Annotated in this window: 48 protein-coding genes and 1 pseudogene (1 of these 49 only partly in view); 17 read left to right on the top strand and 32 right to left on the bottom strand. The window is 75.2% G+C overall.

Translation table 11 applies throughout. The features are described from left to right. From ACIP60_RS31505 to ACIP60_RS31490, 4 genes are all read right to left on the bottom strand, one after another. Positions 1 to 351: the 5' portion of a cupredoxin domain-containing protein gene (locus ACIP60_RS31505; protein ID WP_400690930.1), read on the bottom strand. It extends 126 nt beyond the left edge of the window; the window shows 351 of its 477 coding nt (coding positions 1–351); its start codon is at positions 349 to 351; its stop codon lies off the left edge, out of view. Positions 352 to 434: 83 nt separating this feature from the next. After that, positions 435 to 1,259, bottom strand: coding sequence for a ferritin-like domain-containing protein (locus ACIP60_RS31500; protein ID WP_400690927.1), 825 nt, complete (start codon positions 1,257 to 1,259; stop codon positions 435 to 437). Beyond that, positions 1,256 to 2,050, bottom strand: a complete 795-nt coding sequence (locus ACIP60_RS31495) for a ferritin-like domain-containing protein (RefSeq protein ID WP_400690925.1) — start codon at positions 2,048 to 2,050, stop codon at positions 1,256 to 1,258. Before ACIP60_RS31495 ends, ACIP60_RS31500 begins: the two co-directional genes overlap by 4 nt. 228 nt (positions 2,051 to 2,278) lie before the next feature. Beyond that, positions 2,279 to 2,626 (bottom strand): PRC-barrel domain-containing protein, encoded by a 348-nt coding sequence (locus tag ACIP60_RS31490; protein WP_400690923.1) that lies wholly within the window; start codon positions 2,624 to 2,626, stop codon positions 2,279 to 2,281. Between the two features lie 374 nt (positions 2,627 to 3,000). Between ACIP60_RS31490 and aspS the strand changes: the two genes are divergently transcribed. Then, a complete protein-coding gene (gene aspS, locus ACIP60_RS31485; RefSeq protein WP_400690920.1) occupies positions 3,001 to 4,323 on the top strand; it encodes an aspartate--tRNA(Asn) ligase in 1,323 nt (440 codons plus the stop codon). 64 nt (positions 4,324 to 4,387) lie between these two features. On the opposite strand, the gene ACIP60_RS31480 is transcribed toward aspS, so the two are convergent. Together ACIP60_RS31480 and ACIP60_RS31475 are read right to left on the bottom strand one after the other, a co-directional pair. Then, positions 4,388 to 5,743, bottom strand: a complete 1,356-nt coding sequence (locus ACIP60_RS31480; RefSeq protein ID WP_400690917.1) for a condensation domain-containing protein — start codon at positions 5,741 to 5,743, stop codon at positions 4,388 to 4,390. Positions 5,744 to 5,954: 211 nt separating this feature from the next. Then, on the bottom strand, positions 5,955 to 6,989 hold the full coding sequence (locus ACIP60_RS31475) for a hypothetical protein (protein ID WP_400690914.1): 1,035 nt from the start codon (positions 6,987 to 6,989) through the stop codon (positions 5,955 to 5,957). 158 nt (positions 6,990 to 7,147) lie between these two features. On the opposite strand from ACIP60_RS31475, the gene ACIP60_RS31470 reads away from it, so the two are divergent. Continuing rightward, positions 7,148 to 7,309 (top strand): hypothetical protein, encoded by a 162-nt coding sequence (locus ACIP60_RS31470; RefSeq protein WP_159073321.1) that lies wholly within the window; start codon positions 7,148 to 7,150, stop codon positions 7,307 to 7,309. A 62-nt stretch (positions 7,310 to 7,371) separates the two neighbouring features. Continuing rightward, positions 7,372 to 7,953: a TIGR00730 family Rossman fold protein gene (locus ACIP60_RS31465; RefSeq protein ID WP_400690911.1), complete on the top strand. Its 582-nt coding sequence runs from the start codon at positions 7,372 to 7,374 to the stop codon at positions 7,951 to 7,953. Between the two features lie 47 nt (positions 7,954 to 8,000). Here ACIP60_RS31465 and ACIP60_RS31460 read toward each other — a convergent pair whose 3' ends face one another. The 15 genes from ACIP60_RS31460 to ACIP60_RS31390 form a co-directional block, all read right to left on the bottom strand. Then, positions 8,001 to 9,020 (bottom strand): Gfo/Idh/MocA family protein, encoded by a 1,020-nt coding sequence (locus tag ACIP60_RS31460; protein ID WP_400690908.1) that lies wholly within the window; start codon positions 9,018 to 9,020, stop codon positions 8,001 to 8,003. A 100-nt stretch (positions 9,021 to 9,120) separates the two neighbouring features. After that, the gene (locus ACIP60_RS31455; RefSeq protein ID WP_400690905.1) at positions 9,121 to 9,909 is read right to left on the bottom strand and encodes an SDR family NAD(P)-dependent oxidoreductase; all 789 of its coding nucleotides are present in this window, start codon (positions 9,907 to 9,909) and stop codon (positions 9,121 to 9,123) included. Beyond that, a complete protein-coding gene (locus ACIP60_RS31450) occupies positions 9,906 to 10,526 on the bottom strand; it encodes a class I SAM-dependent methyltransferase (RefSeq protein WP_400690902.1) in 621 nt (206 codons plus the stop codon). Before ACIP60_RS31450 ends, ACIP60_RS31455 begins: the two co-directional genes overlap by 4 nt. Positions 10,527 to 10,607: 81 nt before the next feature. After that, complete coding sequence (locus ACIP60_RS31445; RefSeq protein WP_400690899.1) at positions 10,608 to 11,660, bottom strand: HAD-IIIC family phosphatase; 1,053 nt, start codon at positions 11,658 to 11,660, stop codon at positions 10,608 to 10,610. Further along, positions 11,650 to 12,756, bottom strand: coding sequence for an acyl-CoA dehydrogenase family protein (locus ACIP60_RS31440; RefSeq protein ID WP_400690896.1), 1,107 nt, complete (start codon positions 12,754 to 12,756; stop codon positions 11,650 to 11,652). Before ACIP60_RS31440 ends, ACIP60_RS31445 begins: the two co-directional genes overlap by 11 nt. Further along, positions 12,753 to 13,037, bottom strand: a complete 285-nt coding sequence (locus ACIP60_RS31435) for an acyl carrier protein (RefSeq protein ID WP_100839947.1) — start codon at positions 13,035 to 13,037, stop codon at positions 12,753 to 12,755. Before ACIP60_RS31435 ends, ACIP60_RS31440 begins: the two co-directional genes overlap by 4 nt. Then, a complete protein-coding gene (locus ACIP60_RS31430) occupies positions 13,034 to 13,891 on the bottom strand; it encodes a 3-hydroxyacyl-CoA dehydrogenase family protein (protein WP_400690892.1) in 858 nt (285 codons plus the stop codon). The genes ACIP60_RS31435 and ACIP60_RS31430 overlap by 4 nt, the downstream gene beginning before the upstream one ends. Next, on the bottom strand, positions 13,888 to 16,923 hold the full coding sequence (locus ACIP60_RS31425; protein ID WP_400690889.1) for a beta-ketoacyl synthase N-terminal-like domain-containing protein: 3,036 nt from the start codon (positions 16,921 to 16,923) through the stop codon (positions 13,888 to 13,890). Before ACIP60_RS31425 ends, ACIP60_RS31430 begins: the two co-directional genes overlap by 4 nt. Continuing rightward, a complete protein-coding gene (locus ACIP60_RS31420; protein ID WP_400690886.1) occupies positions 16,920 to 19,493 on the bottom strand; it encodes an amino acid adenylation domain-containing protein in 2,574 nt (857 codons plus the stop codon). Before ACIP60_RS31420 ends, ACIP60_RS31425 begins: the two co-directional genes overlap by 4 nt. Before the next feature lie 14 nt (positions 19,494 to 19,507). Further along, positions 19,508 to 20,938 carry an FAD-binding protein gene (locus tag ACIP60_RS31415; protein WP_400690883.1) on the bottom strand — a complete coding sequence of 477 codons (1,431 nt, stop codon included), beginning with the start codon at positions 20,936 to 20,938 and terminating at the stop codon, positions 19,508 to 19,510. Next, positions 20,931 to 21,887: a phosphotransferase family protein gene (locus ACIP60_RS31410; protein WP_400690881.1), complete on the bottom strand. Its 957-nt coding sequence runs from the start codon at positions 21,885 to 21,887 to the stop codon at positions 20,931 to 20,933. Before ACIP60_RS31410 ends, ACIP60_RS31415 begins: the two co-directional genes overlap by 8 nt. Then, complete coding sequence (locus ACIP60_RS31405) at positions 21,884 to 23,143, bottom strand: hypothetical protein (RefSeq protein ID WP_400690878.1); 1,260 nt, start codon at positions 23,141 to 23,143, stop codon at positions 21,884 to 21,886. The genes ACIP60_RS31410 and ACIP60_RS31405 overlap by 4 nt, the downstream gene beginning before the upstream one ends. 4 nt (positions 23,144 to 23,147) lie before the next feature. After that, the gene (locus tag ACIP60_RS31400; protein WP_400690875.1) at positions 23,148 to 24,146 is read right to left on the bottom strand and encodes a transketolase family protein; all 999 of its coding nucleotides are present in this window, start codon (positions 24,144 to 24,146) and stop codon (positions 23,148 to 23,150) included. Then, complete coding sequence (locus ACIP60_RS31395; protein WP_400690872.1) at positions 24,139 to 24,966, bottom strand: transketolase; 828 nt, start codon at positions 24,964 to 24,966, stop codon at positions 24,139 to 24,141. Before ACIP60_RS31395 ends, ACIP60_RS31400 begins: the two co-directional genes overlap by 8 nt. Positions 24,967 to 24,976: 10 nt before the next feature. Next, positions 24,977 to 25,711 (bottom strand): class I SAM-dependent methyltransferase, encoded by a 735-nt coding sequence (locus ACIP60_RS31390; protein WP_159073323.1) that lies wholly within the window; start codon positions 25,709 to 25,711, stop codon positions 24,977 to 24,979. Between the two features lie 264 nt (positions 25,712 to 25,975). Between ACIP60_RS31390 and ACIP60_RS31385 the strand changes: the two genes are divergently transcribed. From ACIP60_RS31385 to ACIP60_RS31365, 5 genes are all read left to right on the top strand, one after another. Then, on the top strand, positions 25,976 to 27,088 hold the full coding sequence (locus tag ACIP60_RS31385; protein WP_400690868.1) for a hypothetical protein: 1,113 nt from the start codon (positions 25,976 to 25,978) through the stop codon (positions 27,086 to 27,088). Positions 27,089 to 27,099: 11 nt separating this feature from the next. Beyond that, a complete protein-coding gene (locus ACIP60_RS31380; RefSeq protein ID WP_400690866.1) occupies positions 27,100 to 29,472 on the top strand; it encodes a hypothetical protein in 2,373 nt (790 codons plus the stop codon). A 98-nt stretch (positions 29,473 to 29,570) separates the two neighbouring features. Continuing rightward, positions 29,571 to 31,466: an ABC transporter ATP-binding protein gene (locus tag ACIP60_RS31375; RefSeq protein ID WP_400690863.1), complete on the top strand. Its 1,896-nt coding sequence runs from the start codon at positions 29,571 to 29,573 to the stop codon at positions 31,464 to 31,466. Continuing rightward, positions 31,463 to 33,238, top strand: a complete 1,776-nt coding sequence (locus ACIP60_RS31370; protein WP_400690860.1) for an ABC transporter ATP-binding protein — start codon at positions 31,463 to 31,465, stop codon at positions 33,236 to 33,238. The genes ACIP60_RS31375 and ACIP60_RS31370 overlap by 4 nt, the downstream gene beginning before the upstream one ends. 55 nt (positions 33,239 to 33,293) lie before the next feature. Continuing rightward, the gene (locus ACIP60_RS31365; protein WP_400690857.1) at positions 33,294 to 34,220 is read left to right on the top strand and encodes a TIGR03560 family F420-dependent LLM class oxidoreductase; all 927 of its coding nucleotides are present in this window, start codon (positions 33,294 to 33,296) and stop codon (positions 34,218 to 34,220) included. Here the strand turns inward: ACIP60_RS31365 and ACIP60_RS31360 are convergent. Next, complete coding sequence (locus ACIP60_RS31360) at positions 34,201 to 35,274, bottom strand: LuxR C-terminal-related transcriptional regulator (protein WP_400690855.1); 1,074 nt, start codon at positions 35,272 to 35,274, stop codon at positions 34,201 to 34,203. The genes ACIP60_RS31365 and ACIP60_RS31360 overlap by 20 nt on opposite strands. A gap of 237 nt (positions 35,275 to 35,511) precedes the next feature. On the opposite strand from ACIP60_RS31360, the gene ACIP60_RS31355 reads away from it, so the two are divergent. Both ACIP60_RS31355 and ACIP60_RS31350 read left to right on the top strand, forming a co-directional pair. Continuing rightward, complete coding sequence (locus ACIP60_RS31355; protein WP_400690852.1) at positions 35,512 to 36,813, top strand: DUF455 family protein; 1,302 nt, start codon at positions 35,512 to 35,514, stop codon at positions 36,811 to 36,813. A 144-nt stretch (positions 36,814 to 36,957) separates the two neighbouring features. Further along, positions 36,958 to 37,473 (top strand): transposase, encoded by a 516-nt coding sequence (locus ACIP60_RS31350; protein ID WP_400690849.1) that lies wholly within the window; start codon positions 36,958 to 36,960, stop codon positions 37,471 to 37,473. A 39-nt stretch (positions 37,474 to 37,512) separates the two neighbouring features. On the opposite strand, the gene lysS is transcribed toward ACIP60_RS31350, so the two are convergent. Beyond that, on the bottom strand, positions 37,513 to 39,180 hold the full coding sequence (gene lysS / locus ACIP60_RS31345) for a lysine--tRNA ligase (protein WP_400690847.1): 1,668 nt from the start codon (positions 39,178 to 39,180) through the stop codon (positions 37,513 to 37,515). A gap of 203 nt (positions 39,181 to 39,383) precedes the next feature. On the opposite strand from lysS, the gene ACIP60_RS31340 reads away from it, so the two are divergent. Beyond that, positions 39,384 to 41,114, top strand: coding sequence for a methyltransferase (locus ACIP60_RS31340; RefSeq protein WP_400690844.1), 1,731 nt, complete (start codon positions 39,384 to 39,386; stop codon positions 41,112 to 41,114). A gap of 72 nt (positions 41,115 to 41,186) precedes the next feature. Here ACIP60_RS31340 and rpmF read toward each other — a convergent pair whose 3' ends face one another. The 4 genes from rpmF to rpmB form a co-directional block, all read right to left on the bottom strand. Then, positions 41,187 to 41,351 carry a 50S ribosomal protein L32 gene (gene rpmF, locus ACIP60_RS31335; RefSeq protein WP_400690842.1) on the bottom strand — a complete coding sequence of 55 codons (165 nt, stop codon included), beginning with the start codon at positions 41,349 to 41,351 and terminating at the stop codon, positions 41,187 to 41,189. 99 nt (positions 41,352 to 41,450) lie between these two features. After that, positions 41,451 to 42,614, bottom strand: a complete 1,164-nt coding sequence (locus ACIP60_RS31330; protein WP_400691084.1) for a CobW family GTP-binding protein — start codon at positions 42,612 to 42,614, stop codon at positions 41,451 to 41,453. A gap of 5 nt (positions 42,615 to 42,619) precedes the next feature. Next, positions 42,620 to 42,925, bottom strand: a complete 306-nt coding sequence (gene rpsN, locus ACIP60_RS31325) for a 30S ribosomal protein S14 (RefSeq protein WP_400690839.1) — start codon at positions 42,923 to 42,925, stop codon at positions 42,620 to 42,622. Continuing rightward, positions 42,925 to 43,161 (bottom strand): 50S ribosomal protein L28, encoded by a 237-nt coding sequence (gene rpmB / locus ACIP60_RS31320; protein WP_400690836.1) that lies wholly within the window; start codon positions 43,159 to 43,161, stop codon positions 42,925 to 42,927. Before rpmB ends, rpsN begins: the two co-directional genes overlap by 1 nt. Before the next feature lie 123 nt (positions 43,162 to 43,284). On the opposite strand from rpmB, the gene rpmG reads away from it, so the two are divergent. Together rpmG and ACIP60_RS31310 are read left to right on the top strand one after the other, a co-directional pair. Then, the gene (gene rpmG, locus ACIP60_RS31315) at positions 43,285 to 43,449 is read left to right on the top strand and encodes a 50S ribosomal protein L33 (RefSeq protein WP_400690833.1); all 165 of its coding nucleotides are present in this window, start codon (positions 43,285 to 43,287) and stop codon (positions 43,447 to 43,449) included. A gap of 245 nt (positions 43,450 to 43,694) precedes the next feature. Further along, the gene (locus ACIP60_RS31310) at positions 43,695 to 46,151 is read left to right on the top strand and encodes a phosphocholine-specific phospholipase C (RefSeq protein WP_400690830.1); all 2,457 of its coding nucleotides are present in this window, start codon (positions 43,695 to 43,697) and stop codon (positions 46,149 to 46,151) included. 195 nt (positions 46,152 to 46,346) lie between these two features. Here the strand turns inward: ACIP60_RS31310 and ACIP60_RS31305 are convergent, their stop codons facing one another. Genes ACIP60_RS31305 through ACIP60_RS31295 form a run of 3 tightly spaced genes read right to left on the bottom strand, consistent with a single transcriptional unit; the run spans position 46,347 to position 48,864 of the window. Beyond that, positions 46,347 to 46,937 (bottom strand): class II fructose-bisphosphate aldolase, encoded by a 591-nt coding sequence (locus ACIP60_RS31305; RefSeq protein WP_400690827.1) that lies wholly within the window; start codon positions 46,935 to 46,937, stop codon positions 46,347 to 46,349. After that, positions 46,934 to 47,920 carry an ROK family protein gene (locus ACIP60_RS31300; RefSeq protein ID WP_400690825.1) on the bottom strand — a complete coding sequence of 329 codons (987 nt, stop codon included), beginning with the start codon at positions 47,918 to 47,920 and terminating at the stop codon, positions 46,934 to 46,936. The genes ACIP60_RS31305 and ACIP60_RS31300 overlap by 4 nt, the downstream gene beginning before the upstream one ends. Beyond that, positions 47,917 to 48,864, bottom strand: a complete 948-nt coding sequence (locus ACIP60_RS31295; protein ID WP_400690822.1) for an SIS domain-containing protein — start codon at positions 48,862 to 48,864, stop codon at positions 47,917 to 47,919. The genes ACIP60_RS31300 and ACIP60_RS31295 overlap by 4 nt, the downstream gene beginning before the upstream one ends. A gap of 398 nt (positions 48,865 to 49,262) precedes the next feature. On the opposite strand from ACIP60_RS31295, the gene ACIP60_RS31290 reads away from it, so the two are divergent. Continuing rightward, positions 49,263 to 51,059: a ricin-type beta-trefoil lectin domain protein gene (locus tag ACIP60_RS31290; RefSeq protein ID WP_400690819.1), complete on the top strand. Its 1,797-nt coding sequence runs from the start codon at positions 49,263 to 49,265 to the stop codon at positions 51,057 to 51,059. A gap of 269 nt (positions 51,060 to 51,328) precedes the next feature. Here the strand turns inward: ACIP60_RS31290 and ACIP60_RS31285 are convergent, their stop codons facing one another. Continuing rightward, a complete protein-coding gene (locus ACIP60_RS31285) occupies positions 51,329 to 52,732 on the bottom strand; it encodes a hypothetical protein (protein WP_400690816.1) in 1,404 nt (467 codons plus the stop codon). Positions 52,733 to 52,948: 216 nt separating this feature from the next. Further along, the gene (locus ACIP60_RS31280; protein WP_400690813.1) at positions 52,949 to 53,779 is read right to left on the bottom strand and encodes an aldo/keto reductase; all 831 of its coding nucleotides are present in this window, start codon (positions 53,777 to 53,779) and stop codon (positions 52,949 to 52,951) included. A gap of 236 nt (positions 53,780 to 54,015) precedes the next feature. Here ACIP60_RS31280 and ACIP60_RS31275 point away from each other — a divergent pair, with 236 nt between their 5' ends. From ACIP60_RS31275 to ACIP60_RS31265, 3 genes and pseudogenes are all read left to right on the top strand, one after another. Beyond that, the gene (locus ACIP60_RS31275; RefSeq protein ID WP_400690810.1) at positions 54,016 to 54,681 is read left to right on the top strand and encodes a TetR/AcrR family transcriptional regulator; all 666 of its coding nucleotides are present in this window, start codon (positions 54,016 to 54,018) and stop codon (positions 54,679 to 54,681) included. Positions 54,682 to 54,688: 7 nt separating this feature from the next. Beyond that, positions 54,689 to 56,209 carry an MFS transporter gene (locus ACIP60_RS31270; RefSeq protein ID WP_400690807.1) on the top strand — a complete coding sequence of 507 codons (1,521 nt, stop codon included), beginning with the start codon at positions 54,689 to 54,691 and terminating at the stop codon, positions 56,207 to 56,209. 210 nt (positions 56,210 to 56,419) lie between these two features. Then, positions 56,420 to 56,808, top strand: a pseudogene (locus ACIP60_RS31265) (hypothetical protein); the annotation flags it as partial.

The following is a 56,808-nucleotide window of genomic DNA, read 5'->3' as shown; positions in this document are numbered from 1 at the left end:
CTTCTGGCCGGCCGAGGTCAGGGTGTGGGTGGTGGAGTCCTGGTTGGTGACGGTGACCGTGGCGCCGGGGGCGACGGTGAGTGTGTCGGGGCTGAACTTGAAGTCCTTGATCGACACGGTGGTCGCCGAGGTGCTGCTGGGACTGCCGGTGCTGCTGGAAGCGCTGGTGCTGCCGGAAGCGCCGGTGCTGCCGGAGGGCGCGCCCGTGCCGTTCGAGGCCGCGGCGCTCGGGCTGCCGGACGTCGACGACGGGGCGGGGGCGCTGCTGGAGCACCCGGCGGCGGCCAGGACGGCGGCGAGGGCGACGGCGAGGGCGAGGGCGGCCGACGGCCGTCCGGTGGTGCGGGTCACGGAAGGGCCTTCCCTTGACGCGGGCGGAGTTCCCAGCGTGCCGGACCCGGTGCGGGCACCGGGTCCGACGCGCGGGAACCCGTTCAGACGGTGAGCAGGGCGGGGTTGGCGGCCTTGTCGACGGGGAGGAAGTCGTCGGGGACGGGGTACTGGCCCAGGACGTAGTGGAGGATCGCGGCGTGCATGGCCTCGACGGGGGCGATGGTGGCGGCGGTGGCGATGCCGCCGGGGCTGGTGACGTTGTAGGTCGCGAAGAGGTAGGTCTGCGCGGCCTGGTTCTCGAGTTGGAGGGCGAGTTGGGCGACGTCGCCGACGGTGGCGGCCTTGCCGAGCGCGTCCAGGGTGGCGGGCTGGTTGGAGAGCGGCACGTCGGTGATCGCGGGCTTGCCCGCGCCGGTCAGCACGGCGTTCCACGCCTTGGCGTGGTCGGCGTGCTGGCCCATGGCGGTGGTGATGAAGGTGGCCACGGCGGGCGGGACGGTGCCGAGCTTGCCGGCCTTGGCGGCGTCCAGGGCGGCCTGGTAGGCGCCCACGGCCTGGTTCTCCAGCGCGGTGGCCAGCGCGACGACCTTGAGGTCGCCGGTGTACTGGCCGGACGCCGAGCCGGACGCGGCACCGGAGGCGGGCGTCGAGGAGGCGTTCGGGGCGGGCGAGGTGGCGGACTTGCCGCTGGAGCAGGCGGCCAGGGTCAGCGCGGCGGCGGCCCCGCCCACGCCCAGCAGGAAGCGGCGGCGGCCGGGCTCCTGCGGGGCGGTCGTCCGGGGGGCGGGGCGGGTGCGCAGCTCGGCGGCCAGGTCGAGGGCGCCGGCCCGCATCGCGGGCAGGGTCTCCCGGTGCGCCTCCTCCATGTCCCGGGTCAGGCGCGCCAACTGCTGTTCGCTGATCGGCAGTTCCCAGTCGGTGCTCACTTGACGGCCCCCTCGGTGATCGGCGAAGCGTTCTCGGTCTTGTAGAAGGTGTCGGGGATGCCGACGCTGCCCGCGGCGGCGGGCAGCTTGGCCGGGTCGACGGGGATGGCGATCAGGTCGGCGGCGTTGCCCGCCAGCAGGGCCTGCACGGCCAGCAGCACCGCGCGGTGCTGCGCCTCGACCGGGGCCACCGAGGCGAAGAGCTTGCGCAGTTCGGGCGAGGAGACCTGGGAGACGTTCTTGGTGTAGGTCTGCGCGGCCACGTCCTCCAGGGTGATGGCCAGCTTCACCACGTCCGCGGGGCCCTTGATGGTGGGCAGCGCCTGGTCGACCACGGCCTTGTACTTCGGGTCGGGCTGGTTCTGGGCCTTGCCGCCGGCCTGGGTGGCGGCGGAGTTGAACGCCTGGGCGTGGGCCTGGTGCTGGGCGGTGGTCTTGGTGATGAACGCGGCCACCGTCTTGTTGCCGTCCTTGATGAACGGCAGGGCCGCCGCGGTCTGGTAGACGCTCACCGCGAGGTTCTCGATCGACGCCGCGGTCTGCAACGCCATCACGTCGTCCGCGCTCGCCGAGGCCGAGGCGGCCAGCGCCCGCGAGGTGCCCCACAGCGCGGCGGCGCCCGCCGCGCCGGCCAGCACCCCGCTCCGCTGCCACCAGCGCCGACGCGGTTCGGTCACCTGCTCGAAACCGGTCAGTGCGGCGCGGGTGATCCGCTGCGCGTCGCTGTTCAAGTCCTCCGACTGCTCGGTGAGTTCCGCGAGCAGCCGGGAGTCGATGTGCTCTGTGGCCATCATGCCTCGTCTCGGTCCGGGGCCCGGCCAACTCCGCGCCCCGCTCGCGAGTCCTTCGGCACCGGACCGGGCGCGGCTTGGCCCCCCGATCGACTGTTCACCCCCACGAGTGAACGCGGGGGGTTTGACCGGCGGAGTCCTCCCCCTCCCCCGTCACGGCGCCGCCCGCGCACGCGCCGGGGCCCCGCGTCCGAAGACGCGGGGCCCCGGCGGGACGGGTCCGGCAGGTCAGACGGTGCCGCCGTAGTAGCCGCCGACCTGGTGGCGGTAGGCCGGGTCGTCGGCGTGCGCCTCCCGGTCGTACTCCGGCGAGTTCTTCACCTCGTCCTTGGAGCGGTTCACCCAGACCGTCTTCTCCTGGTCGTCGACCCGGGTGACGGTGCCCGCCGGGAGCAGCACCTCGCGGCCGAAGATCCACGGGCCGGTGTCGACCACGAGGTAGCCCGCGCCGACGTCCACGGTGTGCTTGTCGACCTTGCCGATGTGGCCGTCCGTCGCCTCGACCCGGTACCCCGTCAGGTCGGAACCCGTGGTGTAGCCCTCGGCGCCCGCGTAGTCCCACATACCCTCGGTCATCGCTGCCTCCTCGTACGCTTCGTTGCGCTTACGGGGAGCCGCCTGCCCCGGTCTCCGGCGAACATGCCGCCGGGCCGGGAACACCGTTGCAGCCGCCTCGTCAGTTCCCCTACCCTCGTGGGTAACGCGACGAGGGAGACGAGTAGCCGCAGGACCGTGCGAGCAGAGAGAACCGCCGGCAGCTGGGAAGGCGGTCTCGCACTGTGCGGTGAAGACACTCCTGAGCGCGGGGAGGAAATGCCCCGCCGGCCAGCCCCCGTCACCGGGCCCGAATGAGGCCGCGGCTCCGGTCGCGGCGAAAGTGCGGTGGCACCGCGAGTCGCCCTTCTCGCCCGCACTTCCAAGGGGTCAGCCGAAGTCCATGGAGGACTGCGATGATCCACCACACCCCCCGCGTCCCGGTGGCCGACCTGCACGAGCACGTGGGGCGGACCGTCTCCGTCTCCGGCTGGGTCAACACCCTGCGGTTGCAACGCGCGATGCAGTTCGTCCTGGTCCGCGACCACACCGGCACGGCCCAGGTGACCCACCGGCGCGGCGGCCCCGGGGACGGGACGGAGCGGGCGATCGAGGACCTCACCGTCGAGTCCGCCGTCCGGGTCACCGGCCGCGTCGTGGCCAACCCCGTCGTCAAGCTGGGCGGGGTGGAGATCGTCCCGGACGCCGTCGAGCTCCTCAACCGGGCCGAACCACTGCTGCCGATCGACGAGCGCTCGGGGCCGGAGCACCGGCTCGACTGGCGCTTCCTGGACGTGCGCCGCCGGCCCGCCGCCCACCTGCTGTTCGCGGTGCAGACCACGGTCGAGCAGGCGATGCGCGAGTTCGCGCACGGCGAGGGCTGCACCGAGATGCACACGCCGAAACTGATGGGCACCGCCTCCGAGTCCGGGGCCGAGGTCTTCAAGCTGGGCTACTTCGACCGCAGCGCCTACCTCGCCCAGTCGCCGCAGTTCTACAAGCAGATGGCGATCGCGGCCGGGATCGACCGGGTCTTCGAGGTCGGCCCGGTGTTCCGGGCGGAGCCGTCGTTCACCTCCCGGCACGCCACCGAGTTCACCGGGGTCGACGTCGAACTGGCCTGGATCGACGGCGTCGAGGACGTGATGGCGTTCGAGGAGCGGATGCTCGCCCACGCCGTGGCCGCGGTGGCGCGGGTCCACGGGCCGGCGATCCGCGAGCACTTCGGGCGGGAGGTGGTCGTCCCGGAGCTGCCGTTCCCCCGGATCACGATGGCCGAGGCCCAGCGGCTGCTGCGGGCCGGGGGCTGGGACCCGGAGGGGCTCAAGGAGGACCTGGACCCCGAGGGCGAGCGGGCGCTCGCCGCGCACGTCAGGGAGCGGAGCGGCCACGAGTTCGTGTTCGTCACCCACTACCCGGCCGGAATCCGCCCGTTCTACCACATGCGCTCCCCCGAGCAGCCGGAGGTGACGCTCAGCTTCGACCTGCTGTGGAAGGGGCTGGAGATCACCACCGGGGCGCAGCGCGAGCACCGGTACGACGTGCTGCTGAAGCAGGCCGCCGAGAAGGGCGTGGGGGCCGAGCCGATCCAGGACTACCTGAACTGCTTCCGCTACGGCTGCCCGCCGCACGGGGGGCTGGGCCTGGGGTTGGGCCGGGTGCTGATGGTGATGCTCGGGCTGGAGTCGATCCGCGACGCCGTGTTCCTCTTCCGCGGCCCCAACCGGCTCACTCCGTGACACCCGGCTGCGGGGCGCGGCCGACCGGACGGGTCGGTCGGCCGCACCCCGCGGCGGCGCGGGGTCAGCCCGCGGCGGCGGACGGGGCGACGGCGGCCGACACCAGCAGGTCCTCCAGGTCGCCGAGGAACTCGGTCGCGGAGCGGGGGGCGAGGAAGCGCTCGTCGGCGCACAGTTGCAGGACGGCGCGTTCGCCGATGTGCTCCAGGAAGAGGAAGAACGTCGCCCCCATCGGCACCTGGTCCATGTCGGGCACGGAGAGCACGGTCTCGGCGCGCAGCGGGCGCGGGTCCGGGGCGTCCGCGGCCCGGGGCTCGGTGCCGGGGCGCCTGGCGGGTTCGACGCTGATGTCGTTGAAGAAGCAGTAGCCGCCCGCGGCCACCCCGCGTTCGGCGGCGGTCTCGCGGACGATCCGCTCGACCGTCCGCGGGTCGTACTCGCAGTTCTGGTACGCGGTCAGGGCCGCGAGCGAGGTCCGGCGCAGGTGGTCGTCGAAGGGGTCGGCGACGGACGGGACCCGGAGCAGGGCGTTCTGGTTGAAGGCGCCCACGAAGCGCCGGTTCCGGGCGTTGAACCTGGTCGCCACGATCAGCCGGACGGTGGCCTGGTCCTGTCCGGTGTACCGGGCCAGCAGTCGGGTGACCCCGCCCAGGACCGCCACCGGGCCGGTGACCCCGGCCCGGCCGGTCAGCAGCCGGACCGCCGCGGCGAGCGCGGGGGACTCGATCCGGCCCCAGCGCAGGTGCGGGGCGGAGGGCGGGGGGAGTTCGGCGAGCATGGGGGCGGGGGTCTCGCGGATCTGTTCGGCCCAGTGCGCCAGGGCCCGCTCCTCGCGCCGCCGCCCCAGGTCGGACCGCTCGTAGTCGAGGCGGTCCAGCGGCTGCGGCCCCCGGGCGGGGAGTTCCGCGCCGGCCAGCAGCGTCTCCAGGTCCTCCCGGACGATGCGGAAGCTCCAGGCGTCCACGGACATGTGGCTGATGGCGAGGACCAGCGCGGCGGGCGTGTCCCGCTCGGTGACCAGGACGGCCCGGAGCGGCAGGTCGCGGGCCAGGTCGAAGGGGAGGCCGCGCAGTTCGCGGTGGAGCTTCTCGGCGGTCTCGGCCGCGGCGCCCTCGGGGGCGTCGTGGACGTCGACCGCGATCCGGCCGCCGCCGACCACGGTCTGCCGGGGCTCGCCGCCCGACTCCTCGAACACCGTCCGGAGCGCGTCGTGGCGCGCCACGAGGACGGTCAGGGCCGCGGTGAGCCGCTCCGGTGTCGTCCCGGCGGGCAGCGGCAGCACGGTGGAGAGGGTCAGTGTGGTGTCGCCCGGGGGGAGCCAGTGGAGCACCTCCCAGATGGCCAGTTGCCCCCAGGTGAGTGCGCCGGCGCGGTCCGGCGCGGTCGGCAGGTCGACGTGGAGCTGTCGGTCGTCGTTCACGCGGGTTCTCCCCTTTTCCGCTGGTTCGACCCGCGCCGCGGCAGGGCACGGCCAGGAATCGACTGTTGACGTACAGAAGCCAGGTTTTTACTGCAAGAAAATTTCACCGCAATGAAAATTGCCGACGAGTCGGCCATGATGCGGGCACGGCCCCCGGGGGAATCGCGGGCGGCGGCACCCGGCGAGCGGGGGGCCGACATTTCCGGTTCACCTACTCTTCCGCTCCGGCGCCTTCCGTTTCCCCGGGAAGGGCGTCCGTCCGGTCGAGGCCGTAACGGTGAATCAGGTAGCCGGCCTGGAGCCGGTTCCTGGCCCCGACGTCGCGCAGGATCTCCGACACGTGGCGCTGGCAGGTCCGCAGCGACATGCCCAGCCGCCGCGCCACCACCTTGTCCTCGACCCCGTCGACCAGCAGCCTGATGATCGTCGCCTTGGTGTTGTCGGTGGTCTGCCGCACGGACGCCGGGTGGTTGTCCGCGTCGAACTCGGTCGCCTGGCTCCAGGCCCGCTCGAAGGACTCGTACATGAAGTGCACGATGCTGGGCTCGCGGACCAGCACCGCCCCGGCCGGCGTCTCGTTCAGCTCGATCAGGGCGACCTCCTGGTCGAACAGGAGCATCCGCATGAAGCCGTCCCCCAGCGTCCGCACCTCCGCGCCGTGCGCGGTGACGTGGGCGACGTAGGCGGCGGTCGGCGGGCTGTAGCGGGCCGTGTGCTGGTAGAGGGTGCGCATCCGCACCCCCCGGTTCAGCAGGCTCTCGGTGCGCTGCAGGGACTCGCGCAGCACCTCCTCGGTGCGGCCGCCGCCCGGCTGGGCGGTCAGCACCTCGCGGGTGCAGCCGGCCGACAGCTCGGTGATCAGCCGCCGCACGTCCGGCAGTTCGCGCACCACGGTGACCGTCTCGTCCCGGGCGCTGCGGGTGGTGGAGCGGTGGTACTCGACGGACAGCCGGGCGTAGACCGCCCGGGCCGCGTCCACCGTGCGCTGCTTCTGCTCCAGCTCCCGGACCAGCGGCGAGAGCAGCTGGACCCGGGCGCTGTCGGGGGCGACCGGGGCGATGAAGCCCTCGGACAGCAGTTGCGCGCTCACCAGCTTCAGCGCCCGGAGCTGTTCGACCGCGAGGTCGAACTCCGCCGGGCCGATCCCGATCTCGTCGCCGGCCCGGTCGCAGCGCAGCGGAGCGGGGAGGTCGAGGGCGTGGAGGTAGACCCGGAGCGCACCCTCGCTCAGGGCGATCGTGTCCAAGTCGTCCTGAAACTCCGAATCTGCCACTTTGGTCATCCCCTCGGATACGCGCAATGCAGTATGCCGAGCGCCCCCGTCCATTCGGCTCGTACCCGGCATGTAGCAAGGTAGCCCACGGGCCGCCGATTCGGCCGCTCCTCGGATGACTGGAGATCACGATGAACTCTTTCGCACGCCGCCTGGGACAGATCATCGGCGCCGCTCTCACGGCAGGTGCCGTGCTGAGCGCCGTGATCACGCTCCAGGGTCCGCACGCTCCGCGCACCACCGCCGTTGACGCGTCCGTCCGGATTTCCGGGGACGACCTGGGCTGGGGATGAGTCGGATGAATACCGTTCAGCCCGCCGACCGGACCGGATCCCCCTCCGCGAAGGAATCCACCGTGACAATTCCCCCGGCCGCGCCCAGCCGGATAGGCGTCTTCTGCGGCTCCCGTTCGGGCAGCCGGCCGGAGTACCTCCGGACCGCCCGTGACCTGGGTGCGGCGATCGCCCGCCGGGGCGGGAGCCTGGTCTACGGGGCCGGTGGCGTGGGCCTGATGGGCGCCGTCTCGCGGGCCGCCCACGAGGCCGGCGCCGAGGTGTTCGGCGTGATCCCGGACGCCCTGCACGAGCGCGAGCGCCTCGACGACGCCCGGGGCGAGGTCCTGGTCGTCGAGGGAATGCACACCCGGAAAGCGCTGATGTACGAAATGGCGGACGCCTTCGTCGTCCTCCCCGGCGGCTACGGAACGATGGACGAACTCATGGAGGTTTCCACCTGGAACCAATTGGGATTCCACTGGCGGCCGGTCGCCCTGGCCAATGTCGCGGGATTCTTCGACCCATTGATCACCCTCCTCGACCGGATGGTCGAGGAGGGATTCCTCGGCGCGGAGGAACGGGGATTCATCCGCTCCGGGAGAACCGCCGAGGAATGCCTCGACGCACTGATGCCGGCTCCGGCGGAATTCCTCTCCCGGTAGGGTCCGGCGGCCCGCCGGCCCGGTGCCGTCCGCGCTTTCCGGTCCGTTCACCGGGACGACAGCGCGTAGAGCGAGAGAATGGTCTCCAGCGTTCCCACCGAATCGGCCGGGGAGGAGAGCATCGGGCCCCCGCCGGCGACGCTGCGGCAGAAGTCGGCGATCTGCCGGCGGTGCGAGGTGCCGTAGTAGGACGTCCCGGGCGGCTCCTCCGCCAGGCCACGGCTGCTCTCCCGTTCCGCGAGGCGGACCAGCTCCGCCGACCCGTCCCAGCGCCGCAGCCGCCCCGGGTGGTCGAGGTCGAAGACCACCGAGCCCAGCTCGCCGACGATCTCGATCCGGGTGCGCCACTCCACGCTGCTCGCCACCGTCACGTTGAGCGTGACCGGCACGCCCGAGGCGGACAGCAGGCCGCTGAGGGTGTCCTCGGTCTCGATGACGCCGCCCAGCGCCCTGGCGGTGCGGACGGCGGCCGTCGTGGTGAGGTCGCCGCAGATCCAGCGCACCGCGTCCAGGCAGTGGTAGCCCTGGTTGATCAGGGCCGAGCCGCCCTCGCCCCGCCGGGTCCCGCGCCAGTAGCTCCCAGTGTAGTAGTCGGGCTCCCGCCGGGCCTGCAGGGTCGCGGAGGCGAAGACCAGCCGGCCGAGCAGCCCCCGGCCCACCCACTGCCGCACCGCCCGCACCACCGGGTCGTAGCGGTGCTGGGCGACCGTGGAGAGCACCAGGCCCCGCTCGGCGGCCAGCGCGACCAGCTGCCGGGCCTGCGCCGGGTCCAGGCAGAGCGGCTTCTCCACCAGGACGTGCTTGCCCGCCACCAGCGCCCGCTCCGCCAGGGGCCCGTGCTGCACGTGGTCCACCGCGATCGAGACGCTGGTGATCCCGGGGTCCGCGAACACCTCCTCGACGTCCTGCGCGGCGGTCGCGATCCCGTGCTCGCGGGCGAACTCCTTGACGTGGGGCTCCCGGTCGCAGGCCGTGGCGAGGACCCACCCGGGGACCCGGCCGAAGCCGTCCACGTGGTTGGCCGCGACCCGGCCGCACCCGATGAGCGCGTGTCTGTAGTCGGTCATCAGCGTTCTCCGCTCTCCGCTCCTGTGGTCCCGCCCCGGCCCGCGGGCCGGGGTCGGATGGGTCGGGGCCCCGTGGGCCGGACGTGCGTGGGCCGGGCGCTCACAGGTACCCGTAGCTGAGCCAGCCGCCGTCCACCACCAGGGTCTGCCCGGTGATGTAGTCGGCCTGCGCGGAGGCCAGGAAGAGGACGGGCCCGGTGACGTCCTCCGGCCGGCCGCGCCGCCGCATCGGGATCCGGCCGAGGATCTCGTCCTCGCTCAACTCGCCCGCCGCCACGGCCGGGTGCCTGGTCTCGATCCGGATCATGCCGGGGGCCACCGCGTTGACGTTCACCCCGCGCGCCGCCCACTCGACCCCGAGCACCCGGGTGAGCTGGAGGACCGCGCCCTTGCTCGCGGCGTAGGCGGCCCGCCCCGGGAAGGCCGTGAAGGACAGCAGCGAGGCGAAGTTGACGATCCGGCCCCGGCCGCGCTCCAGCATGCCGCGGCCGACCTCCTGGCAGACCAGCAGGGTGCCCAGCGCGTTGGTGGCCAGCAGCTCCCGCGAGTCCGCCTCCGCGGTGGACTCCGAGGGGCCCATCGAGAACAGACCCGCGCAGTTGACCAGCACGTCGATCGGCCCGAGCCGCTCCAGCACGGTGCCCACCCCGGCCCGGACCTGCTCGGCCCGCGACACGTCGAAGGGCACGCACAGCGCCGGGACGCCGGTCAGCGCGCCGATCTCCGCGGCGACCCGCTCCAGTTGGGCCGGGGTCCGGCTGGCCAGGGCCAGCCGGGCGCCCTCCCGGGCGAACTCCAGGGCGCAGGCGCGCCCGATGCCCCGGCCCGCCCCGGTCAGCAGCACGGTCTGCCCGGCGAAGCGCCCGGGCCCCGCCGCGGCGGCGGTCACCGGCGCCGGAAGACGCCGAGCCAGTGCCACTGGTCCGGGCGCTTCTCGGTCGGCAGGTTCCGGAAGCGGCGCAGCTCCTCGATCGAGAAGTGCTCCAGCGCCGGGCGGACCACGTCGTCGGAGGTCAGCCGGATCGGCCCGGAGCCCGGGGACATCCGGTCGGAGAAGCCGACCAGCACGAAGAGGCCGCCCGGGCGCAGCAGGCGGGCGGCCTCCCGGAGGTAGTCGTCCCGGGCCTCGGGGCGCACGTTGTGGTAGACGAAGGAGTCGTGCACCACGTCGGCGCAGCCGTCCGGCAGCGGGGTGTGCAGGATGTCGCCCTCCACGAAGGCGGGGTCGCAGTCGTAGAAGCCGGCCAGTTCCCGGGCCTTGGCCAGGGCGGTGGCCGACCGGTCCACGCCGGTGACGCGCATGCCGTGGCGGGCCAGGAAGACGGCGTGGACGCCGGGTCCGCAGGCGAGGTCGACCACCTCGGAGCCGCGCGGGATCACCCCGTCGATGACGAGTTGCTGGAGCGCCGGGCTGACCGAGGTGGTGACCCAGGAGATCTCGGCCAGTTCCCGGTTGTCGTAGAGCGCGGCGAATCCCTGTTCCCAGCGGTCGGTGAAGGCTTGCATGTTCGTCTCCATGGGTCGTGACGGGGTGATGGCGGGTGGCGGGTGAGGGCGGGCGGCGGGTGGTGGCGGGGTGGTGGCGGCTCAGATCAGTGCGTGGAGTTCGACGTAGTCGGGGTTGGCGCGGCCCGCTCCGCTGCGGAGCCGGAGCCGCTGGACCTCGCCCTCCCGTCCGATCTCCTCGAATCCGGCCAGGCGGTAGACCATGTACATCGGCCGGTTGACGTCGTTGGCGAGGAAGTCGGCGGTGAGGTCGAGGCCGCGGGCGTCGGCCTCCCGGGCCAGCAGTGCCAGGACGGCGCCGCCCACGTTGCGGCCCATGACGCGGCAGGACATCAGGAAGAGCCGGATCCGCCACTGCGTCTCGTCGGTGCCGAGCAGGACCACGCCGACCGTCCCGTAGCCGCCGAACCGGTCCTCCAGGGTGATCACCAGCAGGGTCTGGTCCGGCCGGGGGATCAGCGCGGCCAGCTCCGCGGCGTCGAAGACCAGGCCAGTGGTGTTCAACTGGTGTGTGCGCTCGGTGAGTTCGGCGGCGCGCAGCAGGTCGTCCGGGGTGGCCTCGGCCACCGTGAGCCGCAGGCCGAGCGTCCGCAGGAACTCGGCGCGCGGCCCCTGGAACGACTCCTCGTAGTCGCGCCGGACCTCCGCCTCCCGGTAGAGGCGGCGGCGGCCGGCCGCCTCCGCGGTCACCGGCGGGTCGAAGCCCGGCAGGTCGGCCAGCTCCGCGGCGGCGGTGCTGTCCAGGCAGCGCACCTGCGGGTGGACGTCGGCGACCTCGGCGCGTTCGAAGGCGGAGTCGTCGATGAACACCAGGCTGTCCAGGCCGAGGTTGAGCTGCTCGGCGACGGCCGCGACCAGGGCGGACTTCGGCTCCCAGGAGATCTGCGGGCAGAGGAAGTACTCCGCCACCCCGAGCTGTTCGAGCCGGTCCCGGGCCCGGGCGGGCTCGTTCTTGCTGGCCACGGAGTGCAGGACGCCCCGCCGGTCGAGGGAGCGCAGGGTCTCCAGCACTCCCGGCCGCAGGCCGCCCGCGGTGCCCTCGGCCAGCACCCCCTCCCACAGGGTCTCGTCGAGGTCCCAGACGACGCACTTGACCGTGGCGGCCGGTGCCTTGACGGCCGGTTCACCCGACATGGTGTCCCTCCGGACCGGTCGACGGCAGGGCCCGGGCCGCGTGGTCGCGGAAGCGGGCCAGGGCCTGATCGGCGATCAGGTCCTGGAGCAGTTGGGTGTTGCCCTCGATGACCTCGAACACCCGGGCGTCCTGGACGAAGCGGTCGACCCGGCTCCCCTCCGCCAGGCCGGCCGCGCCGTGCAGTTGGGCGGCCGCGGCCGCGGCGGCGGTGGCGGCCCGGCTGGCGCCGAGCTTCGCCGTGAGGACGTGGCCCAGCGCCCACTCGTCGCCCTCGTCGAGGGCCGTCGCGGCGCGCCGGCAGAGCAGTTGCGCCGAGTCGACCGCGACCGCGGCGTCCGCCAGCAGTCCGCGCACCAGTTGGAGGCGGTGCAGCGGGCCGTCGAACTGGTGCCGCTCGATGGAGCGGTGCAGGGCCGCCGACAGCGCGGCCCCGGCCAGCCCCCACGCGCCGAAGGCCACGCAGAGCCGGCCCAGGGTCAGCGCGTCGGCGGCGATGTGCGACAGCGCGGCGCCGGGCCGCCCCAGCAGCCGGTCGGCGGGGACGCGGCACTCCCGGAGGACGAGTTCGGCGAGCCTGGCGTCCCGCAGGCCGCTGGTCCGCGGTGCCGGTTGCAGGTGGACCCCCGGATCGTCGCGGCGCACCAGGACCGCCAGGTCCCGGGTGCCGGTGCGGGCGAACACCAGGAAGACCCCGGCCTCCTGGCCGAAGGTGACCCAGCGCTTGCGCCCGTCGAGCACCCAGCCGCCCGGCACCTCGCGGGCGGTGGTGGCGATGCGGCGGACGTCGCTGCCGGCCGCCTCCTCGCTCAGCGCGAACGCCCCCAGCAGGCTGCCGTCGGCCAGCCGCGGCAGGTACTCGTCCCGCTGCCGGGCGCTGCCCCAGCGGACCAGCGCCCGGCAGACCATGCCGTGCACGGTCAGCAGGCTCTGCCGGGACGGCGACCGCTCGGCGACGGTGCGGTTGACCTCGCCGTAGCCGGCGTAACCGAGTTCCAGGCCGCCGTACGCCCGGGGCACCAGCGCGCCCAGGGCGCGCGCGGCGGTGGGGCGGTCGGTGAACTCCGCCGCCAGCTCCGGGGCCAGTTCGGTGATCATGCCCGCTGCTTCCGGGCCACGAAGGCGGTGATGGCGGCGAGGGAGTCGAAGTTGTCGACCTCCAGGTCGTGGTCGAGCACCCGGACCCCGAAGCGGCGCTCCAGGTGGCCGATCAGCTCGACCGCCGCCAGCGAGTCCAACAGGCCGCCGGTCAGCAGGTGTTCGGCTTCGAGGGAGGCGGGGTCGTCGACGTAGCGGGAGAGGAAGCGCGCCACCTCGGACCGGATCTGGGCCGGTGCCGCCGGGTCCGCGGGCGCCGTCGGCGCCACGGGATTGGTCATGGGGTCTCCCCGTCCGAGTAGTAGTGGAAGCCCTGTCCGCTCTTGCGGCCGGTCCGGCCTTCGGCGGCCATCCGGAGCAGGGCGGGAGAGGGGGTGAAGCGCTCCGGGCCGTAGTGCCCGCGCAGCACGTCGAGGGTGTGGACGATGGTGTCGATGCCGATCAGGTCGGCGGTGCGCAGCGGCCCGGTGCGGTGCCCGAGGCAGCCGCGGAACAGCCGGTCCACCTGCTGCGGGGTGGCCACTCCGTCGTCGACCAGGGCCGCCGCCTCGCTGATGAACATCATCAGGCAGCGGTTGATGACGAACCCGGCCCGGTCCTCGACCACCACGGTCTCCTTGCCGAGCCGGCCGAGGAGTTCCTCCAGGCCGTGCAGCGCCCAGGCCGCGGTGTACGGCGTGCGCACCACCTCGACCATGGTGGAGGCGCCGACCGGGTTCATGAAGTGCGCCCCGACCATCCGCTCGGGGTGGCCGGTGGCCAGCGCGAGGCCGGAGACCGGCACCGCGGAGGTGTTCACCGCCACCACCGCCCGCGGTGCCAGGACCTCGTCGAGGGCGCGGTGGACGCGCTCCTTCACCTCCGGGTCCTCGATCACGTTCTCGATCACCAGGCCGCAGTCCGCCAGCGCGGCCAGCTCCCCGGTGACGGTCAGCCGCCCGGGCCGTTCGGCGCCGGCGCGGCTCCCGGAGAGCCGGGCCAGCCGGGCCGCGGCGCTCGCCCGGCTCTCGGCGGTGGCCCGCTGCCGGGGGTCGGAGTCGTGCAGGACGGTGTCGATGCCGGCGGCGGTCAGGCTCTGGGCCAGGCTGACGCCCATGACCCCGGCGCCGACCACGCCCACGGCGGGGTGGTTCATCTGCTGCCTCCAGTGGCGTGCCAGGTGGTGATGTGGGCGGCCATCCGGCCGAGTCTCGACTCCTGGAAGACCGCGACCGCCGGTACGTGGAACCCGAGCCGCTCCTCGATGCCGAAGACCAGCTGGACGCTCATCAGCGAGTCGCCGCCGAGTTCGAAGAAGTCGTCCTCGGCCGTCAGGTCCTCCACTCCGAGGACCTCCTCCCACAGTTCGGCCAGCACCGCAGCCACGGCGTCCGGGTCACCGTCCCCGGCCCCGTCCCCGTCCCCGGCTCCAGCGGGCTCGGGGACGGGTGCGGGCGCAGGGACGGGTGCGGGCGCGGGTGCCGGTGCGGCGGGGCCGGGCGAGAGCAGGCCGGCCGGGCCGCCCTCGGCGACGAACAGGGGCCGTTCGTCCAGCGCGGTGGGCGGCAGGGCGGCCGGCGGCGGGAGCGGTCCGCCGCCGAGCCGTTCCCAGTCGAGGTCGCAGCCGCGCTGCCACAGCTGCCCGAGGGCGTGCAGCAGCACCTCGGCGTCGGACTCGTTCTGGTACTCCCGGCGCACGGTCGCCACCACCGCGGCGTGGTCGTCGCCGACGGCCCGGGCCTGGGCGGCCAGGGTCCGCAACTGTCCGGGCCCGACCTCCAGCAGGACGTCGCACTCCTTCGCCGCGGTGGCCAGGGCCTGGCCGAACAGGACCGGCGAGGTGAGCTGCCGGTACCAGTACTCCGGGTCCCGGAGTTCGGCGCGGACCCAGGTGCCGGTGGTGTTGGAGGCCAGCGCGACCGTCGGGGCCGACAGGGTCAGGCTGCCGAGCAGGGCGCGCAGCTCCTCCCCGGCGGGCGCCAGCAGCGGGGTGTGGAACGCGTGGCGCACCGGGAGCAGCCGGCCCTGGAGGCCGCGCCGGTTGAGCCGGTCCACCACCTCGAGGACCGCCGCCCGCTCACCGGCCAGCACGCTGCTGCGGGGCGAGTTGACCGCCGCCAGCCAGACCCCGGGGCCGGTCAGCTCCTCGGCCTCGGCCCGGGAGAGGCTCACCGCGAGCATCGCCCCCTCGGGCAGCGCCGCCACGGCGCGGGCCCGCTCGACGACCACCCGCAGGGCGTCCTCCTCGGTGAAGACCCCGGCCACCGTGGCGGCGGTGAGCTCCCCGAGGCTGTGCCCGGTGACGGCGGCCGGCCGCACCCCGAGCGCCTGGAGGCTGCGGGCCAGCGCGAGTTGCAGCGAGAACAGCACGGCGTGCGAGGCGACCGGGTCGAAGACCTCGTCGGTGGAGGTGCCGCGCCCGTCGTCGACCAGGCGGCGGAGGTTGAAGACCGCGCCGGTGCGGGCGCCCGGCCCGGCCTGGGCGTCCGGGGCGAGCAGGCGGCGCAGGTCCTGGCCGAGCCGGTCGCCGCAGTCGCCGAGGTAGCGGTCCAGCCGGGCGGTGAACCCGGGCAGGGCGCGGTGCAGGCCGGCCCCCATGCCGGGGTAGTGGTCGCCGACGCCGGGGAAGACGAGGCCGACGGCCGGGGCCGTGGCCGGGGCGGGCCGCGCGGCGGCGGGCGGGGCGGGGGAACGCAGTCCGGCCGCGAGCGCGGACGGGTCCGACCCCACCGCGAACCGGCGGTGACGGCGGTGGCGGCGGCCGCGCTGGGAGGCGGCGGCCGCCTCGGCGGGCGTGGCGGCGCCGGTGTCGATCGCGGACGCCCAGTCGGCGGAGGTCCGCTCCAGCGCCCCTTCGGTGTGCGCGGAGACCAGGACCACGGCGGCGGCGGCCGTCGGCGGGGCGGCGGCCGGGCGGGCCGGCGGCTCCTCGACGATCACGTGGGCGTTGGTCCCGCCGAGCCCGAAGGCGCTGACGGCGGCCCGGCGCACGCCGGGGTGGGGCCAGGTCTCCACCGCCCTGGGCAGCGACAGCCCGGAGGTCTCCCGGGTCACGTACTCGGCGGGCAGGCCCACGTTGATGGTCGGCGGCACCAGGCCGTGCCGGACGCTCAGCACCGCCCGGACGAACCCCGCCAGCGCGGAGGCCTCCCGCAGGTGGCCGATGCCGGACTTGACCGAACCCACCCGGGTCGGCCGGACCGCGCCGTAGACCCGGGCCAGGGCGGACCACTCGGCGGCGTCCCCGAGCGGGGTGCCGGAGCCGTGCGCCTCCACCGAGCCGACGGTGTCCGGGTCGGTCTCGGAGAACAGCAGGGCGTCGCGGACCAGCAGTTCCTGGGCCCGGGCGCTGACGGAGGCGTAGCCGCTCTTGGCGCCGTCGTTGTTGACGGCGGAGCCGCGGACCACCGCGCTGATCCGGTCGCCATCCGCGACCGCGTCCTCCAGCCGCTTCAGGACGACCGCGACCACGCCGTCGCCGGCCACCGCGCCGCCCGCCCGGGCCGAGAACGGCCGGCAGACTCCGTCCGCGGAACCGATGCCGCCCTCCAGGTAGAGGTAGCCGTGGCTGTCGGGGACGCGCAGGGCGGCGGCGCCCGCCACGGCGACGTCGCACTCCTGCGCGGCCAGGCTCTGGCAGGCCTGGTGCAGGGCGACCAGCCCGGTCGAGCAGGCCGACTGCACGGTGACGGCGGGGCCGGTCAGGCCCAGCCGGTAGGCCACCTTGGTGGTGCTGTGGTCCTTCTCGTTGCCGATCTCCAGGGCCAGTTCGTTGACTGTCTCGCCGCGGGAGGCGAGCACCGCCCGCACCAGCTCCTCGTGCCGGTTGCGGCCCACGCCCGCGAACACCCCCACCCGGCCGGGGCCGGTGCCGGGGACGACGCACGCGTCCTCCAGGGCGCGGTGCACCGTGGTCAGCAGGAGCCGGTGCTGCGGATCGGTGGAGAGCGCCTCCTTGGGGGACATCCCGAAGAACGCCGGGTCGAAGTCGTACGGCGCGGCGATCCGTCCGGACGCGCCCAACCACCGTGCGTCGTCCAGGAGTTCGTCGGCGACCGTACCGCGGAGCAGGTCGGACGGCGTACGGGTGATGCAGTCCTGGCCGGCGAGCAGGTTCTGCCAGAACGCGTCGAGGTCCGCCGCGCCGGGCAGCCGGCCCGACATGCCGATCACGGCGATGTGCGTCACCGTCGCTCACCCCCTTCGGCCGCGGCGGCCCGCTGGGCCTCGCGCAGGGCCCGCCGCCGGGAGCGCTCGCCCGCGGCGGCCGACGGCCCGGCCGGGGTCGGGGCGGCGGCGGGCGGTCCGGGCGGTCCGGACCGGACGGGGGCGGCCGGGACGGGGACGACCGGGACGGGCGCGGTGGCGAGCGGTTCGGCCGGGGCCGGGGCGGTCGGCCGGAGCAGCCGCTCCTGGGCCAGGACGGTCGGCGCGCCGAGCAGGTCCGCCAGGTCGAGCCGGATCCGGAACTCGTCCTGGACCGCGGCCCGCAGCAGCATCAGGCGCAGCGAGTCGCCGCCCACCGCCGTGAAGGCGTCGTCGACACCGATCTCGTGCAGTTGCAGGATGGTGCGCCAGATCCCGAGCAGGCGCTCCTGCGCCGGGGTGCGGGGCCGGGTCGGCGCGGGCAGGTCCGGCGGCCGGACCCGGGCGGGCAGCCGGAGCGAGGCGCGGTCGAGCTTGCCGCTGTAGAGCTGCGGCAGCCGGGGGACCCAGGCGACGTGCCGCGGCAGCATCCAGGCCGGCAGCCGGTCGGCCAGGAACGCCCGCAGCTCGTGCTCCGCGGGGGCGCGCTCCTCCCCCACCGCGAAGGCGACCAGGAACGCGCCCTGCTCGCGGTCGGGGTACCCGACCACGGCGGCGTCCCGGACGCCCGGGTGCTCGCGGAGCCAGAACTCGACCTCGGTCGGCTCGACCCGCTGGCCGCGCACCTTGACCTGGAGGTCCCGGCGCCCGCGGTACTCCAGGGAGCCGTCGGCGCGGTGCCGGGCGAGGTCGCCGGTGCGGAAGAGCAGCGGGGTGCGCGGGTCGCCGAAGGGGTTGGCGACGAAGCGCTCCGCGGTGCGCTCCGGGTCGCGGTGGTAGCCGGTCGCCACGCCGGGGCCGCCGACCCAGACCTCGCCGACCAGCCCGGGGGGCACCCGGCGCCCCCGGTCGTCGCAGAGGTAGACCCGCATGTCGAGGGGGTGGCCGATGACGGAGGCGTCCTCGGGCCGCTCGTCCAGGCCGTCCTTGCGGTGCGCCACGTAGTCGGCCTCGGTCAGGGTGAAGGTGTTGTGCACCTGGTAGCCCATGGCCCGGACCCGGTCCTCCAGGTCGCGGTGCAGCGCCTCGCCGCCGACGAACACGTGCCGCAGCGCGGGGCACCGGGCGAAGCCGGGGTTGGCGGCCAGCACCCGGAGCATCGAGGGGACGCAGCTCAGCACGGAGACGCGTTCGCGCCGCAGCAGGTCGACCAGGTACTGGTCGTCGCGCTCGCCGCCGGGCTCGGCGATCACGGCGGTGCCCCCGGTCGCCAGCGGCCACAGGAACTCCCGTGAGCTGATCGGGAGTTTGAGCAGGTGGCGGTCGTCCGGGCCGACCGCGTACATGGACTGTTCGAGGAAGATCCGGGTGGTGTGCAGGCGGTGCGGCCGCAGCACGCCCTTGGGGGTGCCGGTGGAGCCCGAGGTGAACAGGATGTAGGCCGGGCTCTCCGGGCCGACGACCACGTCCGGGGCGTGGTCCGGCCCGGGCTCCGCCGGGTCGGGCAGCGCGTCGAAGGCCAGCTCGGGCAGTCCGGTGCCGAGCTCGGGGGCGCCCGGTCCGGTCAGGACCAGCCGCGGCCGGCTCACCTCGACGAACTGCCGCAGCCGCGCGACGGGGTAGGCCGGGTCGAGGTGGACGAAGACGCAGCCCGCCTTCAGCACGGCGAGCAGCGAGGTGAACAGGCCGATCGAGCGGTCGCCGCCGACCGCGACGACGTCGCCGGGCCGGGCCCCCGCCCCGATCAGCCGGTGCGCGGCCCGGTTGGAGGCCAGGTCGAGTGCGCGGTAGCTGAGCCGCTGTTCGCCCATGGCCAGGGCGCAGGCGTCCGGGGTGCGCCACGCCTGGAGCTGGAACAGCTGGTGCAGGGTGATCGGCGGGTACTCCGGCAGCCGCTCCGGGGTCCCGCCGTTCCGGACGAGTTCGTCCGCGGTGAGCACCTCGACCGCGGCCAGCGGCGGCCGGTCCGGCCGGACCAGCTCGGCCGCGAGCCGGTCCAGGTGGCCCGCCATCGCCGCGACCGTCTCCTCGGTGAACACCGCCGGGTCCCAGCGGGCCTCCAGGCCCCGGTCGGTGGCGGTCCAGACCAGGTCCGCCCCGGTGTCGTTCCCGTCGGCGGCGTCCGCGTCGGCGTCTGGATCGGCGGCGGCGTCTGGATCGGCGGCGCCGGCCGTGATCCGGATCCGCACCGCGGCCGGTCCGGCCGTCGGCGCGGGGGCGTCGGCGGGGGCGTCGGCGGCGGTGGCGGTCACCAGCGCGTCCCAGTCGGCTCCGGCTCCGGCGTCGGCCAGGTACCGCTGCGCCGCGGCCGGGGACCCGCAGCCCGGCCCGGCGGCGAGCTGGAGCGGCAGGCCGTAGCGCTCCGTCAGGAGGGCGAGGGCGGCGGTCAGTTGCCGCTCCGCGGGGAGGTGCGGCGCGGCGCGGCGGAGCGCGCTCCAGCCGGCCGACCGCCAGGTGTGCCGCCGGCGGGTCGCGGGCCCCGGGGCGGCCGGGCGTTGTGGCCTGGTGAACATGGTTTCCTCTCCGATCAACTGCGCAGAACGGCGGCGGCGGCCGCCAGCCCGGTGGATGCTCCGTAGGTGACGCCGATGATCTTGGAGGAGCAGTCGCCGGTGAAGTAGAGGCCCGGGACGCTGCTCTCCAGGTCGGTGGAGAGCTCGATGGCGGGGAACAGGCGCTCCACCACCGGGGCCGCGACCACCGTCTCCGGCCCGATCAGCCCGGGCGCGACCGCTTCCAGGCTGTCGACCATCGCGGCGATGTCGGCGACCCGCCGCGGGCCCAGGACCTCGGCCAGGTCCGTCCACCGCGCCTGCACCAGGCTGGTGCCGGGCCGGTCCGCGCAGCGGCCCCGGCCGAGCAGTTCGATCAGCGGCTGCACCACCGGGAGGCCGTCTCCGGCGGCCGTGGCGCGGCGGCTGAAGTCCAGCGCGTACCGGGTGCCGTCGCCGCCCGGCGGTACCCGCACCGTGGTGACGATGCCGAAGTTGGTGCGCCGGGTGGGCGTGGTCAGGCAGTGCTGCCCGTCCAGCACCACGGTGTCCTGGAAGGCGTACTGCATGATCCGGCCGCCCTCGCAGACGCAGAAGGTCCGGACCGGGTCGCCGTCCCGGTTGAGGAAGGTGAACTTGGGGTTCTGGCAGGAGGCGGTCAGCGGGGCGGCCAGCTGCCGCGTGGTCTCCAGCCGGACGCCGACGTCCACCGTCGGGCTGGGCCGGTGGGCCACCGCGTTGCGGTCGAGCACCTCGCGGACCCAGCCGAGGCCGAGCTTGCCCACCGCCACGATGACGTTCCTGGCCCGGAACACGGTGCCGGCGGCGCCGACCAGCCAGGTGCCGTCCTCGGCCCGGACGACCGACTCCGCGCGGGTGCGCAGGTGCAGGCGCAGTCCGGCCGCGACCGCGTCGGCCACCAGGCCGTCGATCATGCCGAGCGCCTCGTCCACGGTGACCGCCTGCGACAGCGCCTCGTCCGCGAGCGCGAACCCGCTCGGCGGCACGCCGCAGGAGGCGGGCGGCGGCGGCCCGGGCCGGGGCGGCCGGAGGCCGAAGCGGTGCATCAGCCGGTAGACGTCCCGGACCGCGTCGGCCGCCCGGTCGAAGCTCCCCAGCGTCCGTTCCAGGCCGCTGTAGGTCCGGACGCCGCCGCGGCCGTCCTGCTCGATCTTGGACTTGGACAGGCCGCTGACGTACCCGAGGTTGGTGTCGAAGTGGAAGGCGGCGCCGCCCAGTCCGGTCAGGCAGTCGCAGCGGTTGCACTGCAGCCGGAACTTCTCCGCGGACCGGACCGTGCGGCCGCCCATCCGCGCCGACACCTTCGGGCACAGGCTCTGGCGCATGTCGCCGCCCGCCTCCAGCAGCGCGACCCGCGCGCCGCCGGTGGCCAGCCGCCAGGCGGCGAACAGGCCGGCCGGGCCGGCCCCGACGACCACCGCGTCCAACAGCTCCGGCTCAGCCACGGCCGACCCCCGACCAGCGCGGGGTCTCGGCCTCGAACCGCTCGGTGAACGGCCGGAAGAACAGGTGGCCGGTGGGCCGGCCCTGGTCCTCGATGCGGCGGATCATCCAGTGGCAGAGCACCGGGGTCAGCGCCACCACGGACTCGACGTCCTGGCCGGTGAGCCGCGCGTAGTGGCGGAACGCCCGGTCGGCGGCGGTGCGGAAGGCGTTCTCGCCGTGGAAGACCCGCTCGTACAACCAGTCGAAGCCGCGGTCCGGGTAGTCGGGGAAGGCGATCAGCGCCGCGGTGACGACCAGGTTGAGGACGTCGAGGGCGGGCAGGCCGACCGGGCGGTAGTCCTCCCAGTCGATGAGCGACATCCGGCCGTCGCGGTCGACGCGCAGGTTCCACGGCCCGAGGTCGCCGTGGGTGGGGGCGAGCCGGGCCCGCTCCAGCCGCTCCAGCGTGACGGCCGGGAGGCGGACCCCGGCCGGCAGGTAGGCCGCGGCCACCTCCCCGGGGACGGCTCCGACCGGGCGCGGCCCCTGCCGGTGCAGCCGGGCCGCCAGCTCGACGCCGGCGCACAGCACGGCGGGCCACTCCTCGGGCCGGGCGGCGGCCATGAAGGCCGGGAAGTCGGTGGCCGGCACGTGGCTCATCACGAAGCCCCGGTCGAGCCTGCCGACCGGACGCGGGCGCGGCAGGTCGAGCCCGCCGAGCCCGGACAGCAGCTCCCACTCCCGGTCGACCATGTCGTCCTGCGGGTCCAGCGGGACCTTGGCCACGTAGCGGGGCTCCCCGCGGACCGCGGTCTCGACGAACAGCCGCTGGCGCTGCTTGCGCTCGCTGCGCGGGACCCAGGTCCGGAAGGTGATCCCGGCCGGCTCCGCGCCGTCGAGGCGGCGGTGCAGCGCGAGCATCGACTCCTCGGTGCGGAACAGACACTCCCGGTACGCGTCGGTGTTCACCGGGCGCCCCCGACCAGCTCGTCGGCCGGGGCCGGCAGGACCTCGCCGAGCAGCGCCGAGAAGGACGGGCCCTGGAGCAGCGCGCGCAGTTCGGCCACGCCGTCCGCCCGGTCCTCCGGGCCGAGGCCGACGAAGCTCTCGATCCGCTCGTTCATGCCGCGGCGGAACAGCGCGTACCCGCCGTCGTCCGCCAGCAGCCGGCCGACGTGGCCGACGATCGCGGCGGTGCCCTCGAAGTCGTCGGCCGGCACCTCGTACCCGGGGATCAGGTCGGAGAACCGGCTGCCGTGCCGTTCGAACAGGGTGCCGGCCAGCCCCTCCAGGTTGCTGATGTGGCCGTAGTGCTGCTCCGGGAGGGCCATCGGGAAGTGGCCCAGCAGCAGCGCCTCGTGAATGGCCGTCAGGCCCGGGGTGAGCAGGTAGTGCCGGGCGGAGGCCACCGCGGGGATGAAGGCCCGGTGGGACAGGCAGCGGAACTCCGCCGTCCGGCCCCCGACCGCGACCCGCGCGGCCCGGTCGCCGCCGTAGCTGCCCCCGCAGACCGCGACCCGGTCGAACCGCGGCCAGTCGGCCAGCAGGTCCGGGATCCAGCGCGAGACCAGGTGCAGGTACGCGTTGTGGTGGTCGTAGTCGAGCAGGAAGTTCTTGAAGCCGCCGATGTTGACCATCAGGTCGACGGCGTCCTCGGCCGCCCGGGGGACGTCGGCCAGGGCCGGCTCGTCCACGATCGGCCCGGTCAGGTGGGCCCCGACGGCGCCGAGCGCGCGGAGTTCGGCGATCCGCTCGGCCACGCCCGGGAAGTTCTGCGCCGCGGAGACGTCCGCGAGCAGGTGCGCCGCGAAGACCTGCTCGTGCGGGGACAGCTCCGCCAGCACCTCGGCCGGCGGGGCGGAGCCGGTCCGCCGGGAGCGCTCGCACAGCTCGGCGATCCGCCAGGCCGGGGTGTCGAGCTTCCAGAAGGCGAGCAGGCTGTCGACGAGCAGCACCGGCCGGCCGGCGGCGACGGCGCGGAACACCAGGTCGGCGTCCATCACCGAGACCACCCAGTCGGCCCGCCGGATCTCCCGGTCCAGCGCCCCGGCGTCGGCGGCGATGTCGACGAACTCGTCGAAGGCGTCGGCGTTGCGGTGGGCGAAGTCCGCGGCGACGGTGACTCCGGTGAAGACGCGGTGGTGCCCGTCCAGGGCACGGGAGACGGCGGTGAGTTTGGATATCGGGCCAAAGCCGCAGCTCTGGGCGCCGAGCAGGATGCGCATCAGATCACTCCGGGGTCGGGGGCGGTTCGACGAGGGCGCGGGCGATCGAGGCCGCGTCGATGCCGTAGAAGTGGAACAGTCCGGCCTGGTCGAGCACCGGAGCGGGCCGTTCGTCCACGGCCAGGAAGCGGAAGGTGCCGTGCCAGCGCCCGGCGAGGGCGAGGGCGGTCTGGGTCGCCAGGCCGCCGAGGACGTGGTGCTCCTCGACCGTGACCACGGTGGACGCCCCGGAGACCGCCGCCAGCAGGGCCTCCCGGGGGAACGGGAACACCGCGGTCAGGCCGAGCACCCGGACCCGCCGCCCGTGCGGTCGGACCGCCTCGGCGGCGCGCAGCGCCTCCGCGACGGTGCGGCCGGCGGCCACCACCACCGCGTCGCCGGGGGCGTCCGGGTCGCCGGGGGCGCTCGTGCTGTCGGGGCCGTCGAAGTCGAAGACGCCGGGCCGGTCGAAGGAGAAGGGGGTGTCGGCGGCGTGGACCACCGGGTCCTCGCGCGCGCCGAGCCGGACGTAGCGGGGGCCGCCGCCGAGCACGGCGTCCCGTACCGCCCAGTCGGCCGCGTGGACGTCCGCGGGGCAGTACACCCGGGTGTGCGGCATGGCCGACAGCGCGCCCAGGTCCTCCGGGACGTGGTGGGTCGCGCCCAGCGTCCCGTAGCCGAGGCCGCCGCCGACGCCGAGGACGGTGACGTCCAGGCCGGGGCGGCAGATGTCGATGCGGAGCTGCTCGGCCGCCCGGCGGACCAGGAAGGGCGCCATCCCGCAGACCACCACCCGCTGGCCGGCCCGGGCCAGCCCGGCGGCGACGCCCATCAGGTTGCCCTCGGCGATGCCCACGTCGATGAAGCGGTCGGGGTGCCGGGCGGCGAACGCGGTGGCGAGCGCGCGGCCGTCGGCGGCCAGCGCGACCAGGTCGGGCAGCCGGTCGCCGAGGTCGGCCAGCGCCCGGGCGACCGCGGGCCGCATGCCGGCGGCCGGCCCCGTCCCGGGGTTCCGCTCAGTCATCGGCCACCGCCCGTCCCCGGTCCAGGGCGGCCAGGGCGGCCGCCAGCCGGGCGGGGTCCAGCGTGCCGGTGTGCCAGTCCGCGCTGTGCTCCATGAACGGCACCCCCTTCCCCTTCACCGTGTGGGCGAGCAGCACCGTGGGCTGCCCGTCGGGCGCGGCGGTCTCCGCCAGGGCGGCCCGCAGCGCCGCGTGGTCGTGGCCGTCGACGGTCACCGTCCGCCAGCCGAAGGCCCGCCACTTCCGGTCGAGCGGGCCCAGGTCCAGGACCTCCGCGGTCGTCCCCTCCTGCTGCATCCCGTTGACGTCGACCAGGGCGACCAGGCGGTCCAGCCGGCGGTGGGCGGCGAACATCGCCGCCTCCCAGACCGACCCCTCGTTCAACTCGCCGTCGCCGAGCACCACGTGGGTGCGGTGGCCGCGCCCCTGGAGCCTGGCCGCCTCGGCCAGGCCCGCGCCGATCGACAGGCCGTGGCCCAGCGCCCCGGTGGCCGCGTCGACCCCCGGCACGCCGTCCACCGGGTGGCCGGCCCAGGGGCCCGGCCGCTCGGTGTCCAGCAGCCCGTGCTCGGCCAGCACCGCGTAGAGGGCCCACACCGCGTGCCCCTTGCTGAGCACCAGCCGCGGCCGGCCCGGGTCGGACGGGTCGCCCGCCGGCGCGCCGGTCTCCCGCAGGACCGCGACCAGCAGGTCGACCACGGAGAGCGATGAACCCAGGTGGACCTGCTGGTCCTCGGCGAAGCGCAGGATGCGCCGCCGCGCGCCGAGCGCCAGCTCGGCGGGCGCCCGCACCGGCCCCGCCGCTGCCCGCGTGGACGTCATCGGCCGGACGTCAGACCGTGCCGCGGCGGTACACCGACACGTGGTTGCCCGACCTGGCGTTGAACGGCTCGCCGAGCCACCCGCCGGTGCGCTCGACCAGGGTCAGCCCCGCCAGGCGCGCCATCAGGTCCATCTCGGAGGGCCAGACGTAGCGCAGGAACGCCGGGAACAGCTCGACCTTGCCCTGCTTGAGGTGGATGTGCTGCTCCAGGATCTGCTGGGTCGAGGGGTCGTGCTTGTCCGCCTCGATGAGCACGTGGTCCAGGCCCATGTCGTGGACCTGGGTCCACGAGTTGCGCCGGAAGCGGGTGGGGTCGGGCATGAACGCCTCGACCACGAAATGCCCGCCCGGCTCCAGGGCCGCCGCCGCGCTGGAGAAACAGGAAATCTGCTCCTCCTGGGTCTGCAGGGCGTAGATCGTGTTCAGCACGAGAAAGGCCAGGGAATAGCTCTGCTCCACCTCGAAGGAGGAGATGTCCGCCTTCGTGACCGGAATTCCGGCGCCCCCCTCCTTTTCCCGCAGCTTCTCGGTCATCTCCTCCGACGAGTCGATTCCGTGCACTTCGATGCCGCGCTCGACGAGCGGCACCGCGATGCGGCCGGTGCCGATGGCGAGTTCCAGGACGGGGCCGTCGCCGGCGAGCTTCGCCAGGAAGTCGACGGCCTGCTCAGGGCCGGGCCAGGGCAGGCCGTCGTAGATCTCCGCCCAGCGACTGCCGTACGTCTGCGCATTCCATGCACTCATCTGACGTCCTCTCGTGACACCGGAAAGAAGCGATAGCGAGACCATGGCACGGTGCCGTTCCCGACACCATCGGGCCATCGGTGAAAGTTGCTGACAGTCCGCAAATGACCACCCCGGCAAAACGGGCAAAAGCTTTCACGGCCGACATCGGAGAAGCCGATCCCGTTGCGTTCCGGCGGCCCGCTCCGCCACGATGGGGCACCGGAAATCCCCGGCCGGGAATCGGCACGGACCGCATGCGGGAAAACCGATCAGGAGGGATCCATGTCCGAACCAGCACCCGCGGCCACCGGTCGGGATCCGCTGTCCGCGCCGCGGATCCGGGACCTCCGCGACCTCGCCCTGCGCGAACTGGCCGCCTGCCCGGCGACCGGCCCGGCCCTGGCGGAGTGGGAGGGCCGCCACCTCGGACGGCGCGGCTCGCTCGCCCGGCACCGGGCGCTGATCGGCCAGGCGCCCCCGGCGCACCGGCCCGCGCTCGGCCGCCTGCTCGGCACGGCCGCCGCCGAACTGGCCCGGGCCCTGCGGGAACGGCGGGAGCGGCCGACCGACCCCGCCGCAACGACCGACCCCGCCGCGCCGACCGACCCCGCCGCGCCAGCCGCTTCCGCCGCGCCGACCGGGACGCTCGACCCGTGCCTGGCCCGGCCGGCCGCGCCGCCGCCGGAGCCGCACCCGGTCAGCCGGCTGGCGGACGAAGTCGCCCACTACTTCGGCCGGTCGGGGTTCACCCGGCGCGCGTCCCGGCAGATCGAGGACGTCGCCCACAGCTTCGACCTGCTGGGCGTCCCCGCCGACCACCCCACCCGCAGCCCGCAGCACACCTACTTCACCGAGGACGGCGCGGTGCTGCGCTCCCACACCACCGCGTCCGCGCTGCGGCTGCTGCGCGAGCTGCCGCCGGGCCGGAGCGCCCGGTTCGTGGTCGACGGTCCGTGCCACCGCCGCACCGTCCCCGGGCCGCGGTTCGTGACCCAGTTCCACCAGTCCGAGGCGGTGGCCGTGGGCCCGCGCATCCGGCTGAGCGACCTCAAGGGCCTGGCCCTGGGGCTCTGCGCGGAGGTGCTCGGCCCGGGCGTGCCCGCGCGGCTGCGGTTCCGCACCCTGCCGTACGTCTCCCCGGGGCTCGCCATCGACGTCGCCTGCACCCCGTGCGGGTCGGCGGGCTGCGGCCTCTGCCTGGGCAGCGGGCACCTGGAGGTGATCTCGGGCGGGATGCTGTCCGCCGCGGTGATGCGGTCGGTCGGGGCGTCCCCGCAGGTCCGGGCCCTGTCGCTGGCGGTGTCCCTCGAACGCGTGCTGGCGATCCGCCACGGCCTCGACGACATCCGGCACTTCCTCGACAACGACCTGTCCGTTCTCACCCAGACCTACTGAGGGGGCGTCAGATGCGGGTCCCGGTCTCCTGGTTGAACGAGTTCCTGCACCGCGAGCTGTCCGTGCGCGAGATCGACGAGCTGCTGGGCGAGGCGGGGATCGCCGTCACCGGCGCCGACTCCGCCGGCCTGCTCAGCCCGCTGGTGGTGGCCGGCCGCGTCGAACCCGGCCCGGCCGGGCGGCCGGGCACCGTCCGGGTCGCGGTGCCCACCGGGGAACTGGTGCGGCTGCCGGACGGGGTCGGGGAGGCGCCGCCCCCGGGCAGCGTGGTCGCGGTGGCGCTGCCCGGGGCCAGGCTCTTCGCCACCGCCGACCGGTCCGGCCCGGAACCGGTACGCGGCAGGCTGCTCCGGGTGGGCCCCGCCGGACACCCCGGACAGCCGGTCGGTCGGATCTGCACCAGCGCCGAACTCGGCCTCGGCCCGCACCCGCACGTCCACCTGCTGGCACCCGGCTCGCGACCCGGGACCCCGGTCCGGGCACTGCTGCCGGAGGCGCGCGCCGAGGAGGTGCTCACCCTCCGGATCCCGGACGCGCTGGCGCACTGCGGCGGGCTGTGGGGCCTGGCCGGGGAGATCAACCTCCGGCTGGACGGCCCCGGGACGGCCACCACGGCCACCACGGCCACCGCCGGCACCGCCGACCCCGGGGGCACCCGTCCCCCCGGGTCGCCCGACGCGCCGGTCCTGGAGGTCCGCGCGCCGGAGGTCTGCGCCGCGGCCCTGCTGCTGCCCCACCCTCCGGCCGCCGGGCCCGCGCCGGACTGGGAGCGGGCCGCACTGGCCGGCCTGACGGCCGACGACGGGCTCGACCGGGTGCTGCTGATCGCCGCGTTCGAGTACGGGGTGCGGCTCTCCGCCCACCGGCTGCCGGCCGAGGGGCGGGTCCGCGTCCGGCTGGACGACCCCGCCGGGGCCCGCGCGCCGGGCGGTGCGCCCGACCGGGCGGACCACGCCCACCTGCCGCTGACCGTCACCCCGCGCCCGACACCGCCCTCGCCGTCCGTGCCGCCGCCGTCCGTGCCGCCGCTGCCGCCGGGCGCGGAGCGTCTGTTGGTGCTGGCGACCGCCGAGGCGGGGAACGCGCCGGACGGCGAGCGCTGTCGGCGTGCCGTCGCCCGGGTCGGCGCGCTGCTGGACCCCGGGACGCCGTCGGGGGGCCGGGCCGTCTCGGTGGCCTTCGGTCCGACGGCCGGGCGGCGGACGCTCACCCTCGACCCCGCCGCGCTGCGGTCGCTGTCCGAGGGCCCGGCCGAGGGCCCGTCCGAGGGCCCCGCCGGGGGCCCGGCGTACGGTCGGCTGCTCGCCCTGATCGGTGCGGACTGCGACTGGACCGACGGCGGGCTGCGCGTCCGGGTGCCGCCCTCCCGGCCCGATCTGCGCGGTCCGGAGGACCTGGTGGCCGAGCTGGTCCGCCTGCACGGGCTGGGCCGGATCCCGGCGACGCTGCCCGACGGCGAGGTCCGCCCCGAACCCGACCACCGCCACCGCGCCCTGGCGGCGCTCCGCCGCACCCTGGCCGGGTGCCGGTTCCACGAACTGCTGACCCCGGTCGTCGGCACCGGCCCGGCGCCCGCGGACGGCCCGGCCCGGGAGGACCCCTGGTGCGCACCGGTGCTCGGGCTGGCCGGGTCCGGGCCGGGCCGGACCCGCTTCGTGCGCCGCAGCCTGGTGCCCGGCCTGGCCGCCGCCGCCCGCGCCCAGTCCCCCGCCACGGCCCCGCACGCGCTGTACGAACTGGGCATGGTGCTGGACCCGCTCGGGCCGGACGGCGCGCGGGAGCGGACCTCGCTGGCACTGCTGCACACCCCCGCCGACCCGCCGGGGGCACCGGGGACGGGACCGCTCCGGGAGGCCGGCTACTGGCAGGTCCTGGACGCCGTCAAGGCGCTGCTGCGCCCGCTCGCCGCGGGCCCGCTGCGCACCGAGCTCCTCGACGACCCCGCGTTCCGGCCCGGCACCGCGGCGCTGCTGCTGGTCGCCGGGCAGCCGGTCGGCCGTCTCGGCGTGCTCCCGGCGGGCGCTCCCGCCGAGCGCTCCGCGGTGGCCGAACTCGACGTGGACCGGCTGCTGTCGCTGCCGCGGGTGCCCCGGACGGTCACCACGCCCGCGCGCTTCCCCGAAGTCCAGCGCGACGTCTGCCTGTTGCTGCCGCCCGGACCGGCCGCCGGACCGGTGCTGGCCGCGCTGGCGGACTCGGGGCCGCTGGTGCGCCGGGTCGACGTGCTCGACGTCTACGACGTCCCGGGCGAGCACCGGGCGGTCACCGTCCGGCTGGTCCTCGGGTCGCGCTGGCACACCCTGGAGCGCCGGGAGGCCGGCGCGGCCGTGGAGCTCGCGGTCGCCGCGGCCGTCGCGGCGGGCGCCTGGGGGACCAGGTCGTAGCCGCCGGTCGGCCGCTGCGCGGCCCCCAGCACTGGACCGCCCCGGAGGGGGCCCCTGATTCCGGAGCCCGACCGCCGGGCTGGAACGAGAAGAGGAACATGGACAACCACGATGCCTGGGGGGCGCGTTCACGGCGCGGCCTCGCCCTCCTCGTGACAGCGGTGCGCTCGCAGCCGCTCCCGTTCGCCGGGGCACTGGCCGGCAGCGCGCTCTACGCGGGAACCACCGTGGCGACCGCGTGGCTGCTGGGTCAGGTGACGAACCACGTGCTGGCCGCCCGGGCCGCCGGTTCGGCGGTGCCCGGCCTCGCCGCGGACACCGCCTGGCTGCTCGGCGCGGCCCTGCTCCAGGTCGTCGGCTTCGTGTGCCGCGAGAGCCTGTCGGCGGTGATGCGCCACCGGTTGCAGGCCGACCTGCGCCGTCGCCTGGTGCGCCGCTATGCCGTGCTGCCGCCGGCCAGGCAGCGCCAGCGGGCGACCGGCGACCTGCTGTCCGTGATCGACGCGGACGTGGAGGTCACCTGGCAGGCGGTCCGCCTGCTGCCGTCGGCGTGCAGCGCCCTGCTGATGCTGGCGGCGGGCATCACGGCGATGTTCCTGACCGCCCCGGCCTTCGGCTGGATCGGCGTGGTGCTGCTGCTGGTCGTGCTGACCTTCTGCGTGGCGTTCGAGTACCGGGCCGGGCCGCTGGTCGCCCGGCTCCAGGCGGTGCGCGGCCGACTGGCCGCCGTCGCGCACGAGAGCTTCGAGGCGGCGCTGCTGGTCAAGGCCACCGGCCGGGCGGAGTCGGAGACCGCGCGCTTCGCCGAGTCGGCCGAGCGGCTGCGGCAGGCGAGCCTGGCCGCGGGCCGGGTCCGCTCCGTCTTCGACCCCGTGATGGAGGCGCTGCCCGGTGCGGCCATGCTGGCGGCCCTGCTGGTGGGCGCCCTGGAGGTGCGCTCCGGGAGGATCGAGCCGGGGGCGGTGGTCCAGGTCGCCTTCCTGATCGCCCTGTTGGGGCTGCCGATGGTCTCGGTCGGCTGGATCATCAGCGAGTTCCCGCTGAACGCCACCGCCTTCGCCAGGGTCGAGGCGGTGCTGGCCGACGCCGGACCGCCGTCGGCGGCGGGCCCCGGGTCGGACGCCACCGGCCCGGACGCGGACACGGCCACCACCGGTCCGGACCCGGCACCGGACCCGGACCCGGCCGCCGCCGGTTCCGGCGCGGCCGCCGTCGCGCTGGAGCGGGTCTCGCTGGTCCACCCGGACGCGCCCGAACCCGCCGTGCGCGAGGTGTCGTTCGAGGTGGCTGCCCACCGGCAGGTCGTCCTGGTCGGGCGCTCGGGTTCGGGGAAGTCCTCGCTGTGCGCCCTGCTGGCGGGGCTGGCCGTCCCGTCCTCGGGCAGGGTGCGGCTGGACGGGACGGACCTGCGGCTGCTCGACCCGGCGCGGGCCACCGAGCGGATCGCCCTGCTGCCCCAGCAGCCGTTCCTGTTCCAGGACTCGATCCGGGCCAACATCCGTCTGGGGGCCGACGCGGACGACCGGGAGGTCCGGCGGGCGCTGCGGCTGGCGCAGGCCGAGGGGTTCGTCGACGCCCTGCCCGACGGGCTGGACACGCCCGTCGGCGAACGCGGGCACACCCTGTCCGGCGGCCAGCGCCAGCGCCTCGCCCTGGCCCGGGCGCTGCTCCGCCGGCCGGGGCTGCTGGTCCTGGACGACGCCACCTCCGCGGTCGACCCGCTGGTGGAGGCGGCGATCCTGGACGGGCTCGGCGCCCTGCGCCCCGAACTGACCGTGGTGATGGCCTCGTCCAGCCTGGCCGCGGTCGAACGCGCCGACGAGGTGGTCTACCTGGAGCGGGGCGCGGTGCGCGCCCGCGGACCGCACGGGGAGCTGCTGGCCGCCTTCCCGGCGTACCGGCAGCTGGTCACCGCCTACCGCCGCGACCGGGAGCGGCGCGCCGACGGCGCCGGTCTCCACGGCGCCCCCACCGACAAGGAGTTCGCCGGATGAGCAGCAGCACCATCTCCGAGGCCCCGGGCGGGGCCTGGGCCGTCATGCGGCGCGGGATCGCGCTGTCCGACGAGTTCCTGCGGGGCATCACCGCGACCGTCCTGCTGGGGCTGGTCGCGGTGGCCGGCCGGGTGGCCCTGCCGGTCGCCCTCCAGCGGGCCCTGGACGGGGCGACCCGGGACGGGGCCGGGACGGGGGCGGTGGTCTGGCCGGTGGTCGGCGCGGGCGTCGCGGTCGTGACGACGGCGGCGGCCGGCTACTGGGTGAGCGTCCGGCTCTACCGGGCCAGCGAGGCCGGTCTGGCCGCCACCCGGACGTCCGCCTTCCGGCACATCCACGACCTGCCGCTGGTGGTCCAGGAGGCCGAACCGCGCGGCGCCCTGGTGGCGCGGGTGACCTCGGACGTCGACACGGTCAGCAGCTTCCTGCAGTACAAGGGCCTGATGCTGGCGCTGAGCGCCCTGCAGATGCTGACCACCACCCTGGTGATGGCCTACTACGACCTGCGGCTGACCCTGCTGGTCTGGGCCTTCCAGCTGCCGCTGATCGTGTTCCTGAACCGCAGTCAGAACTCGCTGTCGCGCCTCTTCGGCACCCTGCAGGACCGCCTCGCGGGGCTCCTCGGGGTCACCGGCGAGACCCTGAACGGCGGGGAGACGATCCGGGTCTACGGGGCGCGGGGCTACGCGGTGGCCCGGGCCGACCGGGCGGTGGCGGACGTCCACGCCGCCCAGACCCGCTGCCAGTGGGGGACCACGGCGGCCCAGACCGTCGCCGAGCTGGTCCCCAGTCTGATCACCGTCGCGCTGGTGCTGGTCGGCGCGCGGCTCACCGGCGACGGGCTGACCGTCGGCGACCTGACGGCGTTCCTGTTCCTGGCCGTGCTGTTCGTCACCCCGACCCGGATGGGCGTCACCGCGTTCACGGAGGCGCAGCGCGCGCTGTCGGGCTGGCGCCGCCTGCTCGGCGTCCTCGCCGTGCAGGCGCAGGACCCGGTGGACGACGCGGCCCGGACGGTGCTCGGCGCCGAGCCGGCCGCGATCTCCTTCGCGGGGGTGCGGTTCGCCTACCCGGGGGGCCACGAGGTGCTGCACGGCGTGTCGGTGGTGATGGAGCCGGGGCAGCGGGTGGCGGTCGTCGGGGAGACCGGTTCGGGCAAGACCACCTTCGCCAAGCTCGCCTGCGGCCTGCTCCGCCCGAGCGGCGGGCAGGTGCTGATCGGCGGCGTGCCGGTGGACCGGATCGACCAGGGCTCGCTGCGGCGCCGGGTGGTCATCGTGCCCCAGGAGGGCTTCCTGTTCGACACCACCATCGCCGAGAACATCCGGTTCGGGGTGCCGGACGCCGACGACGGGCGGATCCGGCGGGCGTTCCGGGAGCTGGGCCTGGACGAGTGGCTGGAGTCGTTGCCGCTGGGCCTGCGCACCCCGGTCGGGGTGCAGGGCGGCTCGCTGTCCGCCGGGGAGCGCCAACTGGTCGCCCTGGCCCGGGCGCACGCGGCCGACCCGGCCGTGCTCCTGCTGGACGAGGCCACCTCGGCGGTGGACCCGGCCACCGAGGACCGGATCCAGCGGGCGCTGGAGAAGCTGACCACCGGGCGGACCGCCGTGGTGGTGGCGCACCGGCTGGTGAGCGCGCAGAGCGCGGACACCGTCCTGGTCTTCGACCGGGGCCGGATCGTCGAGGCGGGCCCGCACGCCGAACTGCTCGCCCGCGACGGGACGTACGCCGCGCTGCACGACGCCTGGATCACCCGGCCCCAGTACGGCTGAGCCGCGGCACCGCCGACCGCCCCCCACCGTCCCGCCCGCCAGGAGGACCAGCAGCATGGATTTCCGGATCTTCGTCGAACCCCAGCAGGGGATGGGCTTCGCCCAGCAGGCCGCCACCGCCCAGGTCGCCGAGAGCCTCGGCTACGACGGCTTCTTCCGCTCCGACCACTACCTGGCGGTGGGCCCGGGGCCCGGCCTGCCCGGCCCCACCGACTCCTGGGTCACGCTGGCCGGCCTGGCCCTGCGGACCAGCACGATCCGGCTGGGCACGCTGCTGTCCGCCGCGACCCTGCGGCTGCCGGGGCCGCTGTCGATCCAGGTGGCCCAGGTCGACGAGATGTCCGGCGGCCGGGTGGAGCTCGGGCTGGGCGCCGGCTGGTACGAGGAGGAGCACGCCGCCTACGGCATCCCCTTCCCGGCCCGGCGCTTCGGCCCGCTGGAGGAGCAGTTGCGGATCCTGCGGGGGCTGTGGGCGACCCCGGCGGGGAAGACCTTCGACTTCGCGGGCGAGCACTACCGCCTCACCGGCTGCCCCGCGCTGCCCAAGCCGGTGCAGCGCCCGCACCCGCCGATCATCGTGGGCGGCCGGGGGCCGCGGCGCACCCCGGAGCTCGCGGCCCGGTACGCCGACGAGTACAACGTCGGGTTCGTCCGCCCGGAGGTGGCCCGGGCCCAGTTCGACCGGGTCCGCGACGCCTGCCGGGCCCTGGGCCGCGACAGCGGCACCCCCGTCCTCTCGGTCGCCCTGGTGGCGTGCTGCGGCAGCACCCCGGCCGCGGTGACCGCCCGGGCCCACCGGATGGAGCGCGGCGAGGCGGAGCTGCGCGCCACCGGGCTGACCGGGTCCCCCGCGGAACTGGTGGACAAGATCGGCCGCTACCGGGAGGCGGGGGTGGAGCGCGTCTACCTCCAGCTGCTGGAGCCGGAGGACTACGACCACATGGAGCTGATCGCCCACCAGGTCATTCCGCAGACGAGGTGACCATCGCCCGCCGGTCGGGGCCGGCCGCCCCGCCCGCCGCGGGGACCAGCCCCCGGGTGCACGCCTCCACCCCGGCCTGGAAGCGGCTGCTGACGCCGAGCGAACTCATCAGGTCCGAGAGGTACCGCCGGCAGGTGCGCACCGACAGGCCGAGCCGGCGGGCCACCACGTCGTCCTTGGCGCCGCTGGCCAGCAGGCGCAGGATCGACAGCTTGACCTGGTCGATGACCTGCGGCGGCTGCGCCTCGTCGGCGAGGAACGGCACGCCGCGGTCCCAGCAGTTGGTGAAGATCCCGGCCAGGACGGAGATCACCACCGGGTGGCGGACCAGCACCGCGGCCTGCGGCCCGTCCTCGGGGTCCGGGCCGTCCTGCCCGGCCCCGTCGGCCGCCAGCAGCAGGGCGCAGCGGTGGTCGAACAGGACCAGCTGGGCCGGGAGTTCGTCGATGGTGCGGAACCGCGCCCCGTGCGCGCCGAGCGTCTCGGCCAGGCCCTCGGTGGGCAGGTGCAGCCGGGCGCCGTGCTGGTGGACGGCGCGGATCGCGACGCCGCGGCGCAGCGCGTCCCGGCACTGGTCGGTGCGCCGCTCCCACTGGCGGTCGAAGCTCCCGCTGTCCGCCTGGAGCAGCAGGAGCTGCTGGGAGGTGCGGCCGATCTCCAGGTCGAGCAGGGCGTCGAGGGCCTCGTCCCCGACGATCTCGAAGGTCTGCTGCGAGCGCGCGCCGGTGACCGACTCGTGCACCGGGACGAGCAGTTGCAGCTGGGTGCGCAGCCGCTCCGCCAGGGCCGCGCGGCGGCGGGCCTCGGCCTCCATCGGCACCACCAGCGCGGCCATCGCGGCGTGCGGCTCGACGGCCAGCCAGTCCCGGTCCGAGTGCGCCTCCACCACCCGGAGGCTGCTCAGCAGCCGGTACACCTCGTCCACCCGCTCCAGCGGGACGTCCGCGCTGGCGCTCAGCCACTCGTCGTCCCGGCGGCCCTCCTCCAGCAGTCGGCGGTAGGCGGCCACCGCGAGCTCGTCCAGGTCGGGTATCGGGTTCTCGGACGTGTCCATGTGCTCCTCCAGCCGGCCACACGTAGCGACGCACCGTCAGTCGGCCTCCCGGAGGAGGCCCCCGCGACTGTGGCACCGGCGGCCGCGGGGCGACAAGGGAGTTGTCTCCTGTGGCGGTCGGCCGCACCTGCGGCGGGGAGTTCCGGCCTGGCCGGTACTCCCCCGCCGCAGCCGTAGCCGGGCCGGACGGGGCTGCCTAGATTCGATCCGCAGGCAGCCGACCCGAAGGGGATCCCCATGAACGCGCACGCTCCAGACGGCGGAGGGCCCGGCCGCATCGACGCCCTCTCGATCGGTGAACTCGCGGCCTTCGACCTCTCGCTGTACCACGCCACCCTGCTGGCCGGCCGGGCGCTGGCGGCCTTCGCCCCGCGCACCGGTGACATCGCGCCGCGGGCGGCCCTGGTCCGCGCGATCCACAGCCTGGTCTCCCAGGCCGACCTGCTGCACACCCGGGCGCTGGAGCTGCGGGTCCGGCCGGACCGGCTGGGGCGGCCCTCCGCGGAGGCGGTCGAGGAGGTGACCGCCGTCCTGGCGGCGGACGACCCGGAGCAGGCGCTCGCCTGGGGGTACGCCCTGCTCCGGGAACTCGCCGTGCTGTACCGCACCTCCCGCGACCAGTGCGCGGAGGAGACCACCTACCACGACCGGCGGCTGTACGACCTGTGCCTCGGCCTGGCCCTGGAGCCCCAGCAGCCGGCGGCCGAACTCGGCCTGCCCGACGTCGAGTCGGGCGCGATCCTGCGCGGGGCGCACCGTCCGGGGCCGTCGGTCACCCCCACCGGCACCGTCCCGCTGTCCCCCGCGCCCTGCCCGCACCGCAGCTACCCCGCCTGGGCGGGCCGGGTCCCGGCGATCGGCGGCGCCACCCCCGACCCCGATCCGAGCCTGCTCGACGACGACACCCTGGTCTACCTGATGCGCAAGAGCATCCAGATCGAGTTCATCGCCACCGACGTCCCGCTGCGCAGCATGGCGGACTTCGCGGACCTGCCGCTCGGCTTCTACCTCGACATGACCCGGCACGGCCACGACGAGATGCGGCACACCCACCTGCTGATCGAGGAGATCGCCCGGCTGGGCGTGGACTACCGCCAGTTCCCCTACCGCGACCCGGACCTCTACGCGGCGATGGCCGGACAGCCGCTGGACCACCGGATGATCGTGCTCAGCCGCACCGGCGAGGACGCCGCCATCGAGGTCTTCGGCAACGCGGTCCCCCGGATGCGGGCCGCCGGGTACGAGTCCGTCGGCCTCATGTTCGACCACGTGCTGGCCGACGAGGTCCGGCACGTCACCTACGCCAACCGCTGGCTCGACCACCTCTACGGCGGCGACGAGCTGGCGGTGGAGGAGGCGACCGCGCGGGTGCTGCGGCGGCACAACGAACTCGTCGACGAGATCGGGCTCGGCGACTACGCCAAGCGCGAGACGGACCACATGGCGTTCCGCGGCCGGGGCAAGCCCGACCTCGAACTGCGGGCGCTGGCCGGGTTCAGCGAGCGGGACCTGCGGCGGCTGGCCGGCGACACCGTCTGACCCCCGGACCCCCGGGCCCGCACCGGAGTCGGCCGGGCTCCGCTGCGGGCCCGGCCCGCGGGCGGGGTGGCGGCTCTCCGCAAGGCGCGAACCCGAGGGCCACCGCCGCCTGTGCCCGGGCCGCGGCTCGGGCACGCTGGCGGCATGCCTTCCTCCGCGTACGCACGTGACCTGCTCGCCCCGGCCGGACCGACCGCGACCGCCCCGCTCCGCCCCGCCCGCGCCGGGGACGCCCCCGGCCCGCGCCCGCCCGCCCTCCGACCGGCCCGGCCGGGGGTACGGCCGCCGGCCCGCGAGCACCGCTTCGGCTGGCTCGCCCCCATGGTGGTGTGGCCGACGGCCCGGTGGCTGCTCCCGGCGCCGGCCCGCCGCCCCCAGGGCGGCGGCACCCGCCGCCGGGACGACGAGGCGCTGTTCGCCGCGGTCTCCTTCATCCTCACCAGCCGCGCCCCGTGGCGGGCCGTCCCGCCGGGCTTCGGGGTCTCCTGGCAGCACGCGCACCGCAGTTTCCGCCACTGGAGCGACCACGGGACGTGGGACCGGCTGGCGCTCGTCGCGCACTCCCGGCAGGCGCCGGACCAGGTCAGGTACTGGGCCGACCGGCTGGCCGCGTCCGCGGCGGGCCGGGGGTGCGGCCGCGAGCCGGAGGACCCGGGCTGAGCCGGGCCTCCGGTCCTCGTGCCGCGCGGCCGGGCCGGGCTAGCCGGTGGCCAGCAGCGACCGGATGCGGTCCGCGCCCAGTGCCAGCAGCAGGGTGGGGAGCCGGGGGCCGGTGTCGCGGCCGACCAGGAGTTCGTAGAGCAGTGCGAACAGCTCGCGCTGGGCCGTCTTCAGCTCCGGTGACGCCGGGGCGTCCAGCGGCAGTCCGGCCCGCAGCTTCGGGACGCCGTACACCAGCGAGGTCAGGCCGGCGAGCGACCAGTTCGCGTCCAGGCCCTCCACCAGCAGCTTGAGCGCCGTCCGCTCGTCCTCGGTCAGCCGGGCCAGCCGCTCCGTGTCGGGCTCGGTGCGCACCTGGGTGCGGTCCTGCGCCGGGACGTAGGTGCGCACCCACTCCTGGGCGCGGTCGAGTCGCGGCCGGGCCCGGTCCAGGTTCGCCAGCGGCTCGTCGGGGGTGAGGTCGCGCAGGATCCGCAGGGTCTGCTCCGGGTCGCCGGCCGCCACGTCGGCGACCGACGCCAGGGTGCGGAACGGCAGCGGCCGGGGGGTGGTGGGCAGCGGGCCGGCGGCCGGGCCGGCCGAGCGGGCCAGCATCGCCGCGTCGGCCTCGGTGGCGGTGCCGGAGTCGACCTTCCGCCCGAGCGCGTCCCACTCGTCGTAGACCCGCTGGATCTCCTGGTCCAGTGCGATCTGGAAGGACTGCCGCGGCTGCCGCCGGCCGTACAGCCAGCGCAGCACCGGGGGTTCGAGCACCTTCAGGATGTCGGCTGGGGTGGGGACCCCACCCTTCGAACTGCTCATCTTGGCCATGCCGCTGATGCCGACGAAGCTGTAGCCGAGGTACTTCGGCGGCAGCCCGTCGAAGACCTCGCGCACCAGCTGCGAGCCGACGGTGAAGGAGGACCCGGGCGAGGAGTGGTCCACCCCGCCGGCCTCGAAGGTGACCCCCTCGTACGCCCAGCGCATCGGCCAGTCCACCTTCCAGACCAGCTTCCCGCCGTCGGTCCCGGACAGCGCGAACCCGTCCTGGTGCCCGCACGCGCACCGGTAGCGGATCCGGGTGCTGGCCTCGTCGAAGTCGACGACTGCGGTGGAGTCCCGTCCGCAGTCCGCGCAGTACGGGCGGTACGGGTGGTAGCCGCCCGCTCCGTCGGCGGCCGCCCCGTCCTCGTCCTCGTCCGCTTCGGGACCGTCCGCCGGGGCGGCGGCGGCCTGCTTGGTGCGGTACCGCCCGAGGACCTCGTCGATCCGGTCGCGCTGCCGCATCGCGTGCACGATCCGGTCGCGGTAGGCGCCGGAGCCGTACATCCGGGTCTGGCTGATCTCGTCCACCTCGACGCCCAGCCGGGCCAGCGCCTCGCGCAGCGGCGCCTTGAAGTGCTCGGCCCAGTCGGCGTGTTCGCCGCACGGGTCGGGCACCGCCGTCAGCGGCCGGCCGATGTGCTCGGCGAACCCGGCCGGCACCCCGGCCGGGACCTTGCGCAGCCGGTCGTAGTCGTCCCAGGAGAGCAGGTGGCGGCAGTCCAGGCCGCGGCGGCGGAGTTCGTCGGCCACGAAGTGCGGCACCATGATCTCGCGCAGGTTGCCCAGGTGGACCGGGCCCGACGGGCTGATGCCGGAGGCGCACACCAGCGGGGTGCCGCCGCGGCGTTCGCTCTCCTCGATCACCTGGTCCGCTGCGGCCACCACCCAATCGCTCTGCTTCACGGCCACGGCAAGTTCCTCCAGTTGACGCTGCTTCAAATGCCGACAGCCTAGGGCCGGTTCGGCAAGATCCACATCCAGCCGCCGCCCGGGCGCCCGCGCCGGGACGGCACCGCCGCCATTCAGTGAATACGATAACGATTGTCATTCTGGTGTGGTCCGTGGTTCAGTGGTGCCGCCCCCACGCCGACCCCGGAGCGCCCCCCGTGGATTCCGTCCCCCCGCTCGTGACCGCCCTGCGCGGCCTCGCCGAACGCCCGGCGCTGATCGGCGACGACGGCCGGCCGGTCAGCGGCGCCGCGCTGCTGACCGGCGCGGTGCCCGCCGACGCGCTGTCGCAGGCCGTGGCCGCCCGGGTCCGGGCCGCCCGGGCGGCGACCCGCGAGTCGGACCCGCACGAGCGCCGGCTGCGGTACTGGGCCAGCGTCCTCGGACCGCTGCCGATCCGGCACACCGTGCTGCTGCCGCCCACCGGCCTGGGCGTCGAACTGGCCCTGGCCACCCTGCTGGCCGGCGGCACGGTCGTCCACGGCGACCCGGACCGGCCGCCGGCCGAGCTGCTCGCCGACCTGGCCCGCTCGCGCTCCACCCACCTCAGCCTGCCCTCCGAACTGCTCTGGCGGATCAGCGAGTTGGGCGACCAGTACGCCCAGGACCTGGACGACCTGCGCCGGGTGCTGCACGTCGGCCCCGAACCGCGCCAACAGGACGTGTACGCCGCCGTCGAGGCGCTGGGCGCGGTCGTGGCGCACGTCCGCGCGCCCCGCAGCGACGCCGAGAGCTCGGACACCGCCCTGCGGAAGGTCGCCGCCGCCGCCACCGACGCCGCCTGGAAGCGGCTCATCGGCGTCAGCGCCGAGCAGGCCCGGGTGTTCACCGCCCGCCTGGACGCCGCCGTGCTCTCCTCGATGCTGCTCGCCCTGCGCCGCGACGGCGTCCTCGAGGAACCCGGCCGCGGCCACCGGCTCCCCGAAGTCCTGCGCGCGGCCCGGGTCGCCCCCGCCCACCACCGGCTGGTCGGACGCTGGCTGGCCGAGCTGACCCGGCACGGGCTGACGACCCGCCGGGGCGAGCTGTTCGCCGCGACGCGGCCGGTCCGCCCGGCGGACACCGCCCACGCCTGGCAGTCGGCCGCCGACGCCTGGACCGGCCGGCTCGGCTCGGCCACCGTCATCGACCACCTGCGCACCGCCGCCGAACGGCTGCCCGCCCTGCTGACCGGCGAACAGCAGGCCGCCGCCCTGCTGCTGCCCAAGGGCAGCACCCGGGTCGTCGAGGCCCTCGCGACCAGGACCGCGGCGGGCCGCTACCGCGCCGCCGTCCTCGCCGCGGCCCTGCGGCGGATCGCCGCCGACCACCCCGGGCCCGGACCGCTGCGGGTGCTGGAACTCGCGGCCGGCGCCGGCACCGCCACCGGCGAGATCACCCGCGCCCTCGCGGACCGGACCGCCCCCGCCGCCGACTACCTCTGCACCGACCCGTCCGACCTGCTGCTGGCCGCCGTCCGCGCCCGGGTCGGCCGCCACCCGCACCTGCGGTACGCCCGCTTCGACCTGCACGGCCCCGGGTCCGGGCCGGGGGCCGTCACCGGCCCGTTCGACGTGGTGGTCGCCGACGGCGCGCTGGCCTGCGCCCCCGACCCGGACCTCGCCGCCCGGCGGCTGACCGCACTGCTCGCCCCCGGCGGATGGCTGCTGCTCAACGAACCCGTGCGCGCCCGCCTGGAGTTCCTGGTCCGCGACGCGTTCCTGCCCCACCTGCACCCGCACGACCCCCGGACCGACCCCGACGCGCCCCCGCCCGGCGCCCCGCGCTGGCACGCGGCCCTGGCCCGGGCGGGGGTGCGCACCGTCCTGGCCGTCACCGGGGACGACCACCCCGTGACCCTGCTCGGCGACCAGCTCCTCGCCGCCCGGACCGGGTGCCGGATCGAGTGACCGCCCCGCCCGGGGACGTCCCCCGGCACGGCGGGGGGCCGCAGCGCCGGGCTGCGGCCCCCCGCTCCGCTCTCACGGCGTCAGCAGACCGCGCTCGTACGCCTTCGCCAGTCGGCGCGGGACGAGGTGCTCGCGCCCGTCGACGGTGACCGGGACCAGCCGGGGCGGGCTCGCCTTCCACCGGGCGCGGCGGTGGCGGGTGTTGCTGCGGGAGGTCCTGCGCTTGGGGACGGCCATCGGGGGCTCCTGTCGGGTGGTGGCGGCGCTCGGGTGGTGGCACTCGGGTCGTGGCGGCGCTCGGGTGGTGGCGGCGCGGGGCAGCGGGCGGGCGGGCGGTCAGGCGACGGGTTCGAGCAGGTCCGCGAAGGCGTCGGGGAGGGTCTTCCAGCCCTGTTCGCCCGCGAGCAGTTCGGCGTCGGTGAGCAGGCAGGAGTCGAGCAGTTCGGTGATCCCGTCGGCGTCCAGTCCTTCGGCGGTGAAGGCGAGTTGCTGGACGCGGTCGCCGTGCTGCGGGTGCCAGTCGAGGGCGGCGGCGGCCCGGCGTTCGGGCGGGTAGTGCTCCCAGTGCTCGTCGGGGAGGGTCGCCAGCCACGGCCCGCACTCCTCGACCGCGAGGTTGGCTCCGGCCGCGTCCCAGGCCAGCATGAGTGCGGGGCGGTTGGCCAGCCAGAACCGGCCGCGGCTGCGCTGCGCGGCGGGGACGAGCAGTTCCAGCGCGTCGTGCAGGCGTCCGGGGTGCAGCGGGCGGCGGCGCTCCCACACCAGGGTGGCCACGCCCGCCTCGTCGGCCTGCTGCGGCAGCAGGGCCAGGGCCGGGTTGACCCGGTCGCGGGCGGCCGGGACGTCGAAGCCGCCGAGCGCCGCCCGCAGGAGTTCGCCGGTGCCGAGCGCCACCCGCCGTGCGGTGGGGTGCAGTTGGCGCAGCATCGCGATGCCGGTGTCGCCGCCGCGGGCGAGGGCGAGTGTGGTGGCGTACTCGATCTGGTGGGCGAGTGCCTCGGCCCGGGTGCGGGCGTCGTCCGCGGAGGTGTGCTCGGCGTGTTCGGCGAGGTCGTCGGAGACCGAGAGTTCGCCGATCAGCCGGTCGGGGTCGACCGCCGTGACCACCCCGGCGAGTTCGATCAGCTCCCCCATCGGGCGGCCGTCCACCTCGCCCTCTGCGATCACCTCGGCCACCGGGTGCGGGTCGCTGCCGCCCCACAGTTCGACGATCGCCAGGCCGTGTTCGCCGGACTCGGCGAGCCCGGCCAGCTCGGGCAGCAGGTCCTCGCGCACCGCGCAGCAGGGGCAGCCGTTGACCAGCGGCAGTTCGCGAGTGTCGAACACGCCTTCGTCGTCCCGCAGTTGGCGGTGCACCACGCCGCGGTCGGCGTCGCGCAGGTCGTGGTGGAGGACGACGGCGCCGATGCTCGCGTCGAGCAACTCCTTGACGGCGCGGCGGCGTTCGGCGCGGTGCAGGCCGGCGACGATCACGACGGGGAGTCGGAGGTGGGCGGGCACGGCGCTCACCAGCTCGACGTGCGCACGCCCGGCAGCTGTCCGGCGTGCGCCATGGTGCGCAGGTTGATCCGGGACAGGCCGAAGGCGCGCTGGTAGCCGCGCGGGCGGCCGTCCACGGCGTCCCGGTTGCGCAGGCGGGTGGCGCTGGCGTCCCTGGGCTGACGGTCCAACTCCCGCCGGGCGGAGGCGCGTTGCTCCGGTGTGCTGCCGGGGCGGGTGAGGGTGCGCTTCAACTCGGCCCGGCGCTCGGCGTGGCGGGCGACCAGGGCGCGGCGGTGCTCGTTCCTGGCGATCTTGCTGCGCTTGGCCATCAGACCTTCTCCCCGCGGGCGCGGATGCGGGCGACGGCCGCCTCGATCCCGATGGCGTCGACGGTCTTGAGGCCCTTGGCGCTGAGCGTGAGGCGCACGTGGCGGCCCTCGCCGGGCAGCCAGTAGCGCTTGCGCTGGATGTTCGGGTCGAAGCGGCGCGGGGTGCGGCGGTGCGAGTGGGAGATCGCGTTGCCGAATCCCGGCCTGCGGCCGGTCAGTTGGCAGTGGGCGGACATCGGGGCTCCGTTCCGGTCGGGTGGACGGGAGCACTCTACATGAAAATGGATTTCATTTTGCTAGAGTCGTGCCCCATCCCCCGACACCGCATCCCGGACACCGGGCCGAACCCGAGGACTCCCGTGGCACGCAACGAACTGCGCCCGATCGTCAAGCTCCGCTCCACCGCCGGAACCGGCCACACCTACGTCACCCGCAAGAACCGCCGCAACGATCCGGACCGGCTGGTCCTGCGCAAGTACGACCCGGTCGTCAAGCGCCACGTCGACTTCCGCGAGGAGCGCTGACCTCCACCGACTCCCGCGCCCCGAACGCCCGGCACTCCGGCCGGGGGCCGCCACGTCCCCGGCCGTGCTTGCGGGTTCCCTTGACACGGGCTGCCGCCGCCCGCACAGTTTGCGCAAAGGTGCGCGATCGAGCGCCCAAGCAATCACCTTTGCTCAGCAGGTGGGTGGCGGCCGTCCCCCCGTTCCTCCGGCCTCCCCACCGTGCCCGTCGTCGTCGACAGCCCGACCGCGAGGAGTCAGCCCCCATGTCCCCCTCCCCCCGCATCAGCCGCCGCGCCGTCCTGTCCGGCGCGGCCGGCGCGGCCGGTGTCGCCGCCACCGGCGCGCTGCCCAAGGTCCTGCGGGACCTGCTGGCCACCCCCGTCCCGGCCGGCACCGGCACGATCGCCGACGTCAAGCACGTGGTGGTCTTCATGCAGGAGAACCGGGCCTTCGACCACTACTTCGGCGCCCTGCGCGGCGTGCGCGGCTTCGGCGACCGCAACGCGGTCACCCTGCCCGGCGGCAAGCCGGTCTGGTACCAGCCGTCCACCGCGCACCCGGACGGGTACATCCTGCCGTTCCGGATGAACACCGCCGCCACCAGCGCCGTCTGCGCCTCCGCCCCCGCCATGAACTGGCCCACCGACCTGGGCATGTACGACGGCGGCCGGTACGACGGCTGGAACACCGCCCGCACCCCCGGCCTCGGCATGGGCCACTTCGCCCGCGGCGACCTGGACTTCTACTACCAGCTGGCCGACCACTTCACCGTCTGCGACCAGTACTTCTCCTCCACCCTGACCCAGACCAACCCCAACCGGCTGCACGTGTTCACCGGCACCAACGGCGGCTCGGTCGGCCAGGCCAACGTGATGGACAACACCGAACCGGCGGCCGGCTTCACCTGGACCACCTACGCCGAACGCCTCCAGGCCGCCGGGGTCAGCTGGCGGGTCTACCAGCAGAGCGACAACTTCGACGACAACGCGCTGGCCTGGTTCGCCGCCTTCAAGAACGCCAAGGCCGGCCAGCCGCTGTACGACCGCGGCCTGGCCACCGTCCCCGACCTGGTCAAGGCGTTCGGCGACGACCTCGCCGCCGGCACCCTCCCCCAGGTCAGCTGGATCGTCGCCCCCACCGCGCTGTCCGAGCACGCCAACTACCGCCCCGCGGCGGGCGAGGACCTCACCGCCCGGCTGCTGGCCAAGCTGGCCGCCCACCCGGAGGTGTGGGCGAACACCGTCTTCCTGCTCAACTACGACGAGAACGGCGGCTTCTTCGACCACGTCCCGCCGCCCGCCCCGCCCGCCTCCGACACCGACGGCCTGTCCACCGTCGCCACCACCGGCGAGATCTCCGGCGGCAAGCCGGTCGGCCTCGGCTTCCGCGTCCCGATGACGGTCGTCTCCCCCTGGACGCGCGGCGGTTACGTCTGCTCCCAGGTCTTCGACCACACCTCGGTGCTGCGCTTCTGCGAACAGGTCTTCGGCGTCGCCGAACCCAATATCAGCCCCTGGCGCAGGGCCGTCACCGGCGACCTCCGCTCCGCCTTCGACTTCACCTCCGCCACCACCGCCTGGCCCGCCCTGCCCGACACCAGCGGCTACGTCGCCGCCGCCGCCACCCAGTGCTCCACCCTGCCCGCCCCCGCCGTCCCCGCCGTGCAGTCGGTGCAGCTCCAGGAGGCCGGCCACCGCAAGGCCCGCCCGATCCCGTACGCCTTCGAGGCCGGGGGACGCGTCACCCCCGGCACCTTCTACCTCGACCTGGCCAACACCGGCGCCGCCGGCCAGTGCGTCTACCTGTACGCCAACGCCCACCGCACCGACGGCCCCTGGCGGCACACCGTCGAAGCCGGCAGGACACTCACCGACTACTTCGTCGCCGGCACCCCCACCGGCGCCTACGACCTCTCCCTGATCGGCGCCAACGGCTTCCACCGCCGCTTCCGCGGCAACCGCGTCACCGCCACCACCGGCGGCAACGCCAACCCCGAGGTCACCGCCGCCGTCGACGGCCCCGGCGGGACACTCACCCTCACCATGAAGAACAGCGGCACCGCCGCCTGCACCGTCACCGTGACCGCCGGCGCCCACCGCACCGACGGCCCCTGGACCTTCCCGCTCGCCGCCGGCGCCACCACCACCAAGACGCTCGACCTCACCGCCTCCGGCCACTGGTACGACCTCACCGCCACCGCCGACACCGCCGACGCCTTCCTGCGCCGCTTCGCCGGACACGCCGAGACCGGCCGGGAGTCCGTCACCGACCCCGCCGTCGTCGGCGCCCTGCCCGCCACCGTCTCCTCCGCCGACAGCCAGGAGACCTCGGCCGAGAACGGCGCCGCCGCCAACGTCCTGGACGACGTGCTCTCCACCAAGTGGCACACCGGGTGGAGCGGGACCGCCGCCCCGCTGCCGCACGAGATCCGCTTCGACCTCGGCGCCGCCAGATCCGTCAGCGGCCTGTCCTACCTCCCCCGGCAGGACGGCGGCGTCAACGGCCGCATCGGCCGGTACGAGGTGTCCACCAGCACCGACGGCACCACCTGGAGCGCCCCCGCCGCCACCGGCACCTGGGCCGACGACGCCCTGCCCAAGCGCGTCGACTTCACCGCCCGCACCGCCCGCCACGTCCGGCTGCGCGCCCTCAGCGAGGCCGGCAACCGCGGCCCGTGGACCTCCGCCGCCGAGATCCGCGTCCTCGGCACCGACACCTGACGCCCCCGCGACGGGACCCCCGGCCGGCGGGACGCGCCGGAGCGCTGCCAGTGGTCCGCCCGGTGCGGGGAACCACTGGCAGCGCCCTGCGGTGGATGGCCTGCCGACCCTCGGCGGCCGCCATCCGTGTCCGGCCCGGGCTCCGGGAGGTTGGCCGTCGCATCATCGGAACGACGCTCCCGGCCCGGGACGGAGTCAACCGGCCGTCCGGACAACGGAGTTGCCGGAGACCGCGGGCACCGCAGGCACCGCAGGCGCCGCGGGCACTATTGCGCACCGGTCAGCGGGCCGCGTCCAGCACCGCCGGCAGGCGGGCGGCCTCGGCCGCGGCGGCCTCGCGGGCCGGGGCGAGGCACCTGCGGGTGTCGACCAGCGCGGCGTTCTCCGCCGGCGCCCCCGCATGCTGCCGGTGAAGACGGCGCCCAGGTGGGTGGCGACGTTGGCCTTGGTCATGCCGCGCTCGACGGCGGCGGCCAAGTCCCGGTCGGCGACGCCGGAGGAGCCGTGCAGCACCAGCGGGACGGGGACGGCCGCCCGCAGCGCGGCGGTCAGCTCGAAGTCCAGCGCGGCGTCGCGGGTGAGCATCGCGTGCGAGCTGCCGACGGCGACCGCCGGGCCGGTGACGGCGGTGCCGGTGCCGAGCCCGCGCAGCACCCGGGCGGCGTGGACGCCCTTGCCGCCGGCCCGCGCGGCCACCGCCGGCACCCGGGTGCTGCCGCCGGGCGCGAACCGTTCGGCCCGGGAGGTCGCGTCCGGCGCGGCGTCCGGCGTCACGGCGAGGATCACGTCGCGCCTCCCGGCGGCCGGAGCCGGGCGACGGCCGTCGGGCCGGCCGGGCGGCGCAGCAGGTCCTGTGCGAGCAGGCCCGCGCCCAGGCTGCCCGCCCGGTGGCCCAGCCGGGCCCGCACCAGCTCGGGGCGGGACTGGAAGGTGAGCCGCTCCGCCACCGCCGCCCGCAGCGGGTCCAGCAGGGCGGCGCCGGCCCGGGCCAGCCCGCCTCCGATCACCACCCGTTCCGGGTCGACCAGGGTGAGGGCCGTGACCAGGCCGTCGGCCAGGGCGGACACCGCCTCCCGCCACACCCGTTCGGCGATCCCGTCCCCCGCGCCGGCCCGCTGGAGCACCTGTTCGGCGGGGACGTGCTCGTCCGCCGGCAGGCCGGCCAACTGCCGGTAGCGGCGGGCCACGGCCGAGGCGGAGGCGATCGCCTCCAGGCAGCCGCGCCCGCCGCACCCGCAGGGCGGCCCGTCCGGGCGGACCACCAGGTGGCCCACCTCGCCGGCGCCGCCGTGCGCCCCGGGCAGCGCCCGCCCGTCCACCACCACGGCACCGGCGATGCCGGTGCCGACCGGTACGAAGAGGAAGGACCGCAGCCCGCGTCCGGCGCCGAGCCGGGCCTCGGCCAGGCCGCCGGCCCGCACGTCGTGCCCGAGGGCCACCGGCAGGCCCAGTTCCTCCTCGGCCCACTGCCGCACCGGCAGGTCGCGCCAGCCCAGGTTGGCGGCGTACCGGCAGATCCCGGCGTCCTCGTCGACGATGCCCGGCACGGCCATCCCCACCGCCGCCGGCCGGAACCGGCGGACCAGGCGGCCCGCCAGGCCGAGCACGTTCTCCAGCGCCGCGTCCGGACCGCGGTCGGCCCGGGTGTCCGCGCTCTCGGCGTGCAGCACCGACCTGTCGGCGGCCAGCACGGTCGCCTTGACGTGGGTGCCGCCGACGTCCAGCGCGACGACCGGGGCCGGACCGGCGGCCGGGTGGCGGACCCTCACGGGGTGTCCAGCACGACGGAGCGGGTCAGGTTGCGCGGGTGGTCCGGGTCGTGGCCCCCGGCCCCGGCGAGCGCGACGGCCAGCCGCCGGGCACGCACCGGTTCGGCCAGCGGGTCGCGCCGGCCGGAGGCGACCCGGGCACCGGAGGCGGCGACCCGGGCACCGGTGGCGGCGACCCGGTCCGGCAGGTCGGCCGGGGGCCCGCCGGGGAACCGGACCGGGCGGTCCGGGCCGCTGCCGCCGACCGGCCCGTGGAGGTACTCCATCGCCGGGTAGGACTCGGTCCAGGCCCCGGCGGCCTCGCCCAGCTTGAGCGCCGCCTCGCCGGCCGGCCCGACCGTCCGACCGGCGCCGGGGAAGGTGAACTGCCCGGCGGCCAGAGCGTCTTCGAGCGGCTCGGCGGCGATGGCGGCGGCCGCCTGCTCGGGCAGGTCGGCCGGCGTCAGGCCGAGGCCGGTGCGCAGCAGGGCCAGCGCGGTGGTGGCGAACCGGGTCCGGACCACCGAGCGTCCGTCGGCGAACGAGAGGTCGACCAGCGCGTCGGCGGCGGTGGCGACCGGGGTGGCGGGATCGCCGGTGACGGCGGTGGTGGGGATGCCCGCGGCGCGGGCCCGGGCCGGCGCGGCCAGCACCTCGGTGGTGGGGCCGGAGCGGGTGATCGCCGGCACCCGGTCGTAGCGGCGGTCGGCCGGGTACTCGGAGGCGGCGAACGCGTCGGTCCCGCCCGCGCCCGCGGTCTCGCGCAGCACGGCGTACGCCCGGGCGACGTGGAGCGGGGTGCCGCAGCCGACCACGGCCACCCGCTCGCCCGGGGCCGGCAGCGCGGTGGTCTCGACGGCCATCGCCCGGCGCCGGCACTCCGGCCGGCCGGCGATCTCGGCGGCAACGGCGGTCGCGGTAACAGCGGTCGCGGTAACGGCGGTCGCGGCAGCGACGTCAGTCATGGGGACGGCCCTTCCAGGGCGGACCGCACAGGCGGTCAATGCTTGAAGATGATTGATTTATAGCCCTATCGATCACAAATGAGCAATGCCGTTCAGCAGGCGGACTGCCCGGCCCGCCCTGGAAGTTCGCGCCCCGGGCCGACCGCCGCCAAGCTCCCGCTTCGGTCGCGACCCCTTGACATCGCCCGCCACCGCCAGCACAGTTTGCGCAAAGGTGCGTGCTATAGCGCCGAAGCAAGCAGTTTCACTCACGACGACTGCCGACCGCCCTCCCCCGGTGCTTCCGGCGTCCCCACCCCGCCGTGCCCGTCGTCCCAGTCGTCGAGAACAACCGCCCGCACTCCCCCTCGGGCCCGCCGACACACCGGAACGGCCCGTCCCTCACAGGAGGTTCCCCCATGACGTGGAGCAGGAGAACGGCCGCGACGACGGCAGCCGTCGTCGCCGCACTCGCCGTCAGCGGCGCACCCGCCGCCCAGGCCGACCCGGTCGCCGCCAACACCAGCACCGCCATCGGCGTCAAACCGCTGATGGGCTTCAACAACTGGGCCCGCTTCACCTGCGCCGCCCAGGCCCGGCTGGACGGCACCCGGACCGGCTACTCCTTCCAGCAGTTCATGCAGGACCAGGCCAAGGCGATGAAGGACACCGGCCTGGTCGCCGCCGGCTACACCAACCTGACCGTCGACGACTGCTGGATGCAGCGGACCTCCGCCGGCTACCTGCACGGCGCCGCGACCTGGGGCGGCAGCAGCCAGCCCGGGTTCGACTGGGAGCTGACCGACTACGCGTCCTACGTCCACAGCCAGGGCATGCAGGCCGGCCTCTACACCACCTCCGGGGTGAACACCTGTCAGGGCGTGCCCGGCGGCATCATGGGCCACGAGCAGGCCGACGCCAACTCCCTGGCGTACTGGGGCGTCGACTCCATCAAGCTCGACAACTGCGGGACGACCTCCGCCAACCGGCAGAGCGAGTTCACCGCGTTCGCCCAGGCCCTGGGCACCGCCACCGCGAACAAGGACCGCAAGATCCTCTTCAACGAGTCGGCGCCGGCCGGCTACGGGCCGACCTCCACCGCCAAGTACGAGACGATGGACTGGGTCCGGGGGCTGGGCCAGATGTGGCGGGTCAGCCCCGACATCAACGTCTGGCACAGCGCGACCGCCTCCGCGTGGGACTCCCCGCACGCCGCGGACTGGTACGAGGGCGGCGTGCTGCAGAACTTCATCGACACCGTCGGCCTGGCCCGCTACAACGGCCCGGGCAACGCCAACGACGCCGACATGCTGCTGATCGGCGACAACAACCAGCTCACCCTCGCCGAGCAGCGCAGCCAGTTCGCGCTCTGGTCCGCGATGGGCTCCCCCCTGATGATCAGCACCGACGTCCGGAAGATGGCCGCCGACCCGACCGCCTACGCGCCGCAGCTGGGCATCCTGAAGAACACCGACCTGATCGCCGTCGACCAGGACGCGCTGGGCGCCGGCGGCTACCTCGCCTCCCGCGACAACGCCGCCACCACCGCCGGGATCGACGTCGTCGTCAAGCCGCTGGCCGACGGCGGCCGGGCCGTGGTCGTCCTCAACAAGAACGCCGCCGCCACCACCTACACCCTCGACCTCGGCCGGATCGGCTTCGCCGACTCCTGCGCCCACCCCGTCCGCGACCTGTGGACGCACACCGACTCCAGCGCCACCGGCTCCCTCACCACCACCATCGGCAGCCACGACAACGCCGCCTACCGGATCTCCCCGGGAACCTGCGGCCCCGCCGTCCCGACCGGCCAGATCACCGGCGTGCAGAGCGCCTTCCAGGCCAGCCCGCTCTGCCTGGACGCGTACAACGGCGCCGCCACCGGCGCGAAGGTCGCCCTCTACGCCTGCCACGGCACCTCGAACCAGCAGTGGACCCGGCGGGCCGACGGCCTGATCGCCTCCTACCAGAACACCGGGCTGTGCGTCTCCGGCGCCTCCTCCGGCCTCACCCTGGCCGCCTGCAACGGGTCCGACCCCAAGCAGGTGTGGACCTACAACCGGTCCGGGCAGCTGCGCCAGGCGACCGGCGTCTGCGTCGACGTCGCCGGCAGCGGCCTCGGCACCAACACGAGCGCCACCGTCGCCACCTACACCTGCGGCAGCCACCAGCCCAACCAGACCTGGAGCGCCCCCTTCGCCACCCCGCCCTCGTCCTGAGCGGCTGACCGGCTGACCGGCCCCGGTGTCCGCCACCGCCGGACGGCTGGCCTCCACCGGGTTCCCGCTCACCCCCGTCCTCGTCACGGCCGGACTCCTGCTCGCCGCAGGAGCAGCACTCCTGACGGCCCGTCACCGCACCCGCCGCCCGGACCGACCCGGCCCGCACCCGCGCACCCACGTACCCGCGCGTCCGCACGTCCACGCGTCCGCGCTCCGGCCCGTCCGGTCCCGGCGTTCCGCCGGACGGGCCGGACAGCGGGCGGACCTCAGCGGCGGGCGCGGCGGCCGGTGCCCCGGCGGTTGACGAGGAAGAGGGCGGCGCCGATCAGCAGGGCGGCGACGGCGCCCAGGGTCAGGGGCAGCGCGGAACCGCCGCCGCCGGTCTGGGCGAGGCCCCGGCCGTCGGTGGCGGTGGTGGCGGGAACGGGGGCGGGGCCGGCGGGGTCGACAGCCTGGTGGTCGGGGTACTCGGCCGAGAGCGGCCCCGGTGCGGCGCTGGAGGGCGCGGGCTCGGCGGTGGCGGTGGGCTTGGCGGCCGTCGCGGCGGGCTTGGCGGCGGCCGGGGCGGTGGTCTTCGGAGCGGCGTCGGCGCCGAGCCGGATCCGGATGTCGGCCCCGGTGTCGCTGGTGCCGACGACGCTGACGGACAGGTGGGCGGCGTCGTCGGTGAGGGCCGGGCCGTTGACGTCGAGGGAGTTGTTGGCGGCCTTCTTCTGCTGGGCGGTGTTGCTGATCATGACGGCGTCCTTGTAGTTGCCCTTGGTGACGCGGTAGACGGCGACGCCCTGGGGCACGTCCACGTCCGGGGTGCCGGGGTCGGGGGTGCGGTACTCGACGACGACCCGGTCGCCGCCGGTGCCGAGCGGCAGGTCGATGGCGCGGGTGCCGCCGGTCCCGGGGGCGTGCAGCGGGGTGAGGTGGACGCTGGTGCCGGCCGTGGGGGTGGTGGTCTGCTGGGCGGTGAGCCACTGGAGCGAGAGGAGTTCGGGGGCGCTGAGGCCCTTCTTCTCGCCGCCGCCGCCCATCGGGGTGCGGTGGCTGTACTCGTCGGCGGTGCAGGTGGTGAAGGTGCCGGCCGGGCAGACCTGGCGTTCCTGGTGCTGGAAGCCGAGGTTGTGGCCGATCTCGTGGATGATGGCGGCGCCGTCGTCGACGGCCCCCTCGTGGAACCAGCTGTTGGGGCCGGAGACCGAGCCCAGCCCCCACCAGCTGGAGCAGAAGTCGGAGTGGAAGACGACGGAGATGTGGTCGAACGGCACGCCGGAGACGGCCTTGCGGGCGAGTTCGTTCATCTTCCCGCTGTCGCAGGCGGCGGAGTCGTCCATGTCGATGGTGAACGGGCCGAAGACCCCGTCGCCCCGGGCGGGGACCACGCTCATCCGGCCGCCGGAGTTCCTGGCGTAGTAGGAGGCGAGCGAGGTGCTGCCGGTGCCGAAGAAGTTCCGCACGGCGTCGGCCCGGGTCTTGGCGGCGTCGGTGAGTGCCTTGTTGCGGAAGTTCACCAGCACCACGGCGTGGTGGTCGACGCTCGACGGCTCCGGCGCGGCCACGGCCGGTGCGGCGAGCAGGACGGGGCCGGCCAGGAGGGCGCTCGCGGTGAAGGCGGCGAGCAGCGGGGCGGTCACGGACGCGGCGGTCGCGGGACGGGTCGGCTGGGGGCGCTGAACCATCGGGGTGGATCTCCTTGCACGATCGGCGGGGCTGCGGATCTCGGCGCCGGACGGCGGCCGAACCGGCCGGGAGGCGGGAGCGGTCCGATCCGCTCCCACCCACCCGCGTCCTAGGAGATCCACGGGACGCCCCGCCATAACAGGAATCCACCACCGACTTGGCCGCCCCGGTCGCCAACTACCCGCCGTCGGCCACCCACCGTCCGCCGTCGGAGGTCAGAACTCCTCGTGGGAGTCGGGGTCGCCGCCCAGCCGCTCGTGCGGCCGGTCGGCGATCCGGGCCATCTCCTCGGCGGTCAGCTCGAAGCCGAAGAGGTCCAGGTTGGCGCGCTGGCGTCCGGGGTCCGCGGACTTGGGGATCGGGGTCGCGTCGAGCTGGGTGTGCCAGCGCAGCACGGCCTGCGCGGGGGTCACGCCGTGCGCCCGGGCCACCGCGCCGACGGCGGGGTCGTCGAGCAGCGCCGAGCCGCGGCCGAGCGGGCTCCAGCTCTCGGTGCGGACGCCCAACCGCGCGTGGACGGCCCGCAGTTCGTCCTGCGGCAGCAGCGGGTGCAGTTCGACCTGGTTGACCGACGGCAGGACGCCGGTCTCCCGGTGCAGGCGCTCCAGGTGCTCGGCGGTGAAGTTGGAGACGCCGATCGAGCGGACCAGGCCGTCGTCCCGGAGCTTGATCATCGCCCGCCAGGAGTCCACGTACCTGTCCACCCGGGGCAGCGGCCAGTGGATGAGGTAGAGGTCCACGTACTCCAGGCCGAGCCGGCGCCGGGACTCCTCGAACGACGCCAGGGTCTCCTGGTAGCCGTGGTGGCGTCCGGGCAGCTTGGTCGTCACCACCACGTCCTGCCGGGGCACGCCGGAGCGGGCCAGGCCCCGCCCGACGCCGGTCTCGTTGCCGTAGTTCACGGCGGTGTCGACCAGCCGGTAGCCGGTCTCCAGCGCGCCGGCGACGGCCCGTTCCGCCGCCTCGTCGTCCAGCGGGTAGGTGCCCAGGCCCACCCCGGGAAGCTTCGTACCGTCGTTCAGCGCGTGCACGGGGGCACTGGTCACGAGTCCACTCCTTGTCGGTCCGTCCCTCGCCGCCGGCCCACGGGGCGGGGCGGGCGGTCGCGGTGTCCCCGTGGGCGTACCCGCGGCGGCGACCCGTCGAAGCCCGGTTTCACCCGCCTGCGCGGCGGAGGCGGAACGGGTCCGGCCGCCTCCCGCGGAACGGGTCCGACCGACTCCCGGAAATGCGGTACGATTCCGTTCCGGAACTGATGCGTACCGATTGAGGAGGCGGACAGGTGGGCCTTCCCGTGGACCCCGGCACCGACGGCGCCGCGGCGCAGCGAGCGGACCACCGCGGCGGGCGCCCCAGGGACCCGTCCCGGGACGACGAGCTGTGCCGGGCCGCGCTGGAACTGCTGGCCGAGATCGGCTACGAACGCCTGTCGATCGACGCGGTGGCGGCCCGCGCGCACGCCGGCAAGGGCGCGGTGTACCGGCGCTGGTCCGGCAAGGCGGAGCTGGTCGTCGACGCCATCGAGCGCTTCAAGGGCCCGCTGGCGGAACCGGACACCGGCTCGCTGCGCGAGGACCTGGAGGAGATCGCCCGCGCGTTCGCCGAGACCGGCAGCGTCTTCGAGACCCGGGTGATGGTCGGGCTGATCTCCGCCGTGCTGCAGGACGAGGTCCTGCGCGAGGTGTTCCGGCGGCACTTCGAGGAGTCCCGCCGCCAGGTGTTCGAAACCGTCTTCCGGCGGGCGGTCGAGCGGGGGGAGATCCCCCCGGAGCGCGACCTCGAACTCCTGGTCGGCCTGCTCCCGGCCCTGATCCTCCAGCGGGTGCTCCTGTACGGCACGCCCCCGGACCACGCCTTCGCCCGGCGGGTGGTCCACGAGGTGATCCTGCCCCTGGCCACCGCCCCGGCCCCCTCCCCCGCCTCTCCCCCGACCCGATGCGACAGGTGATCTCCTGATGTCCTCCCCGACGGCCGCCGCGACGGCCCCCCTCGATCCACGGCGCTGGAAGGCGCTGGTCTTCATCTGCCTGGCCCAGCTGATGGTGGTGCTCGACGGCACCATCGTGAACATCGCGCTGCCCTCGGCGCAGCGCGCCCTGCACTTCTCCGACGGAAACCGCCAGTGGGTCGTCACCGCGTACGCGCTGGCGTTCGGCGGACTGCTGCTCCTGGGCGGCCGGATCGCGGACAAGTGGGGCCGCCGGCGGGCCTTCCTGACCGGGCTGGTCGGCTTCGCCCTGGCGTCCGCGCTGGGCGGGGCCGCGGTCAACACCGGCATGCTGCTGGGCGCCCGCGCGCTGCAGGGCGTGTTCGGCGCGCTGCTGGCGCCCGCCGCGCTGTCCCTGCTCACGGTGATGTTCACCGAGGGCAAGGAGCGGGCCAAGGCGTTCGGCATCTACGGCGCCATCTCGGGCGGCGGCGCGGCCGTGGGCCTGCTGCTGGGCGGCGTGCTGACCGAGTACGCGAACTGGCGCTGGACGCTGCTGGTCAACGTCCTCATCGCCGCGATAGCGATCACCGGCACCCTGATGGAGGTCCGCGAGCCGGCCGGCAGCCACAACGAGGCCCGGCTGGACCTGCCCGGAGCGCTGCTCGCCTCCGGCGGCCTGGCCTCGCTGGTGTGGGCGTTCAGCCGCGCCGAGAGCGACGGGTGGGGGTCGGCGTCGACAGTCACCCTGTTCGTCGCGGCGGCCGTCCTGCTGACCCTGCTCGTCATCGTCCAGCAGCGGGTGAAGGCGCCGCTGCTGCCGCTGCGGGTGGTGCTCGACCGCAACCGGGGCGGCGCCTACCTCTCGCTGGGCATGGCCGTGGTGGGCATGTTCGGGCTGTTCCTCTTCCTGACGTACTACCTCCAGGTGGTGCTGGACTACAGCCCGGTGATCTCCGGCGTCGCCTTCCTGCCGATGGTGGCGGGCATGATGACCGGCTCCACCCAGATCGGCGCCCGCCTGATGACCAGGGTCGCCCCCCGCTTCCTGATGGGCCCCGGCTTCCTGCTCGCCTCCGGCGCGCTGGTGATCCTCGCCCAGATCAAGGTCGACAGCTCGTACGCGGCCGTGCTGCTGCCGGGGCTGTTCCTGATGGGCCTGGGCATGGGCACCGCCTTCATGCCCGCCATGAGCCTGGCCACCCGCGGCGTCAAGCCGCAGGACGCGGGCGTGGCCTCCGCCATGGTCAACACCTCGCAGCAGATCGGCGGCGCGATCGGCACCGCCCTGCTGTCCACCCTGGCCGCCAGCGCCACCGCCGACTACGCCGCCGACCACGCCCGCGAGGCGACGACGCCTGCCGCCGGGCACCTGCTCCAACTCCAGGCCATGGTCCACGGCTTCTCCACCGCCATCTGGTGGGCGGCCGGCATCCTCGCCCTGGCCTCGGCCACCGCCTTCGCCCTGATCAACACCGGCCACCAGGGCAAGTCCCCCCATCACGACGGCGCGGACCAGGAGGGCCCGGTCCTGACCGTCGTCCACTGAGGCCCCTCCCCCGCGCGGACCCGTTCCGGCAGCCGACGCACGCCGTCCGCAGCCGGAACGGGTCCGCCGTTCCTCCGTGATCGCTAAGCTGCCGGAACGGCAGTGCGACGATCGCGGAGGAACGGTTTGCCAGGCGAGTGGATCAGGGTGCCGGTCGGCGCGGATTCCGCACGGTGGACCACCCGTAGCGGTTGCCGCCAGGTCCTGCTGGTGGCGCACAACGTCACCTCGGCGACCCGGCTGCTCGACGTCGTCGGCCTGTTCCGCGACGACCTGCGCGTCCAACTGACGGCCACCTGCCCGGGCACCTCGCCCTTCCGCTCCGGCCTCCCGGAACTCCTCGCCGGACTGGGCGTCCCGGTCCTGCCCTGGGACCAGGCACTCGCCCTCGCCCCGGACTTGGCGATATCCGCCAGCTTCGGCGGTCAACTCCATTGCTTCAAGCAGAAGTTGACTGTCCTCTCGCATGGCGTCGGATACAATAAGAAGCTGGCGAAGCCGGGAGCCGGGAGCCGGGAGCCGGGAGCCGGGAGCCGGGAGCCGGGAGCCGGGAGCCGGGAGCCGGGAGCCGGGAGCCGGGAGCCGGGAGCCGGGAGCCG

Source organism: Kitasatospora sp. NPDC088783 (assembly GCF_044750705.1).
In the GTDB taxonomy this organism is placed as follows: domain Bacteria; phylum Actinomycetota; class Actinomycetes; order Streptomycetales; family Streptomycetaceae; genus Kitasatospora; species Kitasatospora fiedleri.
Note: the sequence above shows the minus strand (reverse complement) of the source record. Positions and strands in the feature narration are given on the sequence as shown.

Coding starts and splice junctions, on each gene's coding strand:
- ACIP60_RS31470 (WP_159073321.1), top strand. CDS start 7,148: ATGAACTCTTTCGCACGCCGCCTGGGACAGATCATCGGCGCCGCTCTC.
- rpmB (WP_400690836.1), bottom strand. CDS start 43,161: ATGTCCGCCCACTGCCAACTGACCGGCCGCAGGCCGGGATTCGGCAAC.
- ACIP60_RS31490 (WP_400690923.1), bottom strand. CDS start 2,626: ATGACCGAGGGTATGTGGGACTACGCGGGCGCCGAGGGCTACACCACG.
- ACIP60_RS31405 (WP_400690878.1), bottom strand. CDS start 23,143: ATGCGCATCCTGCTCGGCGCCCAGAGCTGCGGCTTTGGCCCGATATCC.
- ACIP60_RS31270 (WP_400690807.1), top strand. CDS start 54,689: ATGTCCTCCCCGACGGCCGCCGCGACGGCCCCCCTCGATCCACGGCGC.
- ACIP60_RS31365 (WP_400690857.1), top strand. CDS start 33,294: ATGGATTTCCGGATCTTCGTCGAACCCCAGCAGGGGATGGGCTTCGCC.
- ACIP60_RS31420 (WP_400690886.1), bottom strand. CDS start 19,493: ATGTTCACCAGGCCACAACGCCCGGCCGCCCCGGGGCCCGCGACCCGC.
- ACIP60_RS31295 (WP_400690822.1), bottom strand. CDS start 48,864: ATGACTGACGTCGCTGCCGCGACCGCCGTTACCGCGACCGCTGTTACC.
- ACIP60_RS31370 (WP_400690860.1), top strand. CDS start 31,463: ATGAGCAGCAGCACCATCTCCGAGGCCCCGGGCGGGGCCTGGGCCGTC.
- ACIP60_RS31360 (WP_400690855.1), bottom strand. CDS start 35,274: ATGGACACGTCCGAGAACCCGATACCCGACCTGGACGAGCTCGCGGTG.
- aspS (WP_400690920.1), top strand. CDS start 3,001: ATGATCCACCACACCCCCCGCGTCCCGGTGGCCGACCTGCACGAGCAC.
- ACIP60_RS31430 (WP_400690892.1), bottom strand. CDS start 13,891: ATGAACCACCCCGCCGTGGGCGTGGTCGGCGCCGGGGTCATGGGCGTC.
- ACIP60_RS31390 (WP_159073323.1), bottom strand. CDS start 25,711: ATGAGTGCATGGAATGCGCAGACGTACGGCAGTCGCTGGGCGGAGATC.
- rpmF (WP_400690842.1), bottom strand. CDS start 41,351: ATGGCCGTCCCCAAGCGCAGGACCTCCCGCAGCAACACCCGCCACCGC.
- ACIP60_RS31395 (WP_400690872.1), bottom strand. CDS start 24,966: ATGACGTCCACGCGGGCAGCGGCGGGGCCGGTGCGGGCGCCCGCCGAG.
- ACIP60_RS31460 (WP_400690908.1), bottom strand. CDS start 9,020: ATGACCGACTACAGACACGCGCTCATCGGGTGCGGCCGGGTCGCGGCC.
- ACIP60_RS31450 (WP_400690902.1), bottom strand. CDS start 10,526: ATGCAAGCCTTCACCGACCGCTGGGAACAGGGATTCGCCGCGCTCTAC.
- ACIP60_RS31440 (WP_400690896.1), bottom strand. CDS start 12,756: ATGATCACCGAACTGGCCCCGGAGCTGGCGGCGGAGTTCACCGACCGC.
- ACIP60_RS31290 (WP_400690819.1), top strand. CDS start 49,263: ATGACGTGGAGCAGGAGAACGGCCGCGACGACGGCAGCCGTCGTCGCC.
- ACIP60_RS31355 (WP_400690852.1), top strand. CDS start 35,512: ATGAACGCGCACGCTCCAGACGGCGGAGGGCCCGGCCGCATCGACGCC.
- ACIP60_RS31445 (WP_400690899.1), bottom strand. CDS start 11,660: ATGTCGGGTGAACCGGCCGTCAAGGCACCGGCCGCCACGGTCAAGTGC.
- ACIP60_RS31350 (WP_400690849.1), top strand. CDS start 36,958: ATGCCTTCCTCCGCGTACGCACGTGACCTGCTCGCCCCGGCCGGACCG.
- ACIP60_RS31400 (WP_400690875.1), bottom strand. CDS start 24,146: ATGACTGAGCGGAACCCCGGGACGGGGCCGGCCGCCGGCATGCGGCCC.
- ACIP60_RS31380 (WP_400690866.1), top strand. CDS start 27,100: ATGCGGGTCCCGGTCTCCTGGTTGAACGAGTTCCTGCACCGCGAGCTG.
- ACIP60_RS31285 (WP_400690816.1), bottom strand. CDS start 52,732: ATGGTTCAGCGCCCCCAGCCGACCCGTCCCGCGACCGCCGCGTCCGTG.
- ACIP60_RS31385 (WP_400690868.1), top strand. CDS start 25,976: ATGTCCGAACCAGCACCCGCGGCCACCGGTCGGGATCCGCTGTCCGCG.
- ACIP60_RS31435 (WP_100839947.1), bottom strand. CDS start 13,037: ATGACCAATCCCGTGGCGCCGACGGCGCCCGCGGACCCGGCGGCACCG.
- ACIP60_RS31375 (WP_400690863.1), top strand. CDS start 29,571: ATGGACAACCACGATGCCTGGGGGGCGCGTTCACGGCGCGGCCTCGCC.
- ACIP60_RS31495 (WP_400690925.1), bottom strand. CDS start 2,050: ATGGCCACAGAGCACATCGACTCCCGGCTGCTCGCGGAACTCACCGAG.
- ACIP60_RS31310 (WP_400690830.1), top strand. CDS start 43,695: ATGTCCCCCTCCCCCCGCATCAGCCGCCGCGCCGTCCTGTCCGGCGCG.
- rpsN (WP_400690839.1), bottom strand. CDS start 42,925: ATGGCCAAGCGCAGCAAGATCGCCAGGAACGAGCACCGCCGCGCCCTG.